Below are 57,671 nucleotides of genomic sequence, written 5' to 3'. Positions count from 1 at the left end.
CTTGATTTACATCTGTGCTTATATTTTTAAATGCATTAAAATAGCATTCAGCTAATGAAAGGGTATAATTTTCTCTTGTTTTACCGAGTTCATCATCTTCTATCATGGCTACAATTACTGGAACATCAGCCTCTTTTGCTTTTCTGAATTTCATTTATTGTCCATTTTTCGATTAATCATATTTTCTGTATCCGTCTAGGATTGCTTATTCAATCATTTCTTTGCAAATATTTTTCCCCACTTTAGAGACTATAATATCCCTCCAGGTCCTTATTTTGCCGTAAGGTTTTAGCCAATAGAGAATTTATTGTTTGTGTAGTTGTGAAGTGCACCACTAAAACCAAAAGAACATGGAGTGGCTTCAAACAAACCTTATTCATGTGATTAAAAATGTTTTCCCTAATGGAAGTAAACTCCACCCAATAAATATTTCCTTCATTTTCATTTCCCATTCAATCAATAGTTGGTATTGACCTAGTTTTGGGTTTTTCTCAATCTATCGATTTCTTTTTGTAAATCTTCTTCTTGTCCCAGTTTATATTTTTTTGATATTTCTACTCCTTGAAGATAGGTTTCTATAGCTTTATTTTTTTGATCTGTTTTTTCGTACAGCTTTGCTAAATATGTAAAAAGACCAATATAATTGGGATATGTTTCAGAGGCCCTTTTAAGTACTGTTATGGCACCTAAAGTGTTTCCATTTTTCAATAATCCTGAGACAAGATCAACATAAACCCCGGCTGGTCTTCTTGTTTTCACTCCATATTTGTCCATTAATCCCTGTTCTGCTTTTAAAAAGGCTTTATCATTAAAGTTATTGATCAAATCTTCGCCTATTTTTAAATCGGAAAATAAAAACCTTAATCCATAATAATTTAACAGCAGCCTTGAGGCATCATGGTCTTCATCACCAACTTCCTCATGAAACCATTTGAAGTTTTTAGGAGTGTTCTCTTTTATCACATCAACATACCTAATCAATTCCTGTCGCATCCCCCAGCCATCACCACCACCAATACCAAAGTATATAGTTTTGTTTAGGGTTTCATTAGATTTAAAAAATGTTTTTGCTTTTGTTGTCATTTCTTCCTTGTTCCACCAAAGTGCTGGCGCTTCTACAATAAATGCATCAAACAAGCCTGGGCTATCCATAAGTGTAAAAACACTAAACAGGCCTCCAAAAGAATGTCCTTCCAAAATACGATAGGGATGTGTTCTGTAATTGGCTTCTATATAAGGGATCAATTCCTTACTTAAAAAACGAAGAAACTTTGGGGCACCGCCACTTTGTGGAATTCCTACATTTCCTACGCCACCATATGCATCCTGTCCGGCATTAGATGGGGTTAAATCTCTAGACCTGTCTAAACTCTCTATACCAACAACAATTAAAGGAGAAATTAACCCTGATTCTGTCAAGAGTTCTATAGTACCTATAGTATGTTTTATGTTTCCTAAACCATCCAATACATAAATAACTGGATAATTAGCTTGGCTATCATCATATCCAACTGGAAGTGAAATGATAACGGGGCGTTCTTCATTTAATACTTCTGATTTTAAAATATACTGCTTCCCGAGCCCCAAAAGCTCATTGTTTGGTGTCAACTCGATTTTTTCGGCTAATTGCGCATGTATACTTAATTGAAAAACAGAAAATATATATAGTAGTAGTATTTTTTTCATTGTTTATAGTATTAGATTATAGTTATTATTTTGTTTGTTGTATTTTTAAAATTTGATGCTACTTATTCTTTAGTGTTTACATAAACATCTGTAACAACATTTTGCTTTGGGCTAAGTTGATTTTTCGCATGACTAAGATTTAATTTGTTATCTCGCTTTTTCAATCTCCTTTTTAATAGGATCAAATTCCACCCAATAAATATTTCCCACATTTTCATTTCCTCGATGAAAGAATAAATACTTACCATCTGGTGATACACTAGCGGCCATTTCAGTTTGCTCAGTATTTATTTTAGGTCCTAGATTGTAAGGCTTTGTCCATTTACCACTTTTGTTAAAGCTTATATATAAATCACTTTTTCCATAACCTGATTCACTTTTAAAATCAAAGATCATGTAACTTTCATCTGGGGCGATGAATGAGTGGGCTATCCATTTTCCAAGAGAATTAATTTCATTTCCTATTCGATCAATACTTTTGTATTGTTCATCTTCTTTTATTGATTTATAAATCACCCAATCTTCTGGTTTATCTCCTTTTTCTCCAGTAGTAAAGTATAGATTCTCATTTCTTGAAGAAGTTAAATACATGATAATGGATTTTTCAATAAACGGACGTTCTAACGGAACTGGATTACTCCATCCATTCTGAGTTTTTTTACTGTACCATTGGTGTAATCCAGTTGATTTAATTGTATAGTTCAAGGGTCTTGTGCTTCCAAAATATAGCTTATCTCCTTGAGGGTTAATATGAGGTTCAAAATCCCACCCTTTAGATGTTGTAAAAAAAGCGGGTTTTGGATTTGACCATTGCCCATCAACCAATTTCATGGTATATATTTTATTGTCTTCTCCCGGATTTCTTCGTGTAAAAAATATTTCGTCCATATTAGGGCTAAAGGTGATGGCAAACTCATAGCTATCAGTCGAAATAATCCCTTTTCCAAAAATCAAAGGGATATCTGTTGGAATATTTTTATCTAACAGTATCAAATTAGACGGAGTTTCTTTGGTACAAGAAAACAAAAGGGACACTAAGAATAGAAAAGTTAAATTGAAAGTTTTCATTATTTGATTTTTGTAAATAATACATTTTTAGCTCTACTACTCGATACTTAAAAGGCTATCTATTTTAGCGGTTATGCGATGGATGTTTATTTCGTCACTAATGTTTTGAGCAGATATAGTTTTAACACATAAAACGAGTAAGAAAGATACTATTGATTTTAAGTTTATTTTCATTGTTACACTTATTGCTTGGTAAATAGGTAAACATCTGCTACACCACTTTGTTCAAGACCTAGTTGATTTTTCTCAAGGTCAAAAATGAAGTTTGCACCTATCTCTACATTAGTGAATGTATGTTTTCCCTTGTAAACCAATGGTACTTTTGGGTTGTCGTTTAACTGTGTATACAAGACTTTATTTTCTCGGCTTACGGTAAATTTTCCGGATCCTTCATTGGCAGCATAAACCCCAACATACTTTTCAAGTTCACTCGCTATAATTTCAACATGGTCAAAATTGGGAAGCTCAAAAGGCTCATTGAAATAACACTTCAACACATCTGTTAGCAAGTTGTTTATGGTGTAATCGATGGCATTAGATGAAATGGCAATGGCCAGTTTTTCTTTAGGAATATAAATGGATATCGAGTGGAAAGCATCAATATGGCCACCATGTCCGAACCCTTTTTTATCCTTATGGTTAAATAGCATAACACCCATACCATGGTTGTCTTTGATTGCGGTCATTACATTGAGCGATTCTTTTGAAACTATCTTCTCATTGAAAAGCGCCTCCATAAACATATTGAGATCGCTAGGGTTTGAAACAATTGAGCCACTTCCTAAAGCAATGGATAGGTTCGTTTCTGGGAATTCAATCCATTTGTCCTTAAGGCTATATGAATAAGATTCGTTATTGCTGATAGTAATTTTTCCACCCGAATAGGTGTTTGTTAACCCTAATGGTTTAATTATTTTCTCTTGTAAAAGGTCTTCATAGGGCAATTCATAAACCGCTTCCAAAATTTGAGATAGTAAGAAATAATTTGAGTTACTATACTCATTACTGCTACCAGGTTCAAAGTTGCTTTCATAATTGCTGATTATTTTTAGCATATCTTCCCTGGATTTGTGCTCTGTGCGATAGTCGAAAAACGTTCCGTCCTTTGTGAAGCTAGGGATTCCACTTCTATGGTTCAATAAATTACTAATCGTTATTTTATTTGCATTTTCAATTGCCGGAAAATAATTGTTTAGGGTTTGAGTGATGCTTAATTTATTTTCCTCTATGGCTTTAAAGACCATAGTCGCTGTAAACATTTTGGTGATTGAGGCAATTCTGTATTTGGTAGCATTTGTAGTTGCCTTTTGATTTTCTACATCATCATAACCAATGGCTTTTGAGTAGATAACTGACCCTTCCTGAGACATGGATATATTACCCATAAACTTGTTGTTTTTATGAAGTACATCAAACAAATCATTGAGTTTTTCTTTAAACGGTTTTTCATTAAATGCTACTTCTGAATCTTTTGAATCACTTTTATTTCCGCAAGAGCATAGTAGTGCGATACATGCTACTAATAGTAAATATTTATTTTTCATTTTTTTTAGTTTATGTTCGTTCAATATTTTTTTAAGATGCTTTAAATCAGCTAGTTTCTATTGCTTTTATCACTGTTAATTGTTGCTGACAATAGGATAAACGCCAAGCCAAATCCTACTACTCCAATATTGATTCCTAATACAGTTTTTTCACTTCCATCTAAATATTTCATAGAACCTCCGTACAAATTCTGCAGCGAATAAGCCAATAAAAATCCACCAGTAACCAGCATGCTCAACAGAATACTAGTTTTCAACTCGTTTTTCACCCAAACCAACCAAAGACAGAATATTCCTACGGTGGAGTTGGTTATGAGTTGCCATACTTCATGAATTTTGGCATGTGGCGTCCAGTCTGGGTTGAATACATGTGTGTCATTAATTTCTAAAACAGGTACGGCGATAGTATACAAGAGAATGACAAATGAAATGGTGAGTTTTTTTGTGATCATTACCAATTGCTTAGTTCCAAATTCCTGTTGCAGCAGTTTCCTTAGCATAGGTTTCAAAGTCCTTTGCAGGTCTACCTAATACTTTGGCTACATCATCAGATACTTCTTGATTTTCAGGATTTCCCAATACTTCTTGAAATAAATACCCAAAAAGCCATACATAAGAATCCGGTAATCCAGCTTGTCTCATACCATCCTTAAATTCATTAATAGAAATAGGAACGAATTGAATATGCTTTTCCCTAGCCTCAGCCATAATATCTACAATTTCCTTAAAGGTTCTTTTTTGAGGGCCTGTAACGGTTACGGTTTGACCGTTGTATGAATCATCCATTAAGACTTTAGAAACGACGTCAGCAATGTCATCAGCATCAACGAATGGAATTTCTGCCTCTGGCATTGGCAAGGCCACTGCACCATTTAAAACAAATTCTAAAAAGGCACCTTCACTAAAGTTTTGATTAAACCACGACGCTCTAACTAAGGTGTAGTTTAACCCTGAATTGGCAACGATATCTTCACAAGCTTCAGCTTCGGTTTCTCCTTTGCCTGATAGCAAGACTACTTTCTCTAAACCAGCTTCCAAGGCTTTTTCGGTCAATGCTGTTATGGCATCCCTTGATCCCGGTACGGCTAAATCTGGATAATATACGATATACGCTCTATCCATATCTTTTAATGCTGCAGCATAAGTTTCAGGGTTATCCCAATCAAAAGCTGGATTGGTTTTTCTTCCCACGACGCGTACGTTGTGTCCGGTTTGCGTTAAATTTTGGGCTACTCGGCGACCGGTTTTACCAGTTCCTCCGATAACTAAAATGTTCTGTTTCATGTTTTTTATGTTTTATGTATTTTGATTTTGTTTGTTAATTCCCAGTTTGATATACCAATACAGGACTGTTATGCTTATAAATTCGAACCCAATAAGCCAAAACCCTAAATCGGTAAAAAATTGATAATAAGAACCGCCATTTGGGATAATAAAAACGGGAACCGTAATTATGGCATCTAAAGCGGTTGCGGTTAAAAAGAAGGTTTGGCCTACCCAATAGCCATGGGTGTTCGCATCTTTTTTGTAATACTGTTTTGCGCCAAACCAGACCAAAGGCATTACTGCAATAAAAAGCAACATATTGGCTTGTTGTTGTGCGTCCTCTAAAAACGATATATAAAAGGACAGATTATAAACACTGACTCCTAGAATCCAGATGATAATACCGATTCCTATTGCTCTTAAATGTTTCATGACTGTTCGTTTTTTGATGTTGATTAATAAAATTGAAAGTGTTTTTATTTGTTGAATAGCAGGCCTGCAACCAGTAAGGCGAATGAGGTAAATGAGCATACGGTACGTATCATGTGCCAACGGTTCCAAGGTTGCTCAAAGGTTTTTCGTAATTCTGTTAACTCAAAGTTAGAAGCAGTTTCTAATACCGTTTTGTCTAATATTTCATTTAGAGGGACGTTCTTAAAAATAGTGACCAGACCTACGCCTGTAAAAAACAGAATTGCTGCAACCAAATAAGAAGTAAATGTGAACTGACTCGAGTTTTTGAATACAAATGCATTTATGAACAGCAGTAAACAAGGTCCCATAAATACAATTATAAAAGTTGGATTAAGGATGGATCTGTTCATCGCTTGAAATGCTTTTAAAAATCCTAGGTCATCTAGGCGACCTAATCCAGGTGTTACGGCATTAGACCAAGTAAAACACAAGCCTGCGGTTAATCCAGTCAATAAGATACTTAGTGTTAATACGATTAATTTAAAATTTGGTTCCATTTTTTTTATTTTTAGTTATTGAAATCCAGGTTAATAATTCTTGATACTCATTAGTGGTGAGTTTTATTTTTTTGCCCTTTGGCATTCTTTTTTTTATAAAAACTTGTTTATAAATGTCATTAGCCCAAGTATTCATATTTACTTTGGTGAATACGCGTCTTTTGTTTCGCTTGCGATGGCAAACGTTGCATTTGTTGTCCAGAATTTGAAAAGCTTTTTCGCTAGGGTTTGTAATTATATAATTTGATGCATGTAGTTCAGCTTGTTCCATATTTGGTTGAACGGATGTATAAGTATTTAGTGAATCAGCTGAAAGCGCTATAAAAATTCCTATTAATAGTTTTACTATAATTACCATCATTAAATTGTTTAATTAATTTGATGGTACAAAGATGAGAAGGACTTGAATTAGGTTTTTGACCGATTAAGACAAGCTTTTGACATTTTACGCCAAGATGTAACTATAAGTTGTTTTTACGAAATTCTGATGGAGTTTGGTCCGTCCAATTCTTAAACGCACGGTTGAATGCACTTTGTTCTGAAAACCCGGTAAGAAAGGCAATTTCACCTATACTTTGCTCAGTATTATACAGCATATCCTTTGCGATGGTTTCCTGTGTCCTTTTAATTAAGTCACGATAGGTCACACCAGCTTCGGAGAGTCTCCTGGTCAGTGTTCGGTTACTCATGGCTAACAGGTCACTAATATAATGTATGCTTGGAATACCAGTGGGCAGTGCATCCTTTATAAGAGCTTCAACATCGTTTATAATCTTATGACCAGGAATTTTTATACCTTTTGTTTTTTCATCAACTTGTTGTAGTAAATAGCTGTTGATACTGGCATCTGCCTTCGCGGTTCGTAAATTAAGGTCGGTTGTTTTGTAGCTAATCGAGTAACGAGGCTGTTCGAAGATTATAGGACATTTAAATGCTTCGTTATGACTTGCGATGTCTTTTGCTGGTTTGTGTTTAAAACTGACTTGGACAGGGCAAAGTTCCTTTTCAGACATCGCTTGCAATACGACTACTGTGGCAGATAAACTGGCCTCAGTGGATAATTCCATACCTCTTCGATGTGCTTCTCGATTGAGTATAACATGAGAAATGTCTCCATCATTTTTAATTTGCCAATCAAAGGTGTTGGATAACAGTTTAAAATAGCGTTCGCTCCGTTCAAAAATTTCACCAACTTTGGAACACGTGCGCCAGGATAATCCTAAAACACCATAATCTTCGATAATCATTTTTTGACCAACTCTAACAGAAAATCCAGAATCCAATTTTTTTTCGAGTAGTTCATGAAGCGCCAAAAATTCCTCGGCATCAACAACTTGTAGCTCATTAATTTTGCTCATCGGAGTTGGTAGTTTCTCAAATTCATCCTTTGGTATGCCTTCAGCTATTGCGCAATTGAGCATTTTACGGTATAGATGGATTGAGAAGTATTTCATATTCGTAAAAAGAAGTCAATACATCAAAGTATTCCTTAGTTTAGCTAGGATATGGATAGATTGGTTAATAGGAATTGTATCAAAGATAAGTTAAAATTTATAACTTGTTTTTTTAAGTTCATTTATTGTACTTTAAAATGCTATCCATTTCAGTGGTAATTTTACGGATAAAAGATTATTGCCTTCTTTCATTAGTATTTTCATAAAAGTAGTATCAATGAAGGTCGTTTCAAAATAATGTTCTTGGTTGAAACACGGTAACTATAAGATAATGGTGTTAGTATCAAGATAATTTTGGTTTAGCTTGATTTTATTTGTATCGATTTGGTGCCTAGAGCTTTTTAGAGCAGTGAAGTAGGGCAGAAGTACTTTCTGTATCGGTAAATAGGCTAAAATAATTGCCTCGTATTTGTAACATTTTTCTTGAAATGGCTTTAAATAGGAGAGGAATACTTTCTGTATCTTAATTCGAATAGTTCTTAAACAACGTCTAATTTCAAAATTTTCTCTTACCTATATTATTAAATCAATACCACATATAACTATTGTAATTAACGATTTATGGAATTTCCCTCGAATACATTAAGATTAAGCATGTCATAGTCAGCATCTAAAGCGGTCAAATCTGTTTCCTTATTCTTTAAATGTTTATCAAAGAAAGCGGTAACGACTTTGCTTGTTATTTCAATTGCTAAATCAGGATCAATCTCTCCTGCCTGACTTAAGGTTTTTACAGGAATCATATAAGGAATATCCATAAAATTACTATGAAGCGTTCCTAATACTTTAGCTTCATAGAAGACGTTCTTACTTTTATTGATATAAGTGTGAGAATTTAGATTTTCTTTATTTTCTGGCCAGTCAGCAGAAATGTAAAGAAATGGATCATCAAAAGAGGTGTTTACGATTCTGCCCCATTGAACACCATCTATATTTGCACCAGCTTTAATACGATTGTCGGTTAGCAATGCTTCGCCTGCGGCACCACCACCTCTTGAATGGCCAAATACACCAATATTTGACGAATCTAAATGACCTTTAAAGAAGCCACTACTGTTCCAGTCATCAATTTGATTCACAACATCTACCACATCCATGGCCCATCGTTCTACCATGTCTCGCACAAAATAGGAAGTAAGTCCTTTCTTAACTATGGGATGCCTTTCTTCAAAAGTAAGATCATTTTTAAAGGCCTTAACTACAGGTTCCATCATGTGCCAGGTATCAGATTCGATCTCTTGTGCATACTGATAATTAAAATATACTTCATTGCCATCTGGGAATGTGCTTCCTGTGCTTTCGTAAGTATGGTTGACTGCAAAGACAACGTAACCATGACTTACAATTTCTGATAGTAAAGCGTAATAGCTATTGGCTTTTGAGTTGTAGCCATGTGAAAAAATTAAGACGGGAAACTTTTCTTTAGCGATATTAATATCCCTGTAAATATGTGTTTCTATCTTGTCTAAATAATTGAAGGCAGAATTTGGAAGACCATATTTCAGCGCAAAACCATGTCTTCCGCCTTCATCAATATATGGGTCTTGTTCTCCTAGGGATTCGTTAGATGGATACCAGACTTTAATCATTAAAGCCCTTTTATCTGCTTTATCTTTAGTAATCACCTCATCTCTATCAAGAATAAGATGTAGATCTTTTGTACTTACTTTATAGGGACCAGTCGGTTGAGGTAATTCAAAGACTGGAAATATTGATGGTAATGCTATAGATACAATTAATAGGACAACCAAGCCTATGATTTTTAAAATCCTTATTGCAATTGCAGAGGTTTGATAGGATTTTAAAAAAGTTGTAACTATTGAAATGATCCAGAGAATATACGCAGGAATCATTTGCAATCTATATCCATCAAATAATAAATGAATGGACATTATAAATAGTAATAATCCAAATATATAAGCCTTATTAATTTTAGTGTTTATAGTTCTGTGAAACAAAACATAAACAGCTGGCATGATAGTCAAAATAAATTCTAAATATTGCATTACTCTATTTTAAGGTTTTTTAAGTTCAAAATTCATAGGTTAAATGGTTTCCAATGGCTTGTGTAAAAGCCAATAATCGGTAAATATTTTTAATAATTCAGATATTTGGTTTTACCACACTGGGCAAATTGTCCAGCTCTTTGTAACTCTATATGAACCTCCTTACTAAATTTTGACAAAACGTTTTTAAATTCAGCTTTTTTTAGCTCCGATATAGATGGATTATTGATGTTGAAAACGTAATAGTTAACCGTTCCATTTTTATCAAAATATATTCTATTGTAAATACTAATGGTGGAATCTGGAACTTCCCAGGAAAAACCCTCTTCTTTCATAAATTTATTAATTTTTTTATGGAAGTTTGACCATGACTTTATAACTCTTTCACGTTCAGTTTTACTCGTATTTCTTGGATCAAGAAGATTGACACATTTTTCGTCTAAGTTGAGTTTGCTGAAATCGGCAAATGCCAATTTATCGTCAAAATTGATAATATTAGGTTCTTTAGTATTTTCCGTTTTATCTTCACTCGAATTTTGTTTGCATGCTAATGTCAATAGCATTAAGCCTATTAAAAGATTGTACCCTATTTTCATATGTTATGTTTTTAATTTTTAAAATCTTCTCTTTAGATGGTTATGAATTTTTGAAGTTCTTGTTTTTGTTCAACCTTTTTTAAATCAAATACCCTACAACATTTATCCAACCGTGAAGTATAATAGGCAATAAAAGGCTACCTGTTGCTAGACGTATATACATGAATAATAGCCCGTAAAGCCCAGGTAGAAAATCCCCCCAAACAATCACTGTATTCCAGTCGGGATCCACATGAACAACATGTGACAGGTAAAACATCACAGTCATAATTATAGCTCCCAACTCCAATTTACCTTTGCAAATTTCCATGTTTGTCTAAACGCCCTGTCGAGTATTAGAAGCATAATACCACGATCAAAGATTTCCTCCTCAATGGCTGGCATGCTTAACTGGTAAAGCCAATCACTAGTTGATCCTTCTTTAGTTCCACTAAAATAGAGCCATGCTAGTAACGTTCCGATTAATGCTGTAATAATAGCTGTAATGATACCTGCTTTTTTAGCTACTCCATTTTGAGATAATCTAAAACCCCATTCGTTTGCTTTTTTAGGAAACAATAAATAGGCAAGGAGCAATAGGAAAATAATAGCGGCCATTTTGCCTTCCCAGTTATACCTGCCAGGGATAAGGTCTGGATAGGTTCCGTCCAAACCCAAAAAAAGAACAATTTTGTGAAGTAGAAATATTCCAATGGCTAAGCCAACCCATTTCCAGTTTACTTTGTTTCTATAAACAATAAGTGGGATGAGTAAAAAGGCTATAAAGATAAACCACTCTACAACGACTTGATTATACACTCCAAAATTCATTTTATCCGTTTTTAAGTTATTTAATTAATTGAAGGATGTATTCCTTAGCGTCTGCAGGATTAATTTCAATATCAGGCTTCACTCCAATTTTATCTATTTTCTGTCCTTGAGCAGTATAATAATCTGCTATAGGAATAAAGGCTTTATATTCTTCGTTAATATCAAAATAACTACCAGATAACATACCACCACATGATGTTTCGCCTACCAAAGTTGCAATATTATTCTTCTTAAATATATCTATTAAGGGTTCACAAGCACTAGCGGTCCATTTGTTGATAAGTACATAAACATTACCTTGATAAACAGTGTTTTTATGCCCAGGAATTACCATCCGAAAAGCCTCTTCATTAGCAAACATTTTTTTGATACCTGCATAACTAAAATCTTGAAGGAAAGGTATTTGTTGTACATCTTCTGTGGTGGGTAAATGGTCATGATTTATGAACCACTTTCGGGTTAAATAATAACCGGCATCTATGGGTTTTTGTGTCAAAAACCGACCCAAAGCTATTGGACCTTCTAGGTTTCCACCACCATTATCTCTTAAATCGATGATGAGGTTTGCATAATTATCCGTCCCAATTTCCTGAAGCGTTTTGGCTACTTTTATACCAGGAATTGAAAAGGTTTTGATTTTTAAAAAAGCTGTTTTTTCATCAATTGCTTCCCATGTTACAGTAGGATTATTGTCATTCTCGGTCTTATTTTTAGGTAAACTTGAAGTAGCCTTTGTTTTCACAATTTGAAAATGAGTAAAAGGTAAATTCCATCTTGCTTGATCGAAAGTTCTTTGAAACTCCTGATCATTTAAAGAAAGTATGGAGTCCGAATACAATAGTGCCTTAAATTCTAGGAAAGACTTATCTAACAACCAATATGGGTTGGCAATATTTTCTTCTAAAGTCAAAAATACCTTATCTAGCATTTCTGATCTCTGAACTTTCTTGTCATCATTTATTAATTGTGTTAAGACAAGCACACTGAGTAAGAATGTAAAAAGAGTTTTCATTAATTTGTGGGTTATGGTTTTTGTTGGACACAAATTAAAGGGCTTTATATCGTGCAAAAAAACTTAAGTGATGAACTTGAAGATAATGCCATGAAATTGAAGGGCAAGGGATATAATTGAACTTTAGGGACGAGTTTGAAGGTATTTCTGAACACCTATAAAGTGCTTTGGAGAAATAGGAACGCTGTCTACCATATGTTTTAGCTCCACAGTTCCTTTTCGTGTGTTTCCCTTAATATCAGAAATCATAGCGGGATTTACCAAATACGATCTATGAATCTGTTGTGCTGAAGGAATCAATTCTAACAAGCCCGATATAGTATAACGAATCATTTCCTTTTTGATCTTATTTTCCTTGAGGTAATAAATATCGACATAATTTGCTTGGGCCTTCGCCATAACAAAATCCTGTTCAGGAAAACTTAAGACTTCGTCTTGATTATTTCCCTTTATGTTTACAACCGATTGATTTTTGATGAGAGAAGGTTTAATGACAACCTTACTAAATCTAAAGCGCAAATAAATCCAAAGTGGCATGAATATAGGAATGAACGGAACTCCGAACTCTCCCACCCATTGCAAAATGTAACCCGAATTTACTTCTAAGTCATTAACAACATAAGTGTTGTAGAAATAGCAGAGAATAGCAATAAAAAAGAAACCAATTGTTAAAACGAATAATTCCTGAAAAAGAAACCATTTTTCATTATTTTTTTTAAACCAATATTCCTCTAAGAAGTGCAGAAGTAAAATAGGAAAGATGATACACAGTCCATATCCTATAAGTTTTAAACTTTTGTAGGGAGTATCATTGGAATAGGTGTCAAAGGGTTGTAAGAATATCAGAATGAAAACAATAATTGCCGCTAAAATGCCACTCAAAAAAAAGGTGTTTAACCAACTCCTAGTATATGCAATCGCTCTATTCCGTAGCACGTAGCTTCATATTTAATATTATTACAAAATTACAAGATTATTGACAATTGTTTATGTCTAGCTGGTTTCATTAAATCAGCAAAGTATAAAAATATAACATCTAATCTTTATAGGTACTAACAATCATAACGTTTCAGATGTCGCTAACTATTTTGTGGTGTTCTATTCTTCAAAACTAGCCAAGTATAATCAATTAGTGATAACCATTATTAACTGGGGATATTGTTTGTTTGTCAAGGCGTTTTCCGTTCTTGTCAAATGTGTATAAATATGTTTCTTGTTTTCCATCTATTGGCAGATCGATTTTCTTTCCTGCATTTATGATTGTTGTAAAATATGGTACCTTTTTGAGGTAGTCATATTTATTTCGTATTTCATTACCATAAAATAGAGCTACTTGAATATCAGTTTTTGTGTTGTTTCTATATAAATAAGTTGATTGGTTTTCTGTTTCGTTGTTTGGCTTGTTATTTAGGATCAAATAATCGACAGAGGTCAATCTTTCATTATCAAAAAAGTTACTATTAATAATTCCATAATTTGATTCAATCTGATTTCTATAAGAATTCAGGTGTGTTTGGCTTATTGTAAGGGGGTCTATATTGTATTTGTTTTTAAATATTGTAGCCATCCATTCTTTTCCTCTATCCGTTGGCTTTTCAAGAATATGGTCTATTCCTGCAAGAACTAATACCTTTCTGTTTGGATGAAACTTAAATGTATTTATGTATAAGTTTTCAGCTTGTGCAAGTTCTCTGTTTTTATTTTCATCTGTATTTTCATAAGCAATGAATTCATAACCTAATTGCTTTGCTTTTCTTATAAGGTTGCTATAATTCTGTTCCCTCGTATAAAAACCTGTTTTTAAAGTGGGATATGAGTTTTTTAGATTAAGTAAACTATCTTGTTTAATGTCTAAGGCTTCTAATGCTAAATAGGAATACCCGATTTTTTTTAATTTCTCTAATAAATCGAAAATTAACAACCTTTGATTGGGATAAAAATGATTTTCATTAATCATTACAATTTTATGTTTTTCAGCCTCTTTAATAATGGTGTCAACAACCTCTGAATCAGTAATAACATGATCTTTTATAGTTTTAGAAATTGCATGGTTTGGTTTAAACCTTGATTCAAGTTTATTTAAGTAGGTTTCATAAAATTCATTATTTCCCAGAAAAGAAGAATAGGTCAGCTCCATTTGTCGTTTTGCCCATTCTTCTTTTTTATCGTAAGTTGGAAACTTTTTAATTTCATTGAATATGGCAAAGTACTTACTGGAATTTTGATATTTTTTTACAACATCCATAATTGTAATTATCTCTTTTCTGTAACTTTTACCAATCTCTAAACTTTTGAGCATATTTTTTAAATCCACTTCCAATGTTCTGTTGGATCTTTTGGAAATTGGATTTCCTATAAATTTTATTGTTTGATTATCAATTAAAGTATCAAAAACAATGATGCTTTTTGGATAATTCTGGTTTTGTTTTTTTGATACAGTTACAAAATACTCATAAGGTGGCTCGTCAGTTTTACCGTAAATGAGAACATCATCATCTAATTTGAGATTACTTTTACTAATTATTTTTTTTAGTTCTTTTTTGTCTGCAGTATATGTTATATCAGCGGGTGATTTAAAATATAGTTGTAGAGAGTCATTCACAATGTGAATACTATAGTTTCTTATATACTTATTTTCCTCAAAATATTCACTTATTTTTGGTGAACATCCACAAACTAATAATATTATCGATATTATTGTATGTTTCTTCATTTTTATGACTGCCAACGGTCTGGTGTAAAAGTGGCACGGATAATTATATACCAATTTTTCGGCTCGATAAGGTTGTTAAATTTATAAAACTCATATTCACCTAAGCGATTAAAGTACTATTATTTTAAAAAATGTTATACCTAGCTCTTATTCTCTATTAGTCTCAAAACACCATTTAATATTTCATCATTTGTATCCAAAAGATGGTCTTTAATTACTATACTTGGAATTACACCTTTACCATTATCCATACCACTTACTCTATATATTTTTCCTTTAGATATATCGACCTGAATATTAGTATTTGGTAGGTTATATGAGAAGATTGAAGCTAACAAGTTTGGATGTTCGGCCGTTTCTTCACCCACGATAACTCCAAACTTGTAATCTTGTATCTGTGCCGCTGCAACCGTCGATTGGGAATAAGAATGACGATTTACCAAGACATACACATTTCCTCGAAAACGTTTCACTTTGGGCTGTGGTTTATAGAATCCAAAATCATAATTAGAGATCTCACCATTTTTAATTGATAATATCCATTTCATGTATGGCTGAGTTGTGTCTTTGTTTTTTAGAATATCTTCCTTTAATACTCGACTACTTTTTACTTGAAACTTTGAATTCCATCGGAAAGGTTTATCGGCAATGTAAGAAACCAAATAATCACTGAAAGGATCATCGCCACCCGAATTGTTTCTTAAATCGATAATTAAGTTGTTATAGTTTTTAGAATTGATTTCAGCAAAGGCGGAATCAATAAATTTTTTGTAATTATCAAGATCTCCAGACAATTCCCCTGGTCTTAAGTAGCCTGCATTTGGAAGCAATTTCAACTCCCAATCTTTTTTAATAATGTCTTCACGCCTCATTTCATAATCCTCTAAAGCTTTGATGGCTTCAAGTTCAAGAGGTGTTATTTTACCATTTTTTAAAATTTCTATTTCAAAACTTTTTTGTTCGCCAAATACTTGCCAATAATACCTTGGCAACGTAAATGATTCAATTAATGCATGCTTAAAATACACGCTTTCGGCTGCAATTTGAGGGTAAATCTTTTCTAACACCTGTTCAATTGATAATCCATTAATTCGTTTTAATTCGCTTCCAATCTTGATGTCGCTATTACTGGACCAATTCTTACGAATTAATACTTTTCCGTTTTCAATGGCTACTTCAAGCGGAAATATTAAGCCTCCAGACTTGAAAAACTTAATATAGGATGGAATTGGAAACGGAATTCTAGTATGTGCATTATTAGCTTTTGTAACAACTTGTTGATAAAGATTGGTCACTTCCATAAGGCTAAAACTATCCTTTTGGATTTCTTTTTGGACTGCTAAATAGTTTTGTTCAAATTCAGCTTTGGACGTATGACTATACAAATTAAAATGTGTTTCTTCTAAAGAAGATTTCAAATAGTTTAGATCGGCTAAAACATCTTCTTTTGAGAACTTCTGAGCTGAGCTGAGCAAACTTATAAACCCTGTAATGATTACTAGCAAATGCTTAAAGCTCATGACGCTGATAAATTTTGGTTTATTCATGATTTAGAATTTTTCAACAAACATAGTATAGAATAAGTGCACAGTCGACCGAATGCTTGCATTAGGACGCTTTTTTTAATTTTAAAAGATACTCACTGGGTGTCTGTTGTGTCATTTTTTTAAATACATGATTAAATGTTGACTTTGAAGAAAAACCACATTCGTAAGCATGACCTAGCAAAGAAAGTTTGTCTCTATCATCCGAACGCAATCTTTCCTTAAAGGCTTCAACACGATAGGAATTGACGACGTCATAAAAATTCTGATCAAAATTTTGGTTGATCTTTGAAGACAATGGTCTTGGTTTCAATTCTAATAAGCTGGCTAACATGGCCAAATTTAGATCTGGATTCAAAAAAGGCTTTTGGGTTATCATTAATTTTTCAAATTTGGAAAGGAAAGCTTGGTCCTTAGTTTTATTTGAATTTTTGATTTTCTCTTCAAACGGTTTTAAATTCACGACTTCTTTTTCTTTCTGTAAATAACCTTTAAAACCAATCCAACAAGTTATTATGGCGAGAATAGTGAAATTTGGTAAAAAGTAGTATTCGCGTAAACTTTTCTCAAAGACAAACCGGTCAATTTCTGTAATCACTCTCCATAAAAAATGATAGCTCACGTAAATGATAATTGGTGTTTGTAACCATTTAAGGGAAAGATTTTCGATTTTAGAATAATACGCCTTAATCTGTTTTTGATAGGTCTTCAAAACAATTAGTGATGCGATACTGTAAGTCCAAATTGATATAACACCAAGCCATTGCTGGGTCAAATAAATATAGGATTCGGTGGGCATTACATCTAAATACAGACCATCAGATCCTGTTCTGTAAATAGATGTTCTATAAAAAATAAACTCTAAAAGAAGTGGAAAAAAATGAAGATAATCTTTTTTACGAAGCTCAAATTTAGGTTTCGTAATACATTTAGTGTAGAAATAAAGTGCAGGCCCAATTCCATAGATCATCTCAAGTTGCATATATCGGAACACATGCAGAAGATCATAGTCTTTCATGATATTTACGACCACTATATTAATGGCAATTAAGGCATAGAAAAAGACTAAGATTGCTAAAAATAAATTGGCTAAAGTTCTTGGTTTTTTAAAGGCAATCAAACCGCTCAAAATCATGGATTGCAGTCCACAGACACAAATAATAGTAAACAATATAGTGTTTGATGTAACCATTTAAAACATAAATGCTCAAGTTCTACTGTCAAGTTGACGGATACAAATATCAATATAATTTCTCATTTAAATTTAATTCAATCAGAAGAGTAATTACTTTGATGACTTGAGTATAAATGACTTATATAATGAGACTATATTGATATAATTTAATTTATTTCACTTTTAGTATGCAATTTTTGCGCTGTAACAAATCAATTATCTATATATTCTAGAATATCACTTTCTGAGTTGGGAGGTAGAACCTATTCGGCCCTTACCGCTTGCATATAAGTTTTATCAAAATGAGCTTCAAGTTTATTTAAGAAAATTAAGTTTCTGTTTTGATCCTGAGGTAATCTCGATTTCTCTTTTAGTTCCGCTTTCTTTTTATCGAAAGTTTCTCTCTCCTTTTTTAAGAAGGCAATTGTAGCATCAACATAGACATCCCAATTCATCACGTCATTTTCTTTCATCTTTGAAGCTTCCATATAGGGAATGGCTTCTTCATTCTTATCTAAGAGGGCTAACATTTGGCCACAATGAAAACTAATTATTCCTCGTTTTGCAGACTCGATATCCTGATGTTTTTCTAGGTAAAGCTTGATCAATGTAGTTGCACTTTCAAAATCTTCTTTGTTTGAGTAGTACCGCCATCCGCCATCCATGTTTTGATCGAATTCATAAAAGCTAAGTTCCATTATAGAATCAATGGTTTTTTGACTAAGTTCAGACTGGGAATGTGCTTGTAGAGCACATATAATGGCTGTAAATACAATTAAAACTGATTTTTTCATGAGTGTAATTTCTAGTTTTAGTTTGTGCTAAATTTAGTGCAATTACCTTTGAGCGAAATAAACTTGAACATTGTATAAGGTGTACTTTAAAGTACAATTATATTACGCCATCTTCAGTGAGAATTTCTACAACATCTTTTCTAATTAACACCTCATTTTTAATGTAATCGAAAACCTCTTGGTCATTTACTTTTTTTCCTTGGATTTGAAGTGATCTTAAGGAGCCGTCTTTATGTGGCACAATGACAATAATTTCCCCATGTTCGAGATGAAAGAGTCTCATGTTTATTATGGCAAAACTACCTTTATCTGGCGTTGTAAATGCAAGGTAGTCTATTCTGTTGTTTTTTGTCATTATAGAACCTTCGCCACCATAATCTGGATGATTTCGTGAAGAAATAAGGGCCATGCTCGGTACATAATTGTTGGTATCTAAACTATCGGCCACAGTTATGATCGTAAAGAATACACCATTTTTGTTCTCTTCTTTATAAAAAGGACTGTCTCCGATAAAGAAACTATTGAATACGACTTCCTTATCTTCAACTATTAGTTTATAGTCTTCAACTGATCTTGCATGCGTATTACCTAAAAACCCACCACCCTTATAAGGTCCAAGTTTATCATAATACGGCACAGGAAATGCACTAAATTTTATTGGTAAAAGATCAATATTTGGTGCTATATCTTCTCTCATCCGTTCCATATCCCAGAGGTCTGGATTATGAATGTTCTCAATTTGTTGTTGGCGTATTTCCTCGACGTTATTGTATTTAGTTTCTTGTGAAAAACAGACTATCGAGCTCATTAGAATTACTGTAAAAAATATTTTTTTCATCGTTATACATTTTAATGAGGCAAATCTATGTGTTCGATGTCCTAATAACTGTAAAGTAGAGGGATGAATTGGGGACTAATCCCTAGTATGATTTTTTAATTTATCTATAAATTCCTGTCTGTTACCCACTTCCAGCTTGGCATAGATATTACGTATGTGGGTTTTGACAGTACTCAAGGAGACGAAGAGTTCTGTGGCTATTTCTTTATTGGTCCTATCTTGGAGAATAAGTTCTGCAATTCGTTCTTCTTGATTGGTTAAATTGATAGCTTCTTGAGGTACTTGTTCATTCATTTTTCGTTTAAGCTTTAGCAATAAATAGACGATACCAATCACTAATAATATGCCAAGGCTAGCTAAGACATAAGTCAATTTTCTATAAAACTCAAGATCGCGCTGCGTTTTAGTTACAGAAAGATCTCTTATGAGTATTTTGAATTGTTCTGCGTAACTTTTTTTGTCATAATATGTATTAAGACTGTTTTGAAGTGTCGTATAAAAGTCGGGATCTTTTTTTAGATCTTTTCGAAGAATATTTTCCGGCACACTCCCTATTATTAACAAGGTCACTAGAGGGTCGGCATCTTTGATATTTGTATAGGCTTTCAATTCTGATAGTAACTGATTGGATGATTGGTCTTTATTTTCGATATCCCGCAGAGACCTGAGCTCTAAATTTAATTGATTGGCATAGTTGCCGAATTCTTGCCACTCTTTATCGATGAGGTTCGTATTAGTATTCGTCGAGAACCAGTATTTTTTATTTTTTTCAAATACAATGGTATCCTGATTCGAAAAAATAAAATTGTGCAAGTTTTTCAAGTCTTCATTGAATGCCATCTGCATAGCGCTTTTATTTTCATCGACTTTGGCGTGGATGCGATATAAGGCGTGCTTCTCAGACAGTAATTTACCTTCAAAAGAGAAATATCCAAGACTATCTGTTAAAGTAGAGGTAAGAATTTGATCTTCGTATATCGTGTTTTCTTCATTGAACTTTAACAGACTTAAATACACCCTTTTGTTTTTTTTAGGTGTATCCAGATAACCTGAAATGGAATATTGGGCATAACAATACTGATTTGTTATAAAAAATAGAAATCCGAAATAAAATAAAACACGTTTCATATCTGGATTCCAAAAGTAAAGAATCTAAATAAGTATACAAATGTAAAATGTGACTAACAACTTAAGTTATTAGTCACATTTTTATGAGCACCTCCATCTAAAAGTTAATGGTTAGCTCACTACAATCAATCTACCATCATTCATTGCTATCGCAATGCTTCAAGCTCTTCTACTGTAAAGATGCTGTTTTTCTTATAGTCATCCTTGCAATAAGTCAACGCTTTTATTCATTACTATTTTATTATGCTTATAAAATTTTGACTTACTGCATATTTTCTAGTTCTGATAACGTTTTTAAGTTGAAAAATCTATTCTTTTTATAATTGTCTTTACAGTAAGACAAGGCCTCTTTTCCTTTTTGCAACTCAACCTTATGTTCAAGAGCAACTTTCGCTATGTGGTAAGTCATTCCAAGATAGTATTCCTGTGGTAAAACCGATCTAGCACGTTCTATGAAAGCGATGCATTCCATGGCTTTTCCCTCTTTGATGTAAGAGGTTACAGGACGATGGATATTGGCATAGAATACTAGGTCTTCGCAGTTGTCAATATCATCTATGGCTTTATTGTAGGCTTTAATGTTTTCAGCATACATATCCATTGAAAAATAGCCATTAGCAATATTTACATAGTCCAATTCTTTTCCAAAAAATATCTTTTCTCTATTTACGAACTTCACGAAGTATTCCCACTCTTCTTTACTTTTCTTGTTTATAATATCATTCCAGTAAGCACCCATCATTTCCATAGTATAGAAGGCATCAACTCCATAAGTTTCCTTAACGTTTGATAAATAGTTTTTATCGAAATCCATTATGGTGTCATATCCATCAACAGCAGAATAATCCTGAAAGATAAATTTTAAACCGTCTAATAATGAATTTGGAACAATGGTTTGATGATCGCCTTCTACAGTATTTTTAATAAACTTGAAGTTTGTATTAGGTGTACTCAAACAGATGTTTTCAAATTGAATTCCATAATTTGATCTTCCAGCATCATCAAGTGTCGCATTGGCTAAATAGTAGTAGATTGTTTTACGATTGTATTCATTTAAGAACGATGTCAGAGCGACTGCTTCTTTCCTATCCAACCAGGTAGACATGCTAATAAACCCTCTGAATGGACTAGTCTCATTGAGCATGATTTTATGATTGTATTCCGCACCATTGGAATGCCCAACCATTGTATTGAAACCAGAGGTGCTATAATTGTTATCTATGTAAGGAACAACTTCTTCAATCAAAAACTCTGTAAAGTATTTTCCGCCATGGATGCCATAAAAATCATCATTTCGCTGGGTTTGATAGATGCCAACAACAATACATTCAGGAATCATATTAAACTGGGTTTGTGATAATGCATTAACATAGCTTTTTGTTACTTGGAAATTAGCACTTTGCGCATCGGTGACATAGATAACAGGATATGCCTTACTCGAATCGTAATTCATAGGAAGTGCAATCTTCAGAAGTCTTTTTGTATTCATATACTCTGAATGGATATAGCGAATGTCATAATTCAAACCTAACTTTTGCGCATCGATATTATCCGACCAGGTTTTAATAACAAAATCACTGGTTGTCGTGTCATTCTCGAGTTTTAGGTTCGGATTGTCATTAAACTGTTTTAAAATACCTTCACTATTCCAATTGCCTTTTGTGAATTTGAACTCAGCAGGGTAGGTTAGATCCAGAGTGATCTCTCTTTCATAATCTGATACTTTATTCATTTTAACAGTACCAGGTTCCCAGTTCGCAAGGGACTCTTGATTACCTGTAATAAATACCTCATCAGTTTTATTAGGTACGATGACCTTTATAGTTCGTTTTTCTTGTGCAAATACACCTCCTAGTAAGAGCAAAACTAGTTTGAATACAATTGTCTTTTTATACATGATTTCTTTGTTTTGTTTTGACAAATGTACCTTGCGGAATGAGTAATTACAGCAGATACGTAGGCTGAAATTAGAACTAGTCCTGGGGATGATTTTGAAATTTTATATAAATTTTAGTATAACAAATATGGAATATAACTTCTGAACTATTTAAAAATTATATCCCAGATAGCATTAAATTTCTACGTTGTAATTTGTCCTTTTTTAATTTTAATTGTTCCAATTTTGTATCTTGTCTTTATGAGGTCAATAAAAACAGATATTGTTACTTTCTGTATCGGTAAGTAACTTATTCGAATCAATAAGATGTAAAAAAAATTGACAACACTACAGAAATTAGATACTGTTAAACCAAAGACCGAATGAATCAAAGCAGAGATAAAATAGTATATCCAATATACCTACTATCAATTCTCTGTTTTTTCTTTGGAGCTAACAAATTAAACGGTCAACTCAATGCTGTGATTGCAGGAGATGCCATTGACCAAGGAGACAATTGTTACACGATAACACAAGATGTTTTAAATCAATCGGGTGGTGTTTGGTATGATAATGCAATAGATTTTGATGAAGACTTCTCCATATTATATCAAAATAATTTTGGCAGCAAAGATTCCAACGGAGCTGATGGTATGGCATTGGTGTTTAAGTCAACTCCAGCACCTGAAATCGGAAATTCTGGTGGTGGATTAGGGTATCAAGGGATTAGTCCTTCATTAACTGTAGAGTTTGATACCTATCAAAATAATATTCCTGCAGAAGGTTTACTTGCAGACCCGTTTTTTGATCATATAGCCATAATGGCAAATGGTAATCCAGATCATAATAACCCAGCAAGCAATCTAGCTGGGCCAGTGCAGGCAAGTCCTTTTAGCCAAAATATTGAAGATGGGGCAAATCATGAAATTAAGATAGAATGGATTGCTTCTATTACAACATTCAATGTCTATTTCGATTGCGAATTACGGTTAACCCTTGTTTTTGATATTAAGAACAATATTTTTTTTGGTGATGACTCTGTGTTCTTTGGTTTTGTCGGTTCTACAGGAGGATTATCTAATGTTCATGAGGTCTGCTTTAATAGTATTTCGTTTGTGGACAATCTTCAGTTACAAGATGATTTTATTTGTGAAGGTTCTAGTATTATAATAGATGCAACTATTCCTAGTGGTGTAAGTTATACATGGTTGCCAGTTGAAGGGGTTAGTAATCCAAATAGTCCAAACCCAACCCTTTCGCCTACTGTAACAACTACATATACGGTAACTATTGCTGATGTCTGTGGAAATATTACCGAGGAGGAGTTTACTTTATCAGTATTGCCATTTCTGGACCCTATATTTGATCCTATTGCCCCAATTTGCTCAGGTGATGCTTTAAGTCCATTGCCTACGACAGCCATAAATGGTATAACAGGTACTTGGTCGCCAACATTAAATAATAATGCTACAACAACTTACACATTTACACCTGATAATCCGTGCGTAACTCAAACAACCCTGGAGATTCAGGTTATACCATTGCAGTTTCCTGAGTTTGATGCAATAAGTCCTATATGTGCAGGGGAAACCTTGGCGCCCCTACCTACAACTTCTAATGATGGCGTTAATGGAACATGGTCACCAGCTTTGAACAATCTTGTAACCACATCTTATACTTTCACACCAGACATAGGTCAAGGTTGTGCTCAAGAAGTTACATTGGAAATAGAGGTTAATCCTATAATCGATCCAATTTTTGATGCTGTAGAGTCTATTTGCCAAGGAGATACCTTGCAAGCATTACCAGTAACATCCAATAATGGTATTTCTGGAGCATGGAGTCCCGCAATAAATAATACTGTAAGCACAACTTACACATTTACGCCTAGTGCTGGCGAGTGCGCCAATTCCGCAACGCTTTTTATAGAGGTCGTACCAAATGAGATTCCTTTGTTCGATGTGATTCCACCAACTTGTGAAGGAGAGATTCTCGAGGCATTGCCAACAACTTCATTAAATGGATTAACAGGAACTTGGTCACCAGTATTAGATAATACACAAACAACAACATATACGTTTACACCAAGTGGCGACCAATGCGCTTCAGCAGTGGATATAACCATAGAAATTCTTCCTAATGAAATTCCTGAGTTTGATGCTTTTGGTCCAATTTGTCCCGGACAGTTTATCGATGAATTACCCACAACTTCAAATAACGGTTATACTGGTACTTGGTTGCCAGAAATCAATAATTTTGAAACTACTACCTATACCTTTACACCTAACCCCGGCCAAGGTTGCGTTGTTCCGACAACAACAGAAATTATAGTTACCGACCCAATTATTCCAGTCTTTGATGAACCGGGTTCAATTTGCAATGGTGATACCTTAGATGATTTACCCGTAATGTCTTTGGATGGAATCATAGGAACCTGGTCACCTGAATTAAGTAATACAGAGACCACGACCTATACTTTTACGCCAGATCCTAATCAGTGCGCTATAGAAACTACATTGACTATTGAAGTTATTCCTATCTCGGAATTAGCTTTGGAAGTTGAGGTAATTTCTGAGCCTTTTGCTCAAAACCAAAGTGTTGTTGCAACTGTTATTGGTGGTGCAGGAAATTATCAATATCGATTGGACGATGGTTCATGGCAAGAACAGAATAGCTTTAATAATGTTAATGGGTGTGAAGAGCATGTTATAAGAGTGCGTGAGGCATCAGGATGCAGCAATGTGGCATTAGAAGAATTTAGAATATTGAAATTCCCTAAATTCTTTACTCCTAATGGCGATGAATTTAACCCTTTTTGGAATATAGATTGTTTAAACGATCAGCCAGGGGCAGAGGTCTCAATATTTGACCGCTACGGAAAATTGTTGAAAGTTATCTCTACCCAAGGTTTAGGTTGGGATGGTACATTTAATGGAAGACCTATGCCAACAAATGATTATTGGTTTAGAGTAGAGTATTTATTAGCCGATGGTTCTCAAACATCATTTAGTTCGCATTTTACCTTGAAGCGCTGATCTATCTATCTTAATAGCTTAAACAAGGGGAAATTATAGCTTTTAAATTAGATATATCCTAGTCGCTCAACAAGGTTGATTTTTTTTTCATTTTTTAGTTTTCTTAAATAATTTTTTAAAAAAAGAGTATCTTTAGGAGCCTTCAAAAAAACTATAATGAAATAACCTGAAACGTTAAATTTAAATGATAGTCCAACTCGGTTATCATTCAGTATTGTTTAAAATTATAACCAACCATCAGATTTCTTTATTATGAAAAAAATCTCATTAGTTGTACTAGGTATTCTACTTAGTATCAGCTCAGTTTGTGATGCCCAAAAAAAATCAAAAAAGAATAGTGCCACAACAGCTCCGCTAGATGAAATAAGTTTATCGGGCCTTAAATGGCGTAATGTTGGCCCAGCACTAACCTCTGGCCGTATTTCAGATTTTGCCTTCAATCCTAAGAATCCATTTGAATATTATGTAGCGACCTCATCAGGAGGCGTTTGGAAAACAGTAAATTCAGGTGTAACCTATGAACCTATATTTGATTCTCAAGGATCGTATTCCATTGGCTGTATAACAATGGATCCCAATAATTCTAATGTCATTTGGGTCGGTACAGGCGAAAATAACAATCAACGGTCTGTAGCATATGGTGATGGTATTTACAAATCTTCAGATGGTGGGAAGTCATGGAAACATATGGGACTGAAAGATTCTGAGCATATTGGTAAAATCATTGTTCATCCAGATGACTCAGATATAGTATACGTTGCTGCAATTGGTCCCTTATGGAGCAAAGGTGGTGATAGAGGTTTGTATAAAACAGAAGATGGTGGTGAAACTTGGACCTCAATAATCGAGGTTGATGAGCATACAGGTGTAAATGATGTTGTTATGGATCCTAGAGATTCTAATGTTTTATATGCTTCGACATTACAAAGACGTCGACACGTATTTACCTATGTTGGTGGTGGACCTGGATCTGGTTTGCATAAAAGCGTAGATGGCGGTAAAACATGGGCAAAGATTAACAGTGGTCTACCAAACGAGGAATTAGGACGTATTGGACTAGCCATTTCACCTGCAAATCCTGAGATTATTTATGCTATTGTTGAAGCTGCAAATGGTAAAGGAGGCTTTTTCGCTTCAACTAATAGAGGCGCTAGTTGGGAAAAACGCAGCTCACATGTAACAAGCGGTAATTATTACCAAGAAATAGTTGCGGATCCAATTGATGAAAACACGGTCTACTCAATGGATACATGGATGTCAGTGACTCATGATGGTGGTAAATCCTTTAATATGGTTGGAGAGGATACCAAACACGTAGACAATCATTGCATGTGGATTAATCCCAACAATAATAAACATTGGATTGTCGGTTGTGATGGTGGTATCTACGAAACTTTTGATGCAGCCAAAACATGGGACTTCAAAAAGAACTTACCAGTCACGCAATTCTACAAGGTTGCTGTTGATAATGACTATCCTTTCTATAATATATACGGCGGAACACAGGATAATTTTAGTTTGGGCGGACCTTCACGTGTATTGACTAATCATGGTATCCGTAATTCAGAATGGTTTATAACCAATGGAGGAGATGGTTTTGAATCGCAGATAGATCCTAACAATCCAAATATTGTTTACGCACAATCTCAATATGGCGGTTTAGTTCGTTTTGATAAAAAAAGTGGCGAATCCGTTGGTATTAAACCAAAAGCAAGAAAAGGAGAAAATGCCTATCGTTTTAACTGGGATGCACCGTTGGTTGTGAGTAGACATGTACCTGGTCGATTATATTTTTCAGCCGAGAAAGTATTTAGATCAGACGATTATGGTAATAGTTGGGATGTATTAAGTGAGGACTTGTCACAACAGATTGATAGAAATAGCCTAAAAGTATATGATCGTGTAGTGAGTATTGATGCGGTTATGAAAAATGGTTCCACATCACAATATGGAAGTATCGTGGCATTTTCTGAGTCACCTTTAAACAAGGATTTTTTAGCGGCTGGTACTGATGACGGACTCGTGCATATTTCAGAAGATGGTGGGCAAAATTGGCGAAAAATAGCCAGTATATCTGGTGCTCCAAACCAATCCTACGTTAATAGTGTTTATTTATCCAAACATGATGAAAATGTTATTTATGTAGCATTTAACCATCATAAATTTGGTGACTTTAAACCATATCTGTTTAAATCGAGTAATAAAGGGCAAAGTTGGACGGCAATTCAATCTAACTTGCCAGAACGTGGCAGTGTTTATGCTATAGAGGAAGATCACGTAGATAAGGATTTAATTTTTGTGGGTACAGAGTTTGGTGTGTTCTTTTCACCAAATCAGGGTCAGAATTGGAAACAACTCAAAAATGGATTACCAACTATTGCGGTCAGGGATATTGCCATTCAAGAACGTGAAAATGACCTTGTGTTAGGAACATTTGGAAGAGGATTTTATGTTCTAGATGACTATTCTGTATTGCGGAATGTAGAGAATACTGAACCAGAAGATAAAGCCGAAATATTTCCTATAAGAACGGCGTTGATGTGGGAGCAGAGCAGTCCTTTAGGATTGCCAGGAAAATCCTTCCAAGGTGATAATTTCTATACTGCTGAAAACTTGGGGCCAGAGGCAGTAATAACATATTACTACAATAAGGATTTTAAATCTTTGAAAGACGAACGTCAGAAAGCAGAAAAAGAATTGATAAAATCCAATAACGATACGCCATACCCAAGTTATGATGCCTTAAAAGCAGAGAATGAGGAATCTAAGGACGAATTGGTGTTTACCATTAAGGATGCCAATGGTAAAGTAGTTAAAAAGGAATTTAGACCAGCAAAAAAAGGAGTGCAAAGATTCCACTGGAATTTAAGATACACACTTCAAAATCCTATTAATCTGCGTAAACCAGCTTTTTATAATCCTTTTGGAGGTAGAGATGAAGGGACTTTAGTTGCGCCTGGTAACTACACTGTAGAAATGGGCTTGCACAATGATGGGAATGTTACCTCATTAACATTACCAGTTGCTTTTGAAGTAAAAGCTCTAGATAATGTTGAAATGCCTGCTGAAAACAGAGCTGAGAAAGTTTCTTTCCAAAAGGAATTGGCAAAGCTACAAGCAGACTTTGGTATTGCTCAGAACCTGATGTCTGAATCTAGAAATAAGCTGAGATATATTAAAGAGGCAATTAAACGCGCAGAACAACCACTAGGAAATTTATCGAGTGCTGTTGTGGCACTTGAGGATCAGTTAGATTCTGTTCAAATTGAAATGTATGGCGATCCTGTTAAACGCAGATTAGATATTGATCAACCGCCTTCACCTTCCAGCAGATTGGGGTCAATTGGATATGAACAAAAGTACTCAACTGCAACACCAACGCAAACGCATCGTGATAGCTATGCTATTGCAAAAGAACAGGTTAAGGCAATCAAGTCTAAGATGGAGCGTATTTTCAATCAAGAACTAAAAAACTTAGAACAACAACTTATAAACGCTGGTGCACCATATACGCCAGGGCGTGGCTATGAAAGCAGAAATTAAAATGAAACTACATATGAGACAATTAGTAATCTTTTCCTTTTTATTACTCACAATAAATATATATGCACAAAAAAAAGTGATGCAACATGAGGATAAAGCCTTGTGGAACAGAATTAGAAATGTTGAAATCTCTAATTCTGGTGATTATATGCTTTATAATCTTGGGCCAGAAGAAAAGGACCAGACACTTCATGTTCAAAAAATTAATGGCGAAAAGATGTTGTCTTATGAACGTAGCAATGGCGGCACTTTTTCTTACGATTCCAAACATGTGGCTTTCACTGTTAATGCACTTAAAGACAGCATACGAGAAATGAAGCGCAGAAAGGTTAAGAAAAAGGATATGCCAAAAGATACCTTGGTAATCTATGATATTCATGGCAAGTCCCTCAAGAAAATACCGAATGTAAAATCTTTTAAAATGCCAGAAAAATGGTCTGGAGTCATTGCGTATATGCTTGAAGCGCCTGAAAAGGCTAAAAAAGATACGGCAAACACAAAGGAGAAGGATACCACGAAAGTTAAAAAGAAAATCAAGAAAGTATCTAAGGACAATGGGTTTCATTTGGTTATAAGAAATCTTGAAAGTGGAGTCGAGGACACCTTACAATATGTACATAGCTATGCTATGGCAAAAGAAGGGCGTCACTTGGTTTATGCTACTTCGGGTGTGGTAGATAGTTTAGGCGGAGGTGTTTATTATTATGATGTAGACAAAGCCTCTAAGACACTATTACTAGCCAGCCATCATAAAACCAAATATCCACAACTTGGCATTTCAGATTCAGGTAAACGTGTTGGATTTGTTGTTGATGCAGACTCTACGAAAAGCTTAATAAAGAAACCTAAGCTATATTCTTGGAATCTCAGTGATACTGAAGCCAATATGATATTAGATTCAGAAAATAGCGATACAAATATGCTTGTTTCTAGCGATCGAAATTTATCATTCTCTGAGAACGAAAGCCGACTGTTTTTTGGTTTAAGAACAAAACCAATTGTTCAGGACACGACATTATTAGACGAAGAAATCGTTAACGTTGAAGTTTGGACCTATGACGAGCCAAGATTGTATACGGTTCAAGAGCTTGATGTGAAGGATGATAAGAAAAAGTCTTATTTGAGTTTGTATGATTTCGATAAAAATAAAATGATACAGATTGCTAATACGGAATATGATTTAGCACGTTATGGTGATGAAGGGAATAGTGACTATGCTGTAGTCGGCAATCAAACACCGTATTTATTACAGAGTCAATGGACAGCGCAGCGACCTATGGATTTACAACGCGTAGACCTTAACACTGGTGAACGCCAAGATATTGATTCTAAGGTGTATGGTGGGTCATCAATCAGTCCAAAAGGAAAGTATATGTATGGATATAGTAGAAAGGATAGCACTTGGTATACCTATAATCTTAATACTTTAAAATATACCGCTTTAACGAAAGGGCGACAATTCTATAATGAATTGCATGATTATCCAGACGACCCTTACAGTTATGGTTCTGCCGGTTGGATGGATGACGATGCTAGATTTCTAATTTACGACCGTTTTGATATTTGGGCATTTGATCCTGATACTGGTGCTTCAGAAAATCTTACTAAAGGTAGAGCTTCTAAATTAAGGTATCGTTATGTTAGGTTAGATAATGAAGAACGTTCCATTTCTTCCAACAAAAACTGGATGTTAAGCACATTTAATGAAGATACAAAATTTGCAGGAACAGCCACTTATGATCCAAATCGAAAATCAGTAAAATTGTTAATGGAAGGGCCTTATTCGTATGGTCAATTCAGAATGGCGCAAAACGATAAGAAAAATCGTTTGCTTTTTACCCAAGAGTCATTCACGGATTTCCCAAATATTTGGGCTACCAATACAAGTTTTAAATCACCAAAACAAATTACAGATGCCAACCCTCAACAAAAAGACTACAATTGGGGAACTTCAGAAATGGTGGAGTGGACCTCTTTAGACGGGAAGCCACTTCGAGGCATGTTGATTAAGCCTGAAAATTTTGATCCTAACAAGAAATATCCAATGATTGTTAATTTCTATGAAAGAAGCTCTGATGGGTTGTATCGACACCGTGCACCGAGTTACGGCCGTAGTACAATTAATTATCCATTCTATGCAAGTCGAGGTTATGTGATTTTTAATCCAGATGTGTATTACAGAGATGGATATCCTGGTGAAAGTGCTTTTAATTGTGTGATTCCTGGGATCACCATGCTTATAGGAAAAGGATTTATTGATAAGGATAATATTGGTGTTCAAGGTCATAGTTGGGGAGGGTATCAAATTGCATATCTCGTAACAAAAACAGATATTTTTAAAGCAGCCGAATCTGGAGCTCCTGTTCCTAATATGATAAGTGCATACGGTGGTATAAGATGGTGGACTGGGTTAAGTCGTCAATTCCAATATGAACATACACAGAGTAGAATTGGAGGTACGCCTTGGGAATACCCACAGCGCTATATTGAGAATTCTCCAATATTTAACATTGATAAGATAAACACGCCATTACTCATTATGCATAATGACGCTGATGGTCACGTGCCATGGTATCAAGGTATTGAGTTCTTTGTGAGCTTAAGACGATTAGGAAAGCCTTCTTGGTTCTTAAATTATAATGATGAGCCACATTGGCCTTTAAAAATGCAAAATCGAGTTGATTTTAATATTAGAATGGCGCAATTCTTCGATCACTATTTAAAAGGGGAACCAAAACCCATTTGGATGGATCGTGGTGTACCTGCCATAGAAAAAGGTATAAATCAAGGTTACGATTATGTCGAGGGAGATAAGGACTAGAAATTGTCGAATCAGAAAGAATATGTAATGAAGAATCAAAACTTAAATACAATGAAACAAACAAGCCTATTTCTAATAATGGTTACTCTTTTATTTTGTGTTTGCTGCAAAAACAAGATAAACAATAGCGATGCATCAGCAACCGAGATTCAATCAATTAAGATAAAAGGCACAGAAGTAATTTATGCCACAGATTCAACCAATTTGAAGGGTTACATAGCATATGACGAAAATATTACAGAAAAACGACCAGCTGTTCTTATTGTTCACGAGTGGTGGGGACATAATGAATATGTACGTGAGCGTGCCGATATGTTGGCAGAATTAGGTTATACTGCAATGGCTGTTGATATGTATGGCGATGGCAAACAAGCAGCACATCCAGATGATGCTGGTAAGTTTGCCAGAAGTGTTTTTATGAATTTGCCCGAAGCTAAGGCACGTTTTAACGCAGCTGTCGAGTTGCTAAAAACTCATGAATCTGTTGACACTGATAAACTTGCAGCTATAGGTTATTGCTTTGGAGGTAGCGTTGTGTTAACCATGGCTAATAGTGGAGCCGATTTAGATGCCGTGGCTGCCTTTCATAGTGGCGTGGCACTTCCAGTAATGCCAAATGATCAATTAAAAGCTCGTGTCTTAGTGTGTAATGGTGGGGCAGATCCGTTTATAAGTCCTGAATCCATAACTACATTTACTAAAGCAATGGATTCTATTGGCGCTAAGTATGAATATATTGCTTATCCTGACGTATTACACAGTTTTACATCAAAGGCCGCTGATGAAAATGCTAAAAAATTCGATTTGCCATTGGCCTATGATGGGGAAGCGGATACCAAGTCGTGGAATAGTCTTCAACAAATGCTAAATGAAGTATTCTAACGCAAGCAAATTGACTTAAAAAAAGTGAGCTGGTCTATTTTCAATACAAACTAGCGCTCAATATAGATTCAGGTCAAAAACAAATTTTATCAAATTTTTTTATCCTTTCAGGATTATTTCGCCTTAATTATATATTGATAGGGTAGCAAATCAACATTAATATCAAAGTTAGAATAGCCGGCTTCTTTTAATTCTGTAATAACCTGATCAATAGAAATTTTGTGATCTAGAGGTGGTCCTACAGGAGTCTCGCTTTTAAAGAAATCTATCAATACTAACTCACCTGTACTTTTTGTTCCTGTTTTTACTTTTGCAAAATAGTCACTTCTGTTTTCAATATGGTGATAGGTATTTACAATCAAAACCATGTCTACTTCATTTGGCTCTAAGCTTGGATTATTATAAGGTATTTTTCGAAGAGTAATATTTTCAAGTTTATTATTTTCAATTCGCTTTTTAAGAGCTTCCTGGAATTCTTCACTTACATCTGCTGCGATTACTTTTGCTCCTTTTTCAGCTAGTTTTACTGAGAAGTATCCTGATCCTGCGCCAATATCCATTATGGTCTTATCAGAAATATTGCCTAAGTATTGTAAAACCTTTTCGGGTTTCTGATATGCATCCCTTTCAGGCGATTCAAAATTTTTGATTAATTCTTCAACAGGTTTTTTATGCATATACGCATTCGCTGATCCGGAATGGTGTCTGTTCCGTTCTTGATGCTTTTTGTGATGTTTTTCTATCGGTTCTTTCTCAGGGGTAGTCTCTACCTCTTTTTTGTTAGTTTCGCCGCATGCGCAGAATAAAACTATTAAACTGGCCAATGGTAAAAAATGTCTTGTTTTCATTTTAATCTATTGTTTAATTTATAACTCCAAAAATAGGTTAACAAACCCAAAACTAAATTGGTAAAACCAAATAGAGATTCGATAGGCTTATTCAGAAATGCATAAAAAATCATCCAAAGCGATAAAAGGATATAAATAATCTGGAAGACAGGGAATATTGGACTTTTATATCCACTTTTTGAATAACTACCTTTTTTATATCTAAGTTTAAATACTCCAATAACAGTAACCATTGAAGATATAGTTAGTAAAACACCGCAATAAATTAGAATTTGCTCAAACGTTCCGGTAATTATTAACAGCCCACATATTAGAAACTGAAACCATAAAGCTCTATTAGGTAATTGGTTTTCTTTAGTCTTAAAAACATGCCAAAATTTATAATCTTTGGCGATACTTGACGTAACTCTTGAGCCTACCCAAACCATAGCACTTATGCCAGAAATCAGCAAAAGTGAAATAGCCAAACCAAATAAGGACCCATAATATTCTCCTAAAATTTTGTTCATAGTGATATTACCGACATCCAGTTGTCCTTTAAGTTCGTTTAGTGGAACATGTTTTAAAAAAATAAATTGTAGCAGCGTGTAAAGTAGCGTAACGATAAGTGTGCCCCCAATTAAAGCAATGGGCAAGGACTTTCTTGGATTATGTATTTCTTCAATGATATATGCAGCGGCGTTCCAACCAGAATAGGAATAACTAACATAAATAAGGGCAATAGCGAATGCAGGTGATAATAGTTCACTAAAATCAAAGCTGTCAAAAGTAGCCACGTCATTGGATGATACCTCGGTAAATAGGCCAATACCAATGAGAATCAATATCAAAGCTACTTTTAGAAATGTACTAATATTTTGAAATTTTGAACTAACTGTCAGACTTTTTGTGTGAATTGCTGTTACGAGGGCAATTAATACAATACTAGTCCATTTTGGATTGAGATTAAAGAATGGGAAATAAGCCACAAAGGCTATGGCAGACAAAGCTATTGGCGCTGCAAAACCAACCGTTATGGAAATCCAGCCAGATAAGTAACCTACTAATGGATGAAACAATTTACTTAAAAAAGCATATTCACCACCAGAATTCTGTATTTGACTACCAATTTCAGAATAGCTGAATGCACCAGACAAGGCAATGACACCTCCTAAACTCCAAAGTATAAGAATAGTAGTTGGATTTTGTATATCTTCCAGTTGAAATCCTAAACTTGTAAAAGCCCCTGTTCCAATCATATTTGCAACAACCAGAGCAAGACAAGTAAGAGCCGTTATCTTTTTTAGTTTTTTTTGTTTTAGCATTTTACAATTCTAAATCATTTTCACGATTTAATTCAAATTAACAATTGAATTAAATAGTTATCAGCTTCTTAACAACTTTAATAGTTTCGTTAGTTGCTTAAAAATGCAGGCATCAACAATTCAGATTTAATTTTTAAGATACTAATTATAGCTAACTATTTAATTAGATTTTTTATTTTTAAGATAAAAGATTTTAATGGCACGTTTTATAAAAGATCGTTCTGAGGCAAAAGGGTTTAATCCAAGGACTTTAGTGTTTATATGAACCTCGAAAATGAAGCGGTAATGTAATCAAGATATGGATTACAATCCAGTTAACTTTGTAGAGAAAGAACTTGACTCTATTCAAAAGATTAAGTCTAATCGCTCTACTGAAGATGTTACATGGTTAAATAGTATAACGAAGAAAATGGAATTATTAAGTTCAAAATTTAAGTCTAAATAGTGCCACTGTCTGTGTTATTTATCACCTTTGTAACAATGGTTACCAAATAGTCTTTTCCCAACTTTTAGATTTGAAAATAAGCTAAATCAATAAATTATGGATTTAAATCAAGCACTTGGCTACTTTGGCGCACTCTTAATTGGTGTTGTGCTTGGTCTTATTGGTGGAGGAGGCTCAATACTCACAGTTCCTATCTTGGTTTATTTGCTTTTTGTTAATCCCATTACGGCGACAGCTTATTCACTATTTGTTGTAGGAGTATCTTCATTGGTTGGTGCCATAAGAAATATTCAAAAAGGTTTGGTGGATTTTAGAACCGCAATTGTTTTTGCAGTACCAGCTTTTATTGCAGTTTATATAGCTCGAAAATATTTGGTTCCAGCTATTCCGGATGTTCTTTTTAGAGTTGGCGACTTAGATGTGACTAATAATATTGCCATAATGTTATTTTTTGCTTTGGTTATGCTTGTTGCTTCAGTTTCAATGATACGAAATAAGAGTGAGGATAATGTTGAATCATTGGAGGTGTCGTATAACTATCCGCTTATAATTATTGAGGGTGCATTGGTAGGCCTTGTCACGGGAATTGTAGGTGCTGGTGGAGGTTTTTTAATTATTCCAGCATTAGTACTTCTGGCCAAACTACCTATGAAGAAAGCCGTTGCAACCTCACTTTTAATTATTGCTATCAAATCCTTAATTGGATTTTTGGGAGATGTCCAAAATTTAGATATCGATTGGGCATTCCTGTTGCTATTTACTGGTTTATCAATAATGGGCATTTTTGTCGGTATTTATTTATCCAATTTTATTGAAGGTAAGAAATTGAAAAAAGGCTTTGGATGGTTTGTACTTGTAATGGGTATTTACATCATTTATAAAGAACTAACTATGTAACTATTGTTACAGCATTTTTGACAATAGGTTTTTATTTTTAATGACAACACGACTAACATAAACCTTAATTAAAATGAAAATAGAACAAATCTATACAGGCTGCTTGGCGCATGCTGCATATTATTTAGAAAGCAACGGAGAGGCAGCGGTTTTTGATCCACTTAGAGAGGTACAACCCTATATTAATAGGGCAAAATTAGACGATGCAAAAATCAAATATATTTTTGAAACACACTTTCATGCAGATTTTGTTTCAGGCCATTTGGATTTAAAGAATAAGACAGGAGCCGATATTGTGTTCGGTCCTACCGCAAAACCAAATTACGAAGCGATAGTAGCGGAAGATGGGCAAGTATTTGAAGTTGGTGCATACAAGGTTAAAGTAATTCATACACCTGGACACACAATGGAGAGTACTACCTATTTACTAATTGATGAAAATGGAGAGGAGCATGGTATCATAACAGGTGATACACTTTTTATTGGAGATGTAGGTAGACCTGATCTTGCTCAGAAAGTAGTTGCAGAATTAACACAAGAAAAATTGGCCTCTCATCTTTACGACTCCTTGAGAAATAAAATTATGCCTTTAAGCGACGATTTAATTGTATATCCAAATCATGGTGCCGGATCTGCCTGCGGTAAGAATATGAGTAAGGAAACTACGGATACCTTAGGTAATCAAAAGAAAACCAATTACGCTTTACGTGCAGATATGACAAAAGAGGAATTTATAGAAGAAGTTTTAGCTGGATTAACTGAGCCACCTGGATATTTTCCTCAGAACGTTATGATGAATATAAAAGGCTATGAAAGTTTTGATAAGGTAATGATAAAATCACAAAACCCATTATCTCCAAGGGCTTTCGAAGTAGCTGCTAACGAGACTGAAGCAATAGTTTTAGATGTACGAAGACATGAAGATTTTATAAAAGGCCATATACCTAGATCAATATTTATTGGTATGGACGGTAATTTTGCGCCATGGGTTGGTGCACTTATTGTAGATGTAACACAGCCTATTCTACTTGTTATACCAAGAGGCAGAGAAGAAGAAGTAGTTACTCGCCTGTCTCGCGTAGGTTTTGATAATGTAGTTGGCTATTTAGATGGTGGTTTTGATGCTTGGAAGAATGAGGGAATGGAATATGACACTATAACTTCAATTTCCGCACACGAGTTTGCTAAGATTTATGAGGATAATAAGGATAATATATTTGATGTACGACGAGAAGGCGAATATAGAGCAGAGCACGTTAATCTCGCAAAGCTTACACCCTTAGATTATCTGAATAACTATTTAAGTGAATTTCCTGAAGATGAAACCTTCTACTTACATTGTGCAGGAGGTTATAGATCTGTAATCGCAGCATCTATTTTAAAAAGTAGAGGCATTCATAACCTGGTAGATGTTGCAGGAGGTTATGGAGCCATAAGAAAAACAGACGTTCCAACAACGGATTATGTCTGTCCTTCAACCTTAAAATAAGATAAGGTTTATTAGTTAGTGAAGGCATGTGTTGCATTTTTGTAGCATGTGCCTTTTGTGTAACAATAGTTACGGGCTTATCAGACATTTTCAATTAGTTTTAGACCAATAATATTAATAATGAAATACGTTATAATTATGTCATTCTTGTCTTCAATTTTTGGTATTGGTAACTCACAAAGTAATGCTGTTCATTTACTATCACCTATCGAGTTTAAAGAGCAAGTTGAAGGTAAGAAAGTTCAGCTTGTGGATGTGAGAACGCCAGCTGAATACAAAAGTGGCCATATTAAGGGAGCAAAAAATATAGATTTTTTCTCGGGTAAGTTTAATATAGAATTCAATAAATTAAACAAGGAAAAACCACTTTATCTTTATTGCAGAAGTGGAAGTCGTAGCAGACAAGCATCAAAAAAACTTGAAGCAATGGGTTTTACTGAAATCTATGACTTAAAAGGTGGAATTTTAAGATATTAAAGTATATAAAATGAAACATGTTATATTAATCATAGCAGTGGCCATTACCGCTCTCAGTTGCAATAACAGCAATAGCAAGAATCTATCTGCTTTTGATAAACAATTAGAAGCAAATAAGCATCCTGGAAAAAAACTAATGGAAACACACTGTTACGTGTGTCATAGCCCAGATGCAGATCACGACAACAGAATTGGCCCTCCAATGATTGCTATTAAAAAGCATTACATTAACGAGGAGACATCTAAGGAAGAGTTCATAGAAAGCATTACCTCTTGGATTAATAACCCGAATGAAAAAGATGCCAAGATGAAAGGGGCAGTAAGACGATTTGGTGTTATGCCAAAACAAGCTTTTCCAGAAAATGCTGTAGAACAGATAGCAGATTATTTGTTTGACTATGAAATTGAACAGCCAGAGTGGTTTGAAGAACACTTTAATGAAGAAAAAGGAAAACAGCATGGCCAAGGCCAAGGGAAAGGACATGGCCAAGGTAAGGGAAAAGGGAAAGGGAAAGGCAGGCATCAACAGCAGGCCCACACAGAAATTAACAGTCTGCCTTATGGAGAGCGTGGTTTAAAGTATGCTTTGTCTACAAAAGCTGTTCTTGGGAAAAACTTAATGGGTACAATTCAAAAAAAAGGGACCTTAGAAGCATTAAATTTTTGTAATGTTAGGGCATATCCTCTGACCGATAGTATGGCTACAACTTTCAGCGCCAATATTAAACGTGTGTCTGATAAACCTAGAAACCCTTTTAATCAGGCCAATGAAACTGAACTTGACTTTATTAATAAGTTTAAAAATGATCTAAAAGATGGAAATGAAATAAAACCTGCGGTCATAGAAAATGAAAACACAGTAACGGTCTATTATCCAATTACCACAAACTCAATGTGTTTGCAATGTCATGGTAAAATAGATAAAGACATAGTTCCTGAGGTTTCCGAACGATTAGCAACCTTGTATCCAAAAGACAAGGCTGTAGGCTATGATATCAATCAAGTTAGAGGAATTTGGAATATTACTTACTCAAAATAGAAGTTTTATTCTATAATATATTCAGATTGTATAAGGTAAAGACATATAGTTTAAATGATTTTAATAGGATTTTCAGAACATTTTATATTAACTGACAAATGTCATCTTTAGACCTGTTTAAACATTGTAATTTTATAAACACAAAAAGAAATTAAGCACATGGTTAATACAGTTTTAGCAGTTTATGATTGGACTAATGGAGTGGTTATGATTTCAATTTTCGCACTAGTCTGTATCATATTAATAGGAGTCTTGGTTAATTTTATGATGGGTGGTAAGGGAAAGAATAATACCGAAGACAACTAACCAAATTATTTATCGTTTTTTTGGGCAACTGAAATTCAGTTGCCCTTTTTTTTGCCCAAATCCAGGTCTTAGAGGTAACAAACGTTACACAGTTTTGCCATAGAGATAGCTAAATTTACAGTTATAATTAAAAATAGTATCACAATATGGAAACTAAGGAAATATTATCAAATGAAATAGGTTTTTCGATGCCGAGAATAGGAGACAAAGCACCAGAATTTACAGCTGTAACTACACAAGGAGAAATTAATTTCCCTTCAGATTATAAAGGTAATTGGGTAATATTATTCAGTCATCCAGCGGATTTTACACCAGTTTGCACATCTGAATTTATGACTTTTGCACATCTGGAAGAGAAGTTCAACAAAGCAAACTGTAAACTGGTCGGTCTATCTGTTGATGGACTATATAGTCATATAGCTTGGTTAAGAACAATTAAAGATAAAATTAAGTTTAATGGTATGAAGGATATTGAGGTTAAATTCCCTCTAATTGAAGACATCACCATGAATGTTGCTAAAAAATACGGGATGATTCAACCCGGTGAGCACAAAACTCAAGCAGTTAGAGCTGTATTTTTTATTGATCCTGAGAGTACCGTTAGAGCTATAATATATTATCCATTGAGTTTAGGTAGAAATTTTGACGAAATCTACAGAGCATTAATTGCAATGCAAACGTCCGACAAATTTAATGTAGCAACACCAGCTGATTGGGAGCCAGGTAAGGATGTTATTATTTCACCAGCAGGATCTTGTGGTATGGCAGAAGAACGTATGACTAATGCCGATGATCTGGATTGTGAAGATTGGTTTTTCTGTACAAAGAAATTAGATAAAGATTTGGTTTTAAAAGAAGTTTTGAAATCTTGATTATGTTTACGGGTATGAGTAAACCTTGTTTCTGTGAGAAGAGCACTTAAAAAGTGCTCTTTTTTTTTTGTAACAATTGTAACGCTATAAAACACCAATTCAAGTTAAATTTATTGAAATAACATAAGACATGTCAAAAATAGTAGTACTAGGAGCCGGAATTTCAGGTCATGTAGCAGCATCTCACTTAAGACGCAAACTTTCTAAGAAACATGAGATAGTCGTTGTTTCACCCAATAGTAATTACCAATGGATACCTTCAAATATTTGGGTGGGAATTGGCAGAATGAAACCTGAGAAAATTTTGTTTCCATTAGCACCATTATATAAAAAGAAGGGTATTAACTATAAACAAGCCAAGGCTGTTTCGTTCTTTCCGGAAGGCGATAAGGATGAAACTAAACCTTATGTTTTATCAGAGTATGTTGTTGGTGAAAAGAAGGGCCAACAAGAAAAAGTAACATATGATTATCTCATAAACGCCACAGGTCCTAAATTAAATTTTGAAGCTACCGAAGGTTTAATTCCTGGACAAAATAAAACCTATTCAGTTTGTACCTATACACACGCAGATCATGCATGGCAAGGCCTTAATAAAGTTATTCAGCAGATGAAAGAAGGTAAAAAGGCTAAAATTCTAATTGGTACTGGTCACGCAAAAGCGACTTGTCAAGGCGCTGCCTTTGAATACATTTTGAATGTAGAACAAGAACTTCGCCGCCATAAAGTACGTGATATGGCAGAAATCACCTGGATTTCAAATGAATATCAACTAGGGGATTTTGGTATGGATGGCATGTTGATGAGTTATGGAAGCATGACTATGAAATCTAGTGAAATGGTTGAGATGATTTTTGAAGATAGAGATATAAAGTGGATACTAGGAGCTGGCGTTAATAAAATTGAAGATGGTCTTGCACATTACGAAAATTTGGAAGGTGAGATAAAAACTGAATCCTTCGATTTTGCTATGTTAATACCTTCGTTTTCTGGTCATGGTTTTAAAGCCTATGATAAAAACAATAACGATATTACAGAAAAGCTCTTTAAAGGATTTATGATTGTTGATGCAGATTATACTGTAAAACCTTATGAAGAATGGTCAGTACAAGATTGGCCTGAGACCTATCAAAATCCGACTTATAAAAATATTTTCGCGCCAGGAATAGCATTTGCACCACCACATACCATATCAAAACCAAGGCAAAGTAAAAATGGAACCGACATATTTCCGGCACCACCAAGGACAGGTATGCCCTCAGGAATCACAGCAAAGCTCGTTGCAGACAATATTATAGATAGTATAAAGAAAGGTGAAGAATCGCTACATCATAAAGGATCAATGGGTAATATGGGAGCTGCGTGTATTGCTTCTGCAGGTTACGGCATGACGCAAGGAAGTGGTATAAGTATTACAACATATCCAATAGTCCCAGATTATTATAAATACCCAAAAACACAAGGTAGAAAATTAGGAAAAACATTTGGGGAAATAGGCTTAGCAGGCCACTGGTTAAAATTAGCCCTGCATCATGCATTTATGTACAAAGCTAAAATGAAACCATTTTGGTGGCTAATTCCAGAATAATAAAATAAAAACTGATAAACCATGACACAAAGAATTTCAAAATACCAACGTTTTAAAATGATGAATCCAATATTACAATTTTTTAAATTCATCTATCTAAGTATAAAAATCATGATTATAGTTGCAGGTGGTCATGGTGGCACGCGAAAAACAAACCATTGAGTTTGATTGTTTTTTTTGGTTAATACGCATAAGCACCTTTTTAGAAAGGTGCTTATTTTTTCAGTAACCTTTGTTACTAAGAAAAAAGATATCTCGGCTTACTTTTGAGTCAAATAAATAAATAGAAATGCTAAAGAATAAATATATCCTAACATTTATTGCAATTGGTTTTTTTGCATTGTACCATGCTCAAGAGGTTAGGCCTATTTCAAAGTCTGAAGTTCAGAGTATAGTTTCAGAAAACAACCAGAAGATAAAAATATCTACTGAGGCTTTTAATGAAGCCAAAGCAGATTATAGACAAACCAATGCGGTATTTTTACCAAATATATCAGTTGCACATACTGCAATAGCCACAACAAATCCATTAATGGCTTTTGGTTCAAAATTAAACCAAGAAATTGTTACACAAGCAGATTTCAATCCTGATGTATTGAATGATCCGAGTCAAATTCAAAATTTCGCTACGATTTTTGAGTTTCAGCAACCATTAATAAATGCTGACGGTTTTTACCAACGGAAGGCGGCAAGGTATAAGATGCAGGCCATGGCACTTCAAACAGATCGCGTTAAGGATTTTGTGAATTTTGAAGTTGAAAACGCCTACATGCAATTACAATTAGCTTATAAAGCCGTTGCAGTACTTGAAAAATCCTTAGAAGCTGGACTCGCAAATTTGAAACTTGCAAACGATAGTTTTAATCAAGGTTACTTACAAAGGGCAGATGTATTACTTGTCGAAGTGAGGGTAACTGAAATTAAAAATCAACTCCAAACAGCGAGAAGTAATGTCAAAAATGCTTCTAACTATTTATCATTTTTAATGAATGATGAATCTGATGTTGTTTTTCAGCCTATAGATAGTTTAGTTATGAGCGATATTTTATTGGAAACACCAGCCATGGTAGTAACTGAAAATCGTGCAGATATAAAAGCTATGCAATTGGCAACCAATGCCATGGAGACCTTATATAAATCTGATAAGATGACTTTTTTACCAACATTGAATGCATTTGGAAGCTATCAATTGTACGATGAAAACTTGTTTCAATTTGGTGCGGATGGCTACTTAATTGGTGCCGAATTAAAATGGAATATACTCCAAGGTACAAAACGTTTCGGAAAAGCAAAAAAAGCAAAAGCATCATATGAGAAATCCAAGTTAGAGTACGAACAGTACGTATCTCAAAGTAAACTTGAGCTTAATAAAACTAAGCGTTTGCTCGAAGATGCAAAAAGTAAGACCCAACTATCACAATTAGCAGTTGAGCAATCAAGAGAGGCCTTAAGAATTAGAACGAATCGGTTTAGAGAAGGCTTGGAAAAGACAGCAGACCTTCTGTTAGCTGAAACTCAATTTGCGAAGAAACAACTAGAATACTACCAAACTATCTACGAATATAACAGTACTAAAGCTTATTTAAATTTTTTAATGATAAACTAATATGAAAAAATTCTCGATAAATACAATATTTGCCTTTGCCACTTTGCTTGGATTTTTAAGTTGTGGACAAGATCAAAAAGAAGCAATTAAAAATACATCTAACCCTATTTCTGTAGTTGTAGCGAAAGTAGCCGCAAATGATGACAATTCGCCTTTAATAGTCAGTGGTTCTGTAGAAGCAACGAATAGCGCAAGTATTAGCACGCGTTTAATGGGTTATGTAGAACAGATTAACGTTAAGGTTGGAGACAAAGTAACTAAAGGCCAAGTAGTAATTGCTATAAACAGTAGTGATTTACAAGCTAAAAGGGCACAGGTAGATGCTGGTATAACAGAGGCTAAGGCGGCTTTTTTAATTGCAGAAAAAGATTATAATCGTTACAAGAACCTTTTTGAGCAAAACTCGGCTTCTCAAAAAGAGTTAGACGACATCACTGCACATTATAAAATGGCTAAAGCACGCTTAGAATCTGCACAGCAGATGAAGAATGAGATAAATGCCCAATTTGCTTACACTAATGTTAAAGCGCCGTTCAGTGGCATAATTACAGGAAAGTATATAGACGAAGGGTCTTTGGCAAATCCAGGAATGCCCTTATTAGCTATTGAAGCACCTAATAATTTTGAAGTTGTTACTCGAGTGCCTGAAGCTATGATTTCAAAAATTAATAATGGAGAAACTGTAACTGTTACAATCTCTTCTATTGACACAGAATTAATAGGCAAAGTTACGGAGGTGAGCACGTCCTCAAAATATTCTGGTGGGCAATATTTAGCTAAAGTGACTTTAGATACTAAAAATGACAATATACGCTCCGGGATGTTTGCTTCAGTACATTTTCCAAACGTCGTTGATCGGGCATCAAATTCCGATGCGTCTATTTTGATTCCAAAAACAGCAATCATTACTAATGGTCAACTAGAAGGTGTATATACCGTCAGCCAACAAAAGACAGCCGTTTTACGTTGGTTGCGATTAGGCAAATCTTTTAATGATAAGGTAGAGGTTTTATCTGGCTTATCCTCTGGTGAAGAATATATCTTGTCAGCTGATGAGAAATTATATAATGGCGCTAAACTAAGCATAAAGTAATCGTTTTAAGTAGCTAATTTAAATTAAGGAAAATGAAAGAAGGTTTAGCAGGAAAAATAGCCAAAGGCTTTATAAGTTCTAAATTAACTGTGCTCTTAATGATTGTCTTTATGGTCATTGGAGTGTATAGTTCGTTTTTAATTCCACGTGAAGAAGAACCCCAAATTGATGTCCCAATAGCAGATATTTTTGTAGGTTATCCGGGTGCAAGTCCAACAGAGGTTGAGTCTAGAGTTATTAAACCATTAGAAAAACTCATTTCTAACATTAAAGGAGTTGAGTACGTATATTCAACATCTATGCAAGAGCAAGGAATGGTGATTGTTCAGTTTTATGTTGGTGAAGACATTGAACGCTCTTTTGTGAAATTATATAATGAGATCAACAAGCATATGGACCAAATGCCACAAGGTGTCACTTTTCCTTTGGTCAAAACACGTGCTATAGATGATGTGCCAATCCTTGGTTTAACCTTATGGAGCGAGAATTATGATGACTATCAACTAAAGCAAATAGCTCAAGAATTGACGGACGAAATTGAAAAAGTTAACGATGTTGCAGCAACAAAAAAGATAGGTGGTAGAAACAGGGAACTTCGTGTAGTTTTGGACAAGAATAAGTTAGCCTCAAGCGAGTTAGACTTCTTGTCTGTTGCGCGAATGATCGAGGCCAACAACCAACAATTAAATTCCGGTTCTTTTGACAGAAATGACATTGAATTTTTAGTAAAAACAGGTGAATTTCTTCAAACGAAAGAAGATGTCGAAAACTTGGTGGTTGGTGTCTTTAAAAATCAGCCAGTTTACTTAAGACAAGTAGCTACAGTTCTAGATGGTCCTCAAGTACCAGTGAATTATGTGAGTCTTGGATTTGGCGCTGCAAGTGAAAAAAGTAATGATTACAAATCCGAATATCCGGCAGTGACCATTTCTGTAGCAAAGCGTAAAGGTGCTGATGCTATGAAAATCTCCGATATTATCATCAACAAAGTAGAGCGTTTAAGAACTACATTAATTCCTGATGACGTTCACGTTGAGATTACACGTAATTACGGTGAAACAGCATCGCAAAAGGTGTCAGAATTACTAATGCACCTAATTGGAGCAATTATAGCCGTAACCATTGTGGTAATGTTGGCTATGGGTTGGCGAGGTGGATTAGTCGTATTTCTATCCGTACCAATCACATTTGCCCTGACCTTGCTAAGTTATTACTTGCTTGATTATACGTTGAACCGTATTACACTTTTTGCTTTGGTATTTGTCACTGGAATTGTTGTAGATGATTCAATCATAATTGCCGAAAATATGCACAGGCATTTTAAGATGAAAAGGCTACCATTTAAGCAAGCTGCGTTATACGCGATAAATGAAGTTGGCAACCCAACTATTTTAGCAACATTTACCGTTATTGCATCGGTTTTGCCTATGGCTTTTGTGTCTGGTTTAATGGGGCCTTACATGAGTCCTATGCCAATTGGAGCTTCGATAGCCATGTTATTATCGTTGTTTGTTGCATTAACCATAACGCCTTATTTGGGCTATATTTTCTTGAGAGAAAAGGATAAGAAGGCAGATACGTCTTTAGAGGATGAAACTTCAGGAATTTCAGATACTAGAATATTTAAGATATATTCAAAATTTGAAACACCACTTATTGAAAACAAAACTAAGCGTTGGTTATTTCTTGGTGTGACCTTCTTAATGTTAATTGCTTCTGTTGGTTTGTTCTTTACAAAAACTGTGGCTGTGAAAATGTTACCTTTTGATAACAAGAATGAATTTCAGGTGGTCATTGATATGCCAGAAGGTACGACCTTGGAACGGACGGCTTTAGTTGCAAAAGAAATCGGGCAGTACCTTGCTTCAAGACCAGAAGTGGTTGACTATCAAAGTTATGTAGGTACATCTGCTCCCATAACCTTTAATGGGTTGGTGCGTCATTATGATTTACGTGGAGGAAGTAATATGGCAGACATTCAGGTAAATCTAACCGATAAACATGATAGATCTGCACAGAGTCATGATATTGCTAAATTATTAAGACCAGATATTCAAGAGATTGCTTCAAAATACAATGCAAATGTAAAATTAGTTGAGGTGCCACCAGGACCACCTGTATTATCTACCATTGTGGCGGAAGTCTATGGTCCAGATTATGATGATCAAATACGCATTGCAGATTCTGTACAGGAAATACTAAAGCGTACTGTGGATGTTGTAGACATAGATTGGATGGTTGAAGCCGATCAAAAAGAGTTCAACTTTAAAATAGATAAAGAAAAAGCAATGCTAAATGGTGTAGCACCACAACAAATTGCTTATACCATGAATTTGGCATTATCTAACAGACCCGTTACAAATTTGTATGATGAAGATGCTTCAAATCAAGTAGGATTGGTTTTAGCATTAGACGAAAGTGAAAAATCTACCATTAGTGAGATCGCTAACTTAAAGGTTAAATCTGAGTATGGCCATTTAGTGCCCATTGTAGATTTGGTAACTATTGAAGAGGGCATAAAACCTAAGAGTATCTACCGTAAAAACCAAAAACGCGTAGTTTATGTTTTGGCAGATATGGCTGGCGAGTTGGAAAGTCCCGTTTATGCTATTTTAGGTATGTCTGATAAATTACAGGGAATTGATTTGCCAAAAGGCTATAGCATGGATGAGTTGTACATTAAACAACCCGAATTTGAAGACGACTATACTGTAAAATGGGATGGCGAATGGCAAATTACCCTTGAAGTTTTTAGAGATCTTGGTATTGCCTTCTTAGGTGTTATAATTATCATCTATATACTAATTGTAGGCTGGTTTCAAAATTTTAAAGCACCTGTAGTTATGATGGTCGCTATACCGCTCTCCTTAGTGGGTATTGTACTAGGTCATTGGATGCTTGGCGCCTTTTTCACGGCAACATCATTTATTGGGATGATTGCTTTAGCAGGAATCATGGTACGTAATTCGGTACTTCTTATAGACTTTGTAAATCTAAGGTTAGATGAAGGGGTGCCGTTAAAACAAGCTGTAATCGAAGCTGGCGCCGTAAGGACAACTCCAATTTTGTTGACAGCAGGCACCGTAGTCATAGGTGCATTCGTAATCTTGTTCGATCCTATTTTTCAAGGTCTGGCCATTTCACTTATGGGAGGAACTATTGTATCAACATTCTTAACACTATTAGTCGTACCATTAGTGTACTATATGATAGAACGAAAAAATTATAAATAAAGAAAGCAAATGAAATTAGTCATTGTAACAGCCGTGGAGGAGTTTCAAAATGAGGTTTTAAAATTATTTAAAAATGCCGATATCGAGAGTTTTAGTACTTCGGATATTGATGGCTACAAAAGTTCACCTAACCTATTAGCAACATCAAGTTGGTTTCCAAGTATTAAAGGCGCAAGTGAATCGCATATGTTTTTTTCGTTTACGGAACAAGAACAGATAGAGCGTTTATTTCATTTGATTGCAGAATTTAATTCAAATATTGAAACAAACAATCCTATAAGGGGAATTGTATTACCTATTGAAAAATATATTTAATAAAACGAATTATGAAAAATAGAATTGTAAGAGGAATTGCAGGAACATTTATTTTAATTAGCTTAATTTTAGCTATATATGTAAACCAAAATTGGTTATGGTTTACAGCCTTTGTAGGAGCAAATCTGCTACAATCATCATTAACAAAATGGTGTTTAATGGATACTATTTTAGAAAAACTAGGTATAAAAAATTAAGGAAAAAGTGTAACATTTTGATTTGGTTTTCGTCCAATAAATGTAAAATCAATAAAAATGGAATCTAATTATCATACCTTAAAGCGTACGGATAATCAACTAATTATGATTACACACCTGTCTCAGCTCCTAACTTATATAACTGGCTTTGGTGGATTAATAGTACCCTTAATTATTTGGGCAACACAAAAAGAGAATGTTGAAGGCATGGATGCTCATGGTAAAGCAATAATAAATTTTCAATTAAGTATAATAATTTATTGTATACTTAGTATCCCTTTAATATTAGTTTTTGGATTGGGAATTTTGACTTTAATTTTAATAGGAATATTGGCTTTTATAATGCCTATTGTCAATGCAATAAAGGCTAGTAATGGCGAATTACCAAGCTATCCATTATCTCTTAATTTTGTTAGTTAGTTATAGCTGAATCTGATTCAGTATCTTAAGAAATGGAAATAAAAAAGGCTCACAAATTGTGAGCCTTTTTTTATGACTAGTCAAGTCGAATTTAATTAACACCTATTAATCAATATCTGATTAATTGTTGAGCATCACAGGCATTACAAGCATTGTAAGGTGCTCACCTTCATCCAATCCATCAATTGGAGTTAAAATACCTGCTCTGTTCGGTAAACTCATTTCTAACTGTACGTTATCAGAGTTTAAGTTATTTATCATTTCAGTTAAAAAACGCGAGTTGAAACCAATCTGCATGTCGTCACCTTGGTAATCACAACTCAAGCGCTCTTCAGCCTTGTTGCTGTAATCTATATCTTCTGCAGATATATTTAACTCTGCTCCCGCAATTTTTAAACGAATTTGATGTGTAGTCTTATTTGAGAAAATACTAACACGCCTAACGGAATTTAAAAATTGTAAACGGTCTATAATAAGTTTATTAGGATTTTCCTTAGGAATTACAGCCTCGTAATTAGGATATTTGCCATCTATAAGTCGGCAAATTAATACTGAATTCTCAAAAGTAAATCTTGCATTAGAATCGTTGTATTCTACCAAAACATCATCATCACTACCAGCCAGAATACCTTTTAAAAGGTTAAGTGGTTTCTTGGGCATTATGAACTCTGCAGTTTCTGTAGCACTAACATCAGCTCTCGTGTATTTAACAAGTTTGTGCGCATCTGTCGCAACGAATGTTAAATTATCTTGTGAAAATTGAAAAAACACGCCGCTCATTACTGGTCTAAGATCGTCATTTCCAGCGGCAAAAATAGTTTTGCTAATTGCTGTTGCAAGTATATCTCCCATAATTGTAGTCTTGCTTGCATCTTCTACCGAAACAGCATTTGGGAACTCTGCTCCATCGGCATATGCTAAGGCATATTTACCATGGTTTGAGCTAATTTCTACAGTGTTATTATCCTCTACTACAAAGGTTAGTGGTTGTTCAGGAAATGTCTTTAACGTGTCTAACAACAATCTAGCTGGTAGGGCGATGCTACCTTCAGAATCACTTTCCACCTCTATGGTAGAAGACATTGTAGTTTCTAAATCACTTGCTGAAATCGTTAATTTTGATTGGTTTAATTCAAATAAAAAGTTGTCAAGAATGGGTAACGTATTGCTGTTATTTATTACGCCACCTAAAACCTGAAGTTGTTTTAGTAAATATGTACTTGAAACTATAAATTTCATGAATGCAATTTTGAATTTTATCTAATAAATGAGTCCTACAAATATATCCTAATAGATGGGTTTAATAAAACAAACTTATTAACAATATCTAGACATATCGTTTCCTTCTAAAGTAGTTAAATCCAAATCCAAATGCGGCAAGTAAAACCAAGGGTAAGACAATATTCATGAGTTGCCATTTTGCTTTATTTTCACCAATCTTATCAGAATCCAAAAAAGCAACTCCGATTTCTTTTGCTCTTATGTTTATAAGTCCAGTATCGTCCAAAAGATAATTTACTGTGTTTAATAAAAACTCTTTATTGCCAAAAGCTTTTCCTGTTACTTCGTCAAATCCCAATTCTTGCGGTCTATTTCGTACCACTTTATTTTTAATTACGTCTCCATCAGATATTACTACCATTTTTGTTGGTTTACCCACATTTTGAAAGTTATTTACTTTAAACGGTAAAATTCGTTTATCATAAACGGAAGTAAATTGACCTTCAAGCAATACCGCCAGATTTTGGCTTCCCTGGCTATAAGACTGTACATCTGGGTTTTGAGTTACCTCGGAGAGCGCTATCTCGGTTGGTACACCTTCTAGCTTCGAATTAGGAGAACTAACTAATAATACGGTTTTCTTAATGTTATTTTTGAGAGTGTCTATTGGACTAGCGAAATCAAATTTAACCAGATTCAGATTTTTCGTTATGGGATGTGAAGAATTAGACTTGGCCAATGGTGAATACTGCCATTGAATGGGTTGAAGTTGCGCCTTGCTACCTTCACCAATAGCTAACATAATAGGTGCAGAAAACAAATCTTTGACTAAGCTTGGATTAACACGGATACCATATTTGAAGAAAAAGTCATTTAAGTTTAAATCGCGCAAAATCGATACGCCTGAGTTTGTAGCATTGTATAAACTGTCCTTGTCCATAATTACTGATTCCGTGAGCCATAAACTTTTACCGCCATTTAAGATATACTGGTCCAGAACGAGTTTTTCTGTTTCCGAAAAGGCTTCACTTGGTTTAGCCACAACAATGAGATCATATAACTTTAGTTTGTCTAAGGTACCTTGAGGATTTGAGGACACACTGTCTAGCGTAAATTGAGCCAGATTATAGTAGGGCTTGACTGTTTTAAGAAAATCTGCAATATATAAGTCATTTAGTTGACCATTGCCTTTTAAAACGGCAATATTTTTGTTTTTAGGTTTTGTTAATTGACTAAAACCATCAGCAAATGCATATTCTAGCGATTGAATTGAATTTGTAATCTGCTCCTGAAGACTCTTAGTAATACTCCGTTTCAACAATGGAATTTTTACAGTTTTGTCCTTGTAACTTGCAAATGCCCAGGGAAAAATAATTTCTTGCGTTACTTTACCAGTGCTGTTATCGGTGTTTATATAAGGTTCTAATCCCGATTTTGTAAGTTCTTCTATATTTCTTTGTCTAGTGTTTTCGTCTTCTATTGGATTAATGTAATTGACAAGTATTTTGTCTGAAATTAAATTGAACTCTTCTAACAACTGTTTCGTCTCATTTCGAAGTAATCTAAATTCTGAAGGGAAATCACCCTCTAAAAACATGTCAATTATAATTGGGGCATCCAATTCTTCAACCAATTCCACAGATGTTTTCGATAAGGTATAACGGTTGTCTTTAGTTAAATCAAATCGCTGATATACTTTGCTAGAGAGCACATTGACTAAGATTAGTCCAAGTATTACAACTGTTATATTAATTGCCGTTTTCTTCATCCTTGGTTTCAAAGGTTATAATTTCTTGATAGGGTCTAAGCGCTACCAATTTGTTGTTTTTAAATTGTAATTCAACACATTCCTTTTGATCGTTAAAAGCACCAGGTTCTATTCCCATACCATAGTTCCACCTATTTACGTCGTGCATTTTATTCGCATCGTCCCAAGATAGCCATTCAGATTTACCCAATAAGGCTTCTGTTTTTTCTTTCGAAAGCCCAATTAAGGTGTCAGTTGATATGGTATTGTCAATCATCTCATATCTCAAAGCTGGTTTTTCAATCCATGCTTCGCTATTAAAATATTTTTGATGGTGATAGTTGCTAATAATATTCACAAAAGGGTAGAAGACATAGAAATAAATTAAGGGAGTTAACACAAGGCTTATTAAACCTGTTAGCCATTTTCTTTTATCTACTGTATTAAAAAACGCAAACAGCAGGATAAAAACTAATAGCATAAAAATGATCAAAAGTGGCGTTATTATCATAGCTATTGCGTTTTTATTTTAAGTTTAGTAAAAAACAAAAACCCAATGGTTATACTTGTAAAATAGATAAGGTCTCTTGTGTCTATAACGCCACGGCTCATGCTATTGTAATGTGATGCCATGCCTATGTTTTCTAGATAGATTAGATGTCCAAAAGGCGTATAGTTTGAAATTCCCTCAAAACCAAAATAGAAAAAGAAGCATATAAAGACTGCAATGATAAAAGCTACAATTTGATTGTCGGAAAATGTTGAAGAAAAAATACCAATTGCAGTATAAGCACTTATTAAAAAAAGTAATCCAATATAAGATCCAATCGTACTGCCAAGGTCAATATTACCTTTGGGACTTCCCAACTCAGAAATTGAATAGACGTATAATAGCGTTGGTATTACGGCTAATAGTATTAAAACAAGTGCTCCAAAATACTTGCCTAGAACAATTTGAGAATAGGTTAGAGGTTTGGTTACTAAAAGTTCTAGCGTGCCTTGTTTTTTTTCATCGCTAAATGTTCTCATTGTTACTGCAGGTACAAGGAAAATGAGTATCCAAGGTGCTAGTTGAAAAAACGAAACTAAACTAGCCTCACCAGCATCAAATACATTAAAGCTTCCTTTAAAAACCCAAAGGAATAGCCCATTCAAAAGTAAAAAAACACCAATTACAAGGTAACCAATGGGTGAAGCAAAGAAGATATTTATTTCCTTTTTTAGTATTGCTAGCATTGTATTTTTTGTTCTATCAATAACGATCGCATTTGCAACGTTGTAATCTTTAATTTTATTTTACCACTTTGACACTCTAAACTCAATCATAATAAAAATTAGGTTTAAAAGTTGATTTGTCAATCTAAGCTCACTAATTTATTAACACTCCAAGCTTCGGGTTTTGCATTAAACAGGGGTTTAGTTATAGCCCACACCGCATCGAATAATTCTGAATTCCTGTAATTTTCCAGAGCATTAGCTGATTCCCAATAACTGTAGGTAAAAAAAACATTGCTACTGTTCCGGTCTTGATACAATTCTAAAAAGCTACAACCTTCAAATGCTCTTATTTTTAGTTTGTTTTTTTCAAAATTAGCAAGGAATTCTTCAACTTTTATAGGTTTAAAACTCATTTTTACAATTCTTACCAACATCAATTAATTTTATTAAAATTAATAGTCACCGTGTCCATTTTTTTTAAACCCATTAAGGTTGATGCTCCACCTACGGTTTGGCAGTTGCTTTTATAAACGGCGATTTCTAAAAATCCCGAAGAATTAAAAACCACCAATCCTTTACCTTCGTCATGTCGCTTGGATTCGTCAATTTCAAAATTTACAAAATCACTGTACTTGTCGTAGATAATATCAAATCTGTGGTTACGGGCAAAAATTTCGTATGGTCTCGTTTTTTGAACACTTTCAAAAAATTTACGCTTAATATTTGTAACAACGTTACCGTAATTATCAATGTATATAACGCTACCAATTATCTGGTTCTTTTCGTCATTAACAAAAGGCGCTAAATTCTTAATTGGTTTGATAGTGTTGATAACTTTTCCTATCACCTCAAGTGTTCCTCCTCTTGCAATATGACATGCAACTTTTACAAAAATATCCAGTACCGGAAATTTAGTTTCAATTTTATCATGAATATTAATTTCAACGATTTTCTCAGGAACAATTTCCGCACACAACATACTCATTATGCCATTGTTTGCACATATAAAGTAATGGTCATCTAATCTGACTGCAATGTGCTTATTTTCAGGATTTAACTCAGCATCAATTCCTATAATGTGAATGGTTCCTTTTGGGAAACTGCTGTAGGCATTTGATATAATGTAGGCCGCTTCTGAAATATTAAATGGTGAAACGGAATGCGAAATATCCACAATTCTGATATCTGAAATTTCGCTGTAAATAGCTCCTTTTACGGCTCCGGCAAAATGATCTTTTTCTCCAAAATCAGTGGTTAAAGTTATTATTGCCATGGATTAATTGTTGATAATTTTTTTAAGAAACCTGATGGTAAAATTGCTAGATTTGTGTGTACACAAAACTAATAAAACAAAACAGATTAACATACATAATACTGCACGCTTTTGAACGAACTTATACTAGAACTCGAAGAAATTACACCTAAAGAATTCTTCGGTGCCCAAAATGCAAATATAGAGCTATTAAAAAAGTATTTTCCCAAACTAAAAATTGTCGCAAGAGGTAATAAAATCAAGGCCTACGGAGATGAAGATCTACTAGAAGAATTTGATAGAAGGATGATGATGCTGATGGGACATTTTGGCAAGTATAATAAGTTAGACGAAAATGTTATTGAACGTGTTTTGACTAGTCAAAGCAGTGACGATTATACAACCTCTGCTACAAGTGGTGAAGTAATAGTCCATGGTGTAGGTGGACGCTTAATAAAAGCACAAACCGTAAACCAAAGAAAACTTGTTGAGAGCATCAGAAAAAATGATATGGTATTTGCCATTGGTCCTGCAGGAACTGGGAAAACCTACACTGGTGTTGCATTAGCGGTACAAGCGCTTAAAAGCAAAGAGGTTAAGCGTATAATCCTTACTAGACCTGCTGTAGAGGCAGGTGAAAACCTTGGATTTTTACCCGGAGATTTAAAAGAAAAGTTAGATCCATACATGCAACCGCTATACGATGCCTTACGCGATATGATTCCGCATGAGAAATTGGATAATTACATTGAAAAGGGAATTATCCAAATTGCCCCCTTGGCTTTTATGCGCGGAAGAACTTTAGATAATGCATTTGTAATTCTTGATGAAGGCCAAAATACCACACATGCCCAAATGAAGATGTTTTTAACACGTATGGGTAAAAATGCAAAATTTTTATTGACAGGAGATCCTGGACAAGTAGATTTACCGAGACGTACAATTTCCGGATTGAAGGAAGCTTTACTGGTGCTTAAAAATGTTGAAGGAATAGGAATGGTTTATCTAGATGACAAAGATGTTATTAGGCATAAACTAGTCAAGAAAGTTATTGATGCTTACAAGAGTATTGAAAATAGAGATTAAAAATGAGCAATACTATAATTGATACCAATTTCAATTTTCCTAATCAAAAGAGTGTTTATAAAGGAAAAGTAAGAGAAGTATATAACATCAATGATGAGCTCCTAGTAATGATTGCCACAGATAGGCTCTCCGCTTTTGATGTTGTAATGCCAAAAGGAATACCTTACAAAGGTCAAATACTTAATCAGATTGCCACTAAAATGATGAAGGAGACAGAAGATCTCGTGCCAAATTGGTTAGTTGCGACTCCAGATCCTAATGTTGCAGTGGGACATCTCTGTGAACCTTTCAAAGTAGAAATGGTAATACGAGGATATATGTCTGGACATGCGGCGAGAGAGTACAAAGCGGGTAAACGATTATTATGCGGTGTAACCATGCCAGACGGTATGAAAGAAAATGATAAATTCCCAGCACCAATAATAACTCCGGCAACCAAAGCAGAAAAGGGCGACCACGATGAGGATATTTCAAGGGAAGATATATTAAAGCGTGGTATTGTTTCAGAGGAAGATTACGAAATCTTAGAGGATTACACCATAAAATTGTTCCAAAGAGGTACAGAAATTGCTAAAGAAAGAGGCTTAATATTAGTTGACACTAAATACGAATTTGGTAAGACAAAAACGGGTGAAATTGTCTTGATAGATGAAATCCATACACCAGATTCATCACGTTATTTCTACGCAGATGGGTATAAAGAACGCCAAGAAAAAGGAGAGATGCAAAAGCAACTCTCTAAAGAGTTTGTTAGACAATGGCTCATAGCTAATGGTTTTCAAGGCCTAGAAGGTCAAACAGTACCGTATATGAGTGATGAATATATTGAAACTGTTAGTGACCGTTATATAGAACTTTACGAAAATATAACTGGAGATGCATTTGTAAAAGAGGATGTTTCTGATATCCAAGCTAGAATTGAGCGTAATGTTCTTAACTATCTGGAGAACCAATAGTTAATACTGTCTTTTTAGAGTCTCAAGATGGTGTTCTACATGATAGGCCGTCCACATTATAATTTCACGTACAGGCATTTTACCCATTAAGGGATGAGGTAGTACCGTTTTGTCAAGGCTTTTATTACGCATTCGTTTTGTCTTGTATTGAAGCTTTTTATTTTCAGTTTGTAGTCTGTTAATAATGTAATGTTTGTCATTTAAATTGGGTGTCTTCATATTTTGTGATCCCTTGTAGGTTTTGCCCCTAGATTCTTCCAATCGTTCATGATACCGCCTAACAATTTCCTCATATTTTCTTGTGGGTCGGTTGGCTTTGCCAAATTTAAAGCGTAACATAAATGTTGGGATGCTCAAAGCATCATTAAGTGGTTTTATACTTTGAAGTAAATGCAAAGCTTGTTGTCCGGTAGTCCACTTACCTTGAGGCCCCTTTTGCCATTTGTCGTCAGGATGATTTTCCAACCAAGTGATTAGTTCAGTGTATTTTTGCTCAAGCAATTCAATAATAGCTTCTTTCTTCATCATCATTTGATTAATAAAGAAAAGATAGCAAATTTTTTAACAGGTTTGGTTGTTTCAATATTGCTCTAAGCAAAAATTGTGAAATAGTAAATTCAACACATATGATGGCTATTCTGCTTCTTTTTCCTGTACAACAATTTTATCCTTCTTAAAGATTGGAATTAAATACGACAGGTTGAAGTTAAAACCTGTACCTAATCTGCCACTGTCATAGGTTCTGTTAAAACCAGGAATAAATAGATTCTCAAAATTATCTGGTTCAGTTTCAGTTATTAAACCTTTGAGCTGTACATTAAAACCTGCATAAAAATTATTAAACATTTCTGCTTTCATGCCAACTTGGATTTCTAGCCAAATAGCGGTAAGACCATTAAACTCTTCATTACTCTCAACCAGTAGCTGTTCATTCCAGTACTGATTGTTAACATTATAAATACCGTAACTGTTTAATGTTTGGCTAAAGGTACTTGCACCAGCTCTAAAGCCCGCATAAAGCATGTTTTCCATATCTAGCCAATTTCTATAAAAATTGATATCGATACCACCTTTGAAGTAACTACCCTTTGTAGTATTGCTTAAAACTTCGTTGTTTATTGTACGCTCTTCATTACCTATTTCTCCTGCTAAGTAGATTCGCTTCGTCAAACGATAATCGCCTACAATTTCAAAACCAGTATAGTTGTCGTCTATAAATGTCCTTGCTAGCTTACTGATATCAGCACCTAATCTTAAACCATATTTTTGCTTAAAGACCAAGGTGTCTTTAATAACTTCTT

53 protein-coding genes (2 of these 53 cut by a window edge) are annotated in these 57,671 nt (G+C 34.5%); 20 read left to right on the top strand and 33 right to left on the bottom strand.

Going from position 1 to position 57,671, the window contains the following annotated elements; all coding sequences use genetic code 11:
- The 23 genes from LBU54_RS03945 to LBU54_RS03835 all read right to left on the bottom strand — a co-directional run.
- On the bottom strand, positions 1–154 hold the start of the coding sequence (locus tag LBU54_RS03945; RefSeq protein WP_224526193.1) for a GNAT family N-acetyltransferase. 299 nt of this gene lie to the left of the window's left edge; 154 of the gene's 453 nt are visible here — the first part of the coding sequence; it begins with the start codon at positions 152–154; its stop codon lies off the left edge, out of view.
- Positions 155–474: 320 nt separating this feature from the next.
- Positions 475–1,686 (bottom strand): alpha/beta hydrolase-fold protein, encoded by a 1,212-nt coding sequence (locus LBU54_RS03940; RefSeq protein WP_224526191.1) that lies wholly within the window; start codon positions 1,684–1,686, stop codon positions 475–477.
- Positions 1,687–1,833: 147 nt separating this feature from the next.
- Positions 1,834–2,754 carry a TolB family protein gene (locus LBU54_RS03935; RefSeq protein ID WP_224526189.1) on the bottom strand — a complete coding sequence of 307 codons (921 nt, stop codon included), beginning with the start codon at positions 2,752–2,754 and terminating at the stop codon, positions 1,834–1,836.
- A 182-nt stretch (positions 2,755–2,936) separates the two neighbouring features.
- The gene (locus tag LBU54_RS03930; protein WP_224526187.1) at positions 2,937–4,298 is read right to left on the bottom strand and encodes a serine hydrolase; all 1,362 of its coding nucleotides are present in this window, start codon (positions 4,296–4,298) and stop codon (positions 2,937–2,939) included.
- Positions 4,299–4,348: 50 nt separating this feature from the next.
- The gene (locus LBU54_RS03925; protein ID WP_224526186.1) at positions 4,349–4,750 is read right to left on the bottom strand and encodes a hypothetical protein; all 402 of its coding nucleotides are present in this window, start codon (positions 4,748–4,750) and stop codon (positions 4,349–4,351) included.
- A 10-nt stretch (positions 4,751–4,760) separates the two neighbouring features.
- The gene (locus LBU54_RS03920) at positions 4,761–5,582 is read right to left on the bottom strand and encodes an NmrA family NAD(P)-binding protein (RefSeq protein ID WP_224526184.1); all 822 of its coding nucleotides are present in this window, start codon (positions 5,580–5,582) and stop codon (positions 4,761–4,763) included.
- Between the two features lie 12 nt (positions 5,583–5,594).
- On the bottom strand, positions 5,595–5,996 hold the full coding sequence (locus LBU54_RS03915; RefSeq protein ID WP_224526182.1) for a DUF5367 family protein: 402 nt from the start codon (positions 5,994–5,996) through the stop codon (positions 5,595–5,597).
- A 44-nt stretch (positions 5,997–6,040) separates the two neighbouring features.
- Entirely contained in the window at positions 6,041–6,535 is a 495-nt protein-coding gene (locus LBU54_RS03910; protein ID WP_224526177.1) for an anthrone oxygenase family protein, read from the bottom strand.
- Positions 6,519–6,896: a hypothetical protein gene (locus LBU54_RS03905; protein WP_224526176.1), complete on the bottom strand. Its 378-nt coding sequence runs from the start codon at positions 6,894–6,896 to the stop codon at positions 6,519–6,521. The genes LBU54_RS03910 and LBU54_RS03905 overlap by 17 nt, the downstream gene beginning before the upstream one ends.
- A gap of 100 nt (positions 6,897–6,996) precedes the next feature.
- Positions 6,997–7,989 (bottom strand): AraC family transcriptional regulator, encoded by a 993-nt coding sequence (locus LBU54_RS03900; protein ID WP_224526173.1) that lies wholly within the window; start codon positions 7,987–7,989, stop codon positions 6,997–6,999.
- Positions 7,990–8,540: 551 nt separating this feature from the next.
- Positions 8,541–9,995 (bottom strand): alpha/beta hydrolase, encoded by a 1,455-nt coding sequence (locus LBU54_RS03895; protein WP_224526171.1) that lies wholly within the window; start codon positions 9,993–9,995, stop codon positions 8,541–8,543.
- 89 nt (positions 9,996–10,084) lie between these two features.
- The gene (locus tag LBU54_RS03890) at positions 10,085–10,591 is read right to left on the bottom strand and encodes a hypothetical protein (RefSeq protein WP_224526169.1); all 507 of its coding nucleotides are present in this window, start codon (positions 10,589–10,591) and stop codon (positions 10,085–10,087) included.
- Positions 10,592–10,670: 79 nt separating this feature from the next.
- Positions 10,671–10,901 carry a CPBP family glutamic-type intramembrane protease gene (locus tag LBU54_RS03885; RefSeq protein ID WP_224526166.1) on the bottom strand — a complete coding sequence of 77 codons (231 nt, stop codon included), beginning with the start codon at positions 10,899–10,901 and terminating at the stop codon, positions 10,671–10,673.
- On the bottom strand, positions 10,862–11,401 hold the full coding sequence (locus tag LBU54_RS03880) for a hypothetical protein (RefSeq protein WP_224526164.1): 540 nt from the start codon (positions 11,399–11,401) through the stop codon (positions 10,862–10,864). Before LBU54_RS03880 ends, LBU54_RS03885 begins: the two co-directional genes overlap by 40 nt.
- Before the next feature lie 16 nt (positions 11,402–11,417).
- Positions 11,418–12,413 (bottom strand): S41 family peptidase, encoded by a 996-nt coding sequence (locus LBU54_RS03875; RefSeq protein ID WP_224526162.1) that lies wholly within the window; start codon positions 12,411–12,413, stop codon positions 11,418–11,420.
- A gap of 123 nt (positions 12,414–12,536) precedes the next feature.
- Positions 12,537–13,295 carry a LytTR family DNA-binding domain-containing protein gene (locus LBU54_RS03870; protein WP_224526161.1) on the bottom strand — a complete coding sequence of 253 codons (759 nt, stop codon included), beginning with the start codon at positions 13,293–13,295 and terminating at the stop codon, positions 12,537–12,539.
- A gap of 247 nt (positions 13,296–13,542) precedes the next feature.
- A complete protein-coding gene (locus LBU54_RS03865; protein WP_224526159.1) occupies positions 13,543–15,126 on the bottom strand; it encodes a hypothetical protein in 1,584 nt (527 codons plus the stop codon).
- 140 nt (positions 15,127–15,266) lie between these two features.
- Entirely contained in the window at positions 15,267–16,673 is a 1,407-nt protein-coding gene (locus LBU54_RS03860; RefSeq protein WP_224526156.1) for a S41 family peptidase, read from the bottom strand.
- A 61-nt stretch (positions 16,674–16,734) separates the two neighbouring features.
- Complete coding sequence (locus LBU54_RS03855) at positions 16,735–17,862, bottom strand: helix-turn-helix domain-containing protein (RefSeq protein WP_224526153.1); 1,128 nt, start codon at positions 17,860–17,862, stop codon at positions 16,735–16,737.
- Positions 17,863–18,107: 245 nt separating this feature from the next.
- Positions 18,108–18,638, bottom strand: a complete 531-nt coding sequence (locus tag LBU54_RS03850; RefSeq protein WP_224526150.1) for a hypothetical protein — start codon at positions 18,636–18,638, stop codon at positions 18,108–18,110.
- Positions 18,639–18,735: 97 nt separating this feature from the next.
- Complete coding sequence (locus LBU54_RS03845; RefSeq protein ID WP_224526147.1) at positions 18,736–19,476, bottom strand: hypothetical protein; 741 nt, start codon at positions 19,474–19,476, stop codon at positions 18,736–18,738.
- Positions 19,477–19,551: 75 nt separating this feature from the next.
- Entirely contained in the window at positions 19,552–20,604 is a 1,053-nt protein-coding gene (locus tag LBU54_RS15415; protein WP_317196320.1) for a helix-turn-helix transcriptional regulator, read from the bottom strand.
- Between the two features lie 262 nt (positions 20,605–20,866).
- Positions 20,867–22,501, bottom strand: coding sequence for an alpha/beta hydrolase-fold protein (locus tag LBU54_RS03835; protein WP_224526145.1), 1,635 nt, complete (start codon positions 22,499–22,501; stop codon positions 20,867–20,869).
- 362 nt (positions 22,502–22,863) lie between these two features.
- Here LBU54_RS03835 and LBU54_RS03830 point away from each other — a divergent pair, with 362 nt between their 5' ends.
- The 4 genes from LBU54_RS03830 to LBU54_RS03815 all read left to right on the top strand — a co-directional run bounded on the left by LBU54_RS03830 (position 22,864) and on the right by LBU54_RS03815 (position 32,761).
- Entirely contained in the window at positions 22,864–25,515 is a 2,652-nt protein-coding gene (locus tag LBU54_RS03830) for a lectin-like domain-containing protein (protein WP_224526143.1), read from the top strand.
- A gap of 252 nt (positions 25,516–25,767) precedes the next feature.
- Positions 25,768–29,058, top strand: coding sequence for a glycosyl hydrolase (locus LBU54_RS03825; RefSeq protein ID WP_224526140.1), 3,291 nt, complete (start codon positions 25,768–25,770; stop codon positions 29,056–29,058).
- A gap of 13 nt (positions 29,059–29,071) precedes the next feature.
- Positions 29,072–31,879 carry a S9 family peptidase gene (locus tag LBU54_RS03820; protein ID WP_224526137.1) on the top strand — a complete coding sequence of 936 codons (2,808 nt, stop codon included), beginning with the start codon at positions 29,072–29,074 and terminating at the stop codon, positions 31,877–31,879.
- Positions 31,880–31,930: 51 nt separating this feature from the next.
- Complete coding sequence (locus tag LBU54_RS03815) at positions 31,931–32,761, top strand: dienelactone hydrolase family protein (RefSeq protein WP_224526133.1); 831 nt, start codon at positions 31,931–31,933, stop codon at positions 32,759–32,761.
- Positions 32,762–32,874: 113 nt separating this feature from the next.
- Here the strand turns inward: LBU54_RS03815 and LBU54_RS03810 are convergent, their stop codons facing one another.
- Positions 32,875–33,609, bottom strand: coding sequence for a class I SAM-dependent methyltransferase (locus tag LBU54_RS03810; RefSeq protein WP_224526131.1), 735 nt, complete (start codon positions 33,607–33,609; stop codon positions 32,875–32,877).
- Positions 33,606–34,913, bottom strand: coding sequence for an APC family permease (locus tag LBU54_RS03805; protein ID WP_224526128.1), 1,308 nt, complete (start codon positions 34,911–34,913; stop codon positions 33,606–33,608). Before LBU54_RS03805 ends, LBU54_RS03810 begins: the two co-directional genes overlap by 4 nt.
- Positions 34,914–35,454: 541 nt before the next feature.
- On the opposite strand from LBU54_RS03805, the gene LBU54_RS03800 reads away from it, so the two are divergent.
- The 14 genes from LBU54_RS03800 (at position 35,455) to LBU54_RS03735 (ending at position 48,890) form a co-directional block, all read left to right on the top strand.
- Positions 35,455–36,255 (top strand): sulfite exporter TauE/SafE family protein, encoded by an 801-nt coding sequence (locus LBU54_RS03800; protein WP_224526127.1) that lies wholly within the window; start codon positions 35,455–35,457, stop codon positions 36,253–36,255.
- 73 nt (positions 36,256–36,328) lie between these two features.
- Entirely contained in the window at positions 36,329–37,744 is a 1,416-nt protein-coding gene (locus LBU54_RS03795; RefSeq protein ID WP_224526125.1) for an MBL fold metallo-hydrolase, read from the top strand.
- A 120-nt stretch (positions 37,745–37,864) separates the two neighbouring features.
- Positions 37,865–38,221 (top strand): rhodanese-like domain-containing protein, encoded by a 357-nt coding sequence (locus tag LBU54_RS03790; protein WP_224526120.1) that lies wholly within the window; start codon positions 37,865–37,867, stop codon positions 38,219–38,221.
- Positions 38,222–38,231: 10 nt separating this feature from the next.
- On the top strand, positions 38,232–39,260 hold the full coding sequence (locus LBU54_RS03785; protein WP_224526117.1) for a c-type heme family protein: 1,029 nt from the start codon (positions 38,232–38,234) through the stop codon (positions 39,258–39,260).
- Positions 39,261–39,419: 159 nt separating this feature from the next.
- The gene (locus tag LBU54_RS03780; protein ID WP_224526115.1) at positions 39,420–39,566 is read left to right on the top strand and encodes a hypothetical protein; all 147 of its coding nucleotides are present in this window, start codon (positions 39,420–39,422) and stop codon (positions 39,564–39,566) included.
- Positions 39,567–39,712: 146 nt separating this feature from the next.
- On the top strand, positions 39,713–40,438 hold the full coding sequence (locus tag LBU54_RS03775) for a peroxiredoxin (RefSeq protein WP_224526114.1): 726 nt from the start codon (positions 39,713–39,715) through the stop codon (positions 40,436–40,438).
- A gap of 130 nt (positions 40,439–40,568) precedes the next feature.
- On the top strand, positions 40,569–42,026 hold the full coding sequence (locus tag LBU54_RS03770; protein ID WP_224526112.1) for an NAD(P)/FAD-dependent oxidoreductase: 1,458 nt from the start codon (positions 40,569–40,571) through the stop codon (positions 42,024–42,026).
- Between the two features lie 21 nt (positions 42,027–42,047).
- A complete protein-coding gene (locus LBU54_RS03765) occupies positions 42,048–42,188 on the top strand; it encodes a hypothetical protein (RefSeq protein WP_224526110.1) in 141 nt (46 codons plus the stop codon).
- A gap of 127 nt (positions 42,189–42,315) precedes the next feature.
- Entirely contained in the window at positions 42,316–43,632 is a 1,317-nt protein-coding gene (locus tag LBU54_RS03760) for a TolC family protein (RefSeq protein ID WP_224526107.1), read from the top strand.
- A gap of 1 nt (position 43,633) precedes the next feature.
- Positions 43,634–44,725 carry an efflux RND transporter periplasmic adaptor subunit gene (locus LBU54_RS03755; RefSeq protein ID WP_224526104.1) on the top strand — a complete coding sequence of 364 codons (1,092 nt, stop codon included), beginning with the start codon at positions 43,634–43,636 and terminating at the stop codon, positions 44,723–44,725.
- Between the two features lie 32 nt (positions 44,726–44,757).
- A complete protein-coding gene (locus LBU54_RS03750; protein WP_224526101.1) occupies positions 44,758–47,958 on the top strand; it encodes an efflux RND transporter permease subunit in 3,201 nt (1,066 codons plus the stop codon).
- A 9-nt stretch (positions 47,959–47,967) separates the two neighbouring features.
- Positions 47,968–48,273 carry a hypothetical protein gene (locus tag LBU54_RS03745; RefSeq protein ID WP_224526099.1) on the top strand — a complete coding sequence of 102 codons (306 nt, stop codon included), beginning with the start codon at positions 47,968–47,970 and terminating at the stop codon, positions 48,271–48,273.
- A gap of 11 nt (positions 48,274–48,284) precedes the next feature.
- A complete protein-coding gene (locus LBU54_RS03740) occupies positions 48,285–48,470 on the top strand; it encodes a YgaP family membrane protein (RefSeq protein WP_224526098.1) in 186 nt (61 codons plus the stop codon).
- Positions 48,471–48,527: 57 nt separating this feature from the next.
- Entirely contained in the window at positions 48,528–48,890 is a 363-nt protein-coding gene (locus LBU54_RS03735) for a DUF4870 domain-containing protein (RefSeq protein ID WP_224526096.1), read from the top strand.
- A 120-nt stretch (positions 48,891–49,010) separates the two neighbouring features.
- Here LBU54_RS03735 and dnaN read toward each other — a convergent pair whose 3' ends face one another.
- The 6 genes from dnaN to LBU54_RS03705 form a co-directional block, all read right to left on the bottom strand.
- Positions 49,011–50,129, bottom strand: a complete 1,119-nt coding sequence (gene dnaN, locus LBU54_RS03730; protein WP_224526092.1) for a DNA polymerase III subunit beta — start codon at positions 50,127–50,129, stop codon at positions 49,011–49,013.
- Between the two features lie 88 nt (positions 50,130–50,217).
- Entirely contained in the window at positions 50,218–51,879 is a 1,662-nt protein-coding gene (gene gldG, locus LBU54_RS03725; protein WP_224526090.1) for a gliding motility-associated ABC transporter substrate-binding protein GldG, read from the bottom strand.
- The gene (locus LBU54_RS03720; RefSeq protein WP_224526089.1) at positions 51,860–52,369 is read right to left on the bottom strand and encodes a hypothetical protein; all 510 of its coding nucleotides are present in this window, start codon (positions 52,367–52,369) and stop codon (positions 51,860–51,862) included. The genes gldG and LBU54_RS03720 overlap by 20 nt, the downstream gene beginning before the upstream one ends.
- A 2-nt stretch (positions 52,370–52,371) precedes the next feature.
- Positions 52,372–53,094: a gliding motility-associated ABC transporter permease subunit GldF gene (gene gldF, locus LBU54_RS03715; protein WP_224526086.1), complete on the bottom strand. Its 723-nt coding sequence runs from the start codon at positions 53,092–53,094 to the stop codon at positions 52,372–52,374.
- A gap of 119 nt (positions 53,095–53,213) precedes the next feature.
- The gene (locus LBU54_RS03710; protein ID WP_224526083.1) at positions 53,214–53,510 is read right to left on the bottom strand and encodes a putative quinol monooxygenase; all 297 of its coding nucleotides are present in this window, start codon (positions 53,508–53,510) and stop codon (positions 53,214–53,216) included.
- Entirely contained in the window at positions 53,510–54,349 is an 840-nt protein-coding gene (locus LBU54_RS03705; RefSeq protein WP_224526079.1) for an SAM hydrolase/SAM-dependent halogenase family protein, read from the bottom strand. The genes LBU54_RS03710 and LBU54_RS03705 overlap by 1 nt, the downstream gene beginning before the upstream one ends.
- A 111-nt stretch (positions 54,350–54,460) precedes the next feature.
- Between LBU54_RS03705 and LBU54_RS03700 the strand changes: the two genes are divergently transcribed.
- Together LBU54_RS03700 and LBU54_RS03695 are read left to right on the top strand one after the other, a co-directional pair.
- Positions 54,461–55,414, top strand: a complete 954-nt coding sequence (locus tag LBU54_RS03700) for a PhoH family protein (protein WP_224526076.1) — start codon at positions 54,461–54,463, stop codon at positions 55,412–55,414.
- 2 nt (positions 55,415–55,416) lie between these two features.
- Positions 55,417–56,370 carry a phosphoribosylaminoimidazolesuccinocarboxamide synthase gene (locus tag LBU54_RS03695; RefSeq protein WP_224526074.1) on the top strand — a complete coding sequence of 318 codons (954 nt, stop codon included), beginning with the start codon at positions 55,417–55,419 and terminating at the stop codon, positions 56,368–56,370.
- Here LBU54_RS03695 and LBU54_RS03690 read toward each other — a convergent pair whose 3' ends face one another.
- Both LBU54_RS03690 and LBU54_RS03685 read right to left on the bottom strand, forming a co-directional pair.
- The gene (locus LBU54_RS03690) at positions 56,371–56,901 is read right to left on the bottom strand and encodes a DinB family protein (RefSeq protein WP_224526072.1); all 531 of its coding nucleotides are present in this window, start codon (positions 56,899–56,901) and stop codon (positions 56,371–56,373) included.
- A 102-nt stretch (positions 56,902–57,003) separates the two neighbouring features.
- Positions 57,004–57,671: the 3' portion of a DUF6048 family protein gene (locus tag LBU54_RS03685; protein ID WP_224526071.1), read on the bottom strand. Its footprint extends 94 nt past the window's final position; 668 of the gene's 762 nt are visible here — the last part of the coding sequence; its start codon lies off the right edge, out of view; its stop codon occupies positions 57,004–57,006.

It is taken from the genome of Winogradskyella alexanderae, assembly GCF_020166335.1.
GTDB classification, from domain to species: domain Bacteria; phylum Bacteroidota; class Bacteroidia; order Flavobacteriales; family Flavobacteriaceae; genus Winogradskyella; species Winogradskyella alexanderae.
Note: the sequence above shows the minus strand (reverse complement) of the source record. Positions and strands in the feature narration are given on the sequence as shown.

Bases quoted from the DNA above. Each gene is read 5' to 3' on its own strand.
- LBU54_RS03915 (WP_224526182.1), bottom strand. From the start codon at position 5,996: ATGAAACATTTAAGAGCAATAGGAATCGGTATTATCATCTGGATTCTA.
- LBU54_RS03850 (WP_224526150.1), bottom strand. From the start codon at position 18,638: ATGAAAAAATCAGTTTTAATTGTATTTACAGCCATTATATGTGCTCTA.
- LBU54_RS03745 (WP_224526099.1), top strand. From the start codon at position 47,968: ATGAAATTAGTCATTGTAACAGCCGTGGAGGAGTTTCAAAATGAGGTT.
- LBU54_RS03780 (WP_224526115.1), top strand. From the start codon at position 39,420: ATGGTTAATACAGTTTTAGCAGTTTATGATTGGACTAATGGAGTGGTT.
- LBU54_RS03755 (WP_224526104.1), top strand. From the start codon at position 43,634: ATGAAAAAATTCTCGATAAATACAATATTTGCCTTTGCCACTTTGCTT.
- LBU54_RS03810 (WP_224526131.1), bottom strand. From the start codon at position 33,609: ATGAAAACAAGACATTTTTTACCATTGGCCAGTTTAATAGTTTTATTC.
- LBU54_RS03905 (WP_224526176.1), bottom strand. From the start codon at position 6,896: ATGATGGTAATTATAGTAAAACTATTAATAGGAATTTTTATAGCGCTT.
- LBU54_RS03785 (WP_224526117.1), top strand. From the start codon at position 38,232: ATGAAACATGTTATATTAATCATAGCAGTGGCCATTACCGCTCTCAGT.
- gldF (WP_224526086.1), bottom strand. From the start codon at position 53,094: ATGCTAGCAATACTAAAAAAGGAAATAAATATCTTCTTTGCTTCACCC.
- LBU54_RS15415 (WP_317196320.1), bottom strand. From the start codon at position 20,604: ATGAAACGTGTTTTATTTTATTTCGGATTTCTATTTTTTATAACAAAT.
- LBU54_RS03925 (WP_224526186.1), bottom strand. From the start codon at position 4,750: ATGATCACAAAAAAACTCACCATTTCATTTGTCATTCTCTTGTATACT.
- LBU54_RS03835 (WP_224526145.1), bottom strand. From the start codon at position 22,501: ATGTATAAAAAGACAATTGTATTCAAACTAGTTTTGCTCTTACTAGGA.
- LBU54_RS03935 (WP_224526189.1), bottom strand. From the start codon at position 2,754: ATGAAAACTTTCAATTTAACTTTTCTATTCTTAGTGTCCCTTTTGTTT.
- LBU54_RS03830 (WP_224526143.1), top strand. From the start codon at position 22,864: ATGAATCAAAGCAGAGATAAAATAGTATATCCAATATACCTACTATCA.
- LBU54_RS03885 (WP_224526166.1), bottom strand. From the start codon at position 10,901: ATGGAAATTTGCAAAGGTAAATTGGAGTTGGGAGCTATAATTATGACT.
- LBU54_RS03740 (WP_224526098.1), top strand. From the start codon at position 48,285: ATGAAAAATAGAATTGTAAGAGGAATTGCAGGAACATTTATTTTAATT.
- LBU54_RS03720 (WP_224526089.1), bottom strand. From the start codon at position 52,369: ATGATAATAACGCCACTTTTGATCATTTTTATGCTATTAGTTTTTATC.
- LBU54_RS03770 (WP_224526112.1), top strand. From the start codon at position 40,569: ATGTCAAAAATAGTAGTACTAGGAGCCGGAATTTCAGGTCATGTAGCA.
- LBU54_RS03805 (WP_224526128.1), bottom strand. From the start codon at position 34,913: ATGCTAAAACAAAAAAAACTAAAAAAGATAACGGCTCTTACTTGTCTT.
- LBU54_RS03790 (WP_224526120.1), top strand. From the start codon at position 37,865: ATGAAATACGTTATAATTATGTCATTCTTGTCTTCAATTTTTGGTATT.
- LBU54_RS03815 (WP_224526133.1), top strand. From the start codon at position 31,931: ATGAAACAAACAAGCCTATTTCTAATAATGGTTACTCTTTTATTTTGT.
- LBU54_RS03900 (WP_224526173.1), bottom strand. From the start codon at position 7,989: ATGAAATACTTCTCAATCCATCTATACCGTAAAATGCTCAATTGCGCA.
- LBU54_RS03765 (WP_224526110.1), top strand. From the start codon at position 42,048: ATGACACAAAGAATTTCAAAATACCAACGTTTTAAAATGATGAATCCA.
- LBU54_RS03775 (WP_224526114.1), top strand. From the start codon at position 39,713: ATGGAAACTAAGGAAATATTATCAAATGAAATAGGTTTTTCGATGCCG.
- LBU54_RS03920 (WP_224526184.1), bottom strand. From the start codon at position 5,582: ATGAAACAGAACATTTTAGTTATCGGAGGAACTGGTAAAACCGGTCGC.
- LBU54_RS03940 (WP_224526191.1), bottom strand. From the start codon at position 1,686: ATGAAAAAAATACTACTACTATATATATTTTCTGTTTTTCAATTAAGT.
- LBU54_RS03880 (WP_224526164.1), bottom strand. From the start codon at position 11,401: ATGAATTTTGGAGTGTATAATCAAGTCGTTGTAGAGTGGTTTATCTTT.
- LBU54_RS03865 (WP_224526159.1), bottom strand. From the start codon at position 15,126: ATGAAGAAACATACAATAATATCGATAATATTATTAGTTTGTGGATGT.
- LBU54_RS03705 (WP_224526079.1), bottom strand. From the start codon at position 54,349: ATGGCAATAATAACTTTAACCACTGATTTTGGAGAAAAAGATCATTTT.
- LBU54_RS03910 (WP_224526177.1), bottom strand. From the start codon at position 6,535: ATGGAACCAAATTTTAAATTAATCGTATTAACACTAAGTATCTTATTG.
- LBU54_RS03930 (WP_224526187.1), bottom strand. From the start codon at position 4,298: ATGAAAAATAAATATTTACTATTAGTAGCATGTATCGCACTACTATGC.
- LBU54_RS03795 (WP_224526125.1), top strand. From the start codon at position 36,329: ATGAAAATAGAACAAATCTATACAGGCTGCTTGGCGCATGCTGCATAT.
- dnaN (WP_224526092.1), bottom strand. From the start codon at position 50,129: ATGAAATTTATAGTTTCAAGTACATATTTACTAAAACAACTTCAGGTT.
- LBU54_RS03710 (WP_224526083.1), bottom strand. From the start codon at position 53,510: ATGTTGGTAAGAATTGTAAAAATGAGTTTTAAACCTATAAAAGTTGAA.
- LBU54_RS03750 (WP_224526101.1), top strand. From the start codon at position 44,758: ATGAAAGAAGGTTTAGCAGGAAAAATAGCCAAAGGCTTTATAAGTTCT.
- LBU54_RS03735 (WP_224526096.1), top strand. From the start codon at position 48,528: ATGGAATCTAATTATCATACCTTAAAGCGTACGGATAATCAACTAATT.
- LBU54_RS03895 (WP_224526171.1), bottom strand. From the start codon at position 9,995: ATGCAATATTTAGAATTTATTTTGACTATCATGCCAGCTGTTTATGTT.
- LBU54_RS03820 (WP_224526137.1), top strand. From the start codon at position 29,072: ATGAGACAATTAGTAATCTTTTCCTTTTTATTACTCACAATAAATATA.
- LBU54_RS03760 (WP_224526107.1), top strand. From the start codon at position 42,316: ATGCTAAAGAATAAATATATCCTAACATTTATTGCAATTGGTTTTTTT.
- LBU54_RS03890 (WP_224526169.1), bottom strand. From the start codon at position 10,591: ATGAAAATAGGGTACAATCTTTTAATAGGCTTAATGCTATTGACATTA.
- LBU54_RS03860 (WP_224526156.1), bottom strand. From the start codon at position 16,673: ATGAATAAACCAAAATTTATCAGCGTCATGAGCTTTAAGCATTTGCTA.
- LBU54_RS03695 (WP_224526074.1), top strand. From the start codon at position 55,417: ATGAGCAATACTATAATTGATACCAATTTCAATTTTCCTAATCAAAAG.
- gldG (WP_224526090.1), bottom strand. From the start codon at position 51,879: ATGAAGAAAACGGCAATTAATATAACAGTTGTAATACTTGGACTAATC.
- LBU54_RS03845 (WP_224526147.1), bottom strand. From the start codon at position 19,476: ATGAAAAAAATATTTTTTACAGTAATTCTAATGAGCTCGATAGTCTGT.
- LBU54_RS03825 (WP_224526140.1), top strand. From the start codon at position 25,768: ATGAAAAAAATCTCATTAGTTGTACTAGGTATTCTACTTAGTATCAGC.
- LBU54_RS03800 (WP_224526127.1), top strand. From the start codon at position 35,455: ATGGATTTAAATCAAGCACTTGGCTACTTTGGCGCACTCTTAATTGGT.
- LBU54_RS03690 (WP_224526072.1), bottom strand. From the start codon at position 56,901: ATGATGATGAAGAAAGAAGCTATTATTGAATTGCTTGAGCAAAAATAC.
- LBU54_RS03855 (WP_224526153.1), bottom strand. From the start codon at position 17,862: ATGGTTACATCAAACACTATATTGTTTACTATTATTTGTGTCTGTGGA.
- LBU54_RS03875 (WP_224526162.1), bottom strand. From the start codon at position 12,413: ATGAAAACTCTTTTTACATTCTTACTCAGTGTGCTTGTCTTAACACAA.